At 70.7% G+C, this 52,738-nt stretch carries 54 protein-coding genes; 17 read left to right on the top strand and 37 right to left on the bottom strand.

Annotated elements, in window-relative coordinates; all coding sequences use genetic code 11:
• Nucleotides 1-26: 26 nt before the first annotated feature.
• From ODJ79_RS41245 to ndhC, 5 genes are all read right to left on the bottom strand, one after another.
• On the bottom strand, nt 27-665 hold the full coding sequence (locus tag ODJ79_RS41245; protein ID WP_263029157.1) for a hypothetical protein: 639 nt from the start codon (nt 663-665) through the stop codon (nt 27-29).
• Between the two features lie 13 nt (nt 666-678).
• Nucleotides 679-1,278 (bottom strand): DNA-3-methyladenine glycosylase I, encoded by a 600-nt coding sequence (locus tag ODJ79_RS41240; RefSeq protein WP_263029156.1) that lies wholly within the window; start codon nt 1,276-1,278, stop codon nt 679-681.
• A gap of 67 nt (nt 1,279-1,345) precedes the next feature.
• Entirely contained in the window at nt 1,346-1,828 is a 483-nt protein-coding gene (locus tag ODJ79_RS41235; protein WP_263029155.1) for an SRPBCC family protein, read from the bottom strand.
• A complete protein-coding gene (locus ODJ79_RS41230; RefSeq protein WP_263029154.1) occupies nt 1,825-2,316 on the bottom strand; it encodes a DivIVA domain-containing protein in 492 nt (163 codons plus the stop codon). The genes ODJ79_RS41235 and ODJ79_RS41230 overlap by 4 nt, the downstream gene beginning before the upstream one ends.
• Nucleotides 2,317-2,385: 69 nt before the next feature.
• A complete protein-coding gene (gene ndhC, locus ODJ79_RS41225) occupies nt 2,386-2,763 on the bottom strand; it encodes an NADH-quinone oxidoreductase subunit A (protein ID WP_263029153.1) in 378 nt (125 codons plus the stop codon).
• Nucleotides 2,764-2,970: 207 nt separating this feature from the next.
• Here ndhC and ODJ79_RS41220 point away from each other — a divergent pair, with 207 nt between their 5' ends.
• A complete protein-coding gene (locus ODJ79_RS41220; RefSeq protein WP_263029152.1) occupies nt 2,971-4,824 on the top strand; it encodes a 2-oxoacid:acceptor oxidoreductase subunit alpha in 1,854 nt (617 codons plus the stop codon).
• The gene (locus tag ODJ79_RS41215) at nt 4,817-5,854 is read left to right on the top strand and encodes a 2-oxoacid:ferredoxin oxidoreductase subunit beta (protein WP_263029151.1); all 1,038 of its coding nucleotides are present in this window, start codon (nt 4,817-4,819) and stop codon (nt 5,852-5,854) included. Before ODJ79_RS41220 ends, ODJ79_RS41215 begins: the two co-directional genes overlap by 8 nt.
• 33 nt (nt 5,855-5,887) lie before the next feature.
• Here ODJ79_RS41215 and ODJ79_RS41210 read toward each other — a convergent pair whose 3' ends face one another.
• The gene (locus tag ODJ79_RS41210; RefSeq protein WP_263029150.1) at nt 5,888-6,901 is read right to left on the bottom strand and encodes a potassium channel family protein; all 1,014 of its coding nucleotides are present in this window, start codon (nt 6,899-6,901) and stop codon (nt 5,888-5,890) included.
• 166 nt (nt 6,902-7,067) lie between these two features.
• Here ODJ79_RS41210 and ODJ79_RS41205 point away from each other — a divergent pair, with 166 nt between their 5' ends.
• Entirely contained in the window at nt 7,068-7,568 is a 501-nt protein-coding gene (locus tag ODJ79_RS41205) for a phospholipase (protein ID WP_263029149.1), read from the top strand.
• Here the strand turns inward: ODJ79_RS41205 and ODJ79_RS41200 are convergent.
• Together ODJ79_RS41200 and ODJ79_RS41195 are read right to left on the bottom strand one after the other, a co-directional pair.
• Nucleotides 7,561-10,578, bottom strand: a complete 3,018-nt coding sequence (locus tag ODJ79_RS41200; RefSeq protein WP_263029148.1) for an adenylate/guanylate cyclase domain-containing protein — start codon at nt 10,576-10,578, stop codon at nt 7,561-7,563. The genes ODJ79_RS41205 and ODJ79_RS41200 overlap by 8 nt on opposite strands.
• 944 nt (nt 10,579-11,522) lie before the next feature.
• Nucleotides 11,523-11,738 carry an FmdB family zinc ribbon protein gene (locus ODJ79_RS41195; RefSeq protein ID WP_263029147.1) on the bottom strand — a complete coding sequence of 72 codons (216 nt, stop codon included), beginning with the start codon at nt 11,736-11,738 and terminating at the stop codon, nt 11,523-11,525.
• Nucleotides 11,739-12,406: 668 nt separating this feature from the next.
• On the opposite strand from ODJ79_RS41195, the gene ODJ79_RS41190 reads away from it, so the two are divergent.
• Nucleotides 12,407-13,300 carry a lytic transglycosylase domain-containing protein gene (locus tag ODJ79_RS41190; protein ID WP_263029146.1) on the top strand — a complete coding sequence of 298 codons (894 nt, stop codon included), beginning with the start codon at nt 12,407-12,409 and terminating at the stop codon, nt 13,298-13,300.
• Nucleotides 13,301-13,388: 88 nt separating this feature from the next.
• The gene (locus ODJ79_RS41185; RefSeq protein ID WP_263029145.1) at nt 13,389-14,408 is read left to right on the top strand and encodes a GNAT family N-acetyltransferase; all 1,020 of its coding nucleotides are present in this window, start codon (nt 13,389-13,391) and stop codon (nt 14,406-14,408) included.
• A 1-nt stretch (nt 14,409) separates the two neighbouring features.
• Here the strand turns inward: ODJ79_RS41185 and hemB are convergent, their stop codons facing one another.
• The 8 genes from hemB to ODJ79_RS41145 form a co-directional block, all read right to left on the bottom strand.
• Nucleotides 14,410-15,393, bottom strand: a complete 984-nt coding sequence (gene hemB / locus ODJ79_RS41180) for a porphobilinogen synthase (protein WP_263029144.1) — start codon at nt 15,391-15,393, stop codon at nt 14,410-14,412.
• Between the two features lie 10 nt (nt 15,394-15,403).
• The gene (locus ODJ79_RS41175) at nt 15,404-16,990 is read right to left on the bottom strand and encodes a bifunctional uroporphyrinogen-III C-methyltransferase/uroporphyrinogen-III synthase (RefSeq protein ID WP_263029143.1); all 1,587 of its coding nucleotides are present in this window, start codon (nt 16,988-16,990) and stop codon (nt 15,404-15,406) included.
• A complete protein-coding gene (hemC, locus tag ODJ79_RS41170; protein ID WP_263029142.1) occupies nt 16,987-17,913 on the bottom strand; it encodes a hydroxymethylbilane synthase in 927 nt (308 codons plus the stop codon). Before hemC ends, ODJ79_RS41175 begins: the two co-directional genes overlap by 4 nt.
• Nucleotides 17,910-19,199, bottom strand: coding sequence for a glutamyl-tRNA reductase (locus ODJ79_RS41165; RefSeq protein WP_263029141.1), 1,290 nt, complete (start codon nt 19,197-19,199; stop codon nt 17,910-17,912). Before ODJ79_RS41165 ends, hemC begins: the two co-directional genes overlap by 4 nt.
• The gene (locus tag ODJ79_RS41160; protein WP_263029140.1) at nt 19,196-19,939 is read right to left on the bottom strand and encodes a redox-sensing transcriptional repressor Rex; all 744 of its coding nucleotides are present in this window, start codon (nt 19,937-19,939) and stop codon (nt 19,196-19,198) included. The genes ODJ79_RS41165 and ODJ79_RS41160 overlap by 4 nt, the downstream gene beginning before the upstream one ends.
• A 221-nt stretch (nt 19,940-20,160) precedes the next feature.
• Complete coding sequence (locus ODJ79_RS41155) at nt 20,161-20,802, bottom strand: HAD family hydrolase (protein WP_263029139.1); 642 nt, start codon at nt 20,800-20,802, stop codon at nt 20,161-20,163.
• Nucleotides 20,803-20,812: 10 nt separating this feature from the next.
• A complete protein-coding gene (locus ODJ79_RS41150) occupies nt 20,813-21,061 on the bottom strand; it encodes a glutaredoxin family protein (protein ID WP_263029138.1) in 249 nt (82 codons plus the stop codon).
• Nucleotides 21,058-22,545 (bottom strand): AMP-binding protein, encoded by a 1,488-nt coding sequence (locus tag ODJ79_RS41145; RefSeq protein ID WP_317620748.1) that lies wholly within the window; start codon nt 22,543-22,545, stop codon nt 21,058-21,060. The genes ODJ79_RS41150 and ODJ79_RS41145 overlap by 4 nt, the downstream gene beginning before the upstream one ends.
• 459 nt (nt 22,546-23,004) lie before the next feature.
• Here ODJ79_RS41145 and ODJ79_RS41140 point away from each other — a divergent pair, with 459 nt between their 5' ends.
• Both ODJ79_RS41140 and ODJ79_RS41135 read left to right on the top strand, forming a co-directional pair.
• Nucleotides 23,005-23,889 (top strand): ECF subfamily RNA polymerase sigma factor, BldN family, encoded by an 885-nt coding sequence (locus tag ODJ79_RS41140; protein ID WP_263029160.1) that lies wholly within the window; start codon nt 23,005-23,007, stop codon nt 23,887-23,889.
• Nucleotides 23,890-24,085: 196 nt separating this feature from the next.
• Nucleotides 24,086-25,216: a DUF5667 domain-containing protein gene (locus ODJ79_RS41135; protein WP_263029136.1), complete on the top strand. Its 1,131-nt coding sequence runs from the start codon at nt 24,086-24,088 to the stop codon at nt 25,214-25,216.
• An 86-nt stretch (nt 25,217-25,302) separates the two neighbouring features.
• Here the strand turns inward: ODJ79_RS41135 and ODJ79_RS41130 are convergent, their stop codons facing one another.
• From ODJ79_RS41130 to ODJ79_RS41110, 5 genes are all read right to left on the bottom strand, one after another.
• Nucleotides 25,303-26,316: a lysophospholipid acyltransferase family protein gene (locus ODJ79_RS41130; protein WP_263029135.1), complete on the bottom strand. Its 1,014-nt coding sequence runs from the start codon at nt 26,314-26,316 to the stop codon at nt 25,303-25,305.
• Nucleotides 26,313-27,431: an NAD-dependent epimerase/dehydratase family protein gene (locus ODJ79_RS41125; protein ID WP_263029134.1), complete on the bottom strand. Its 1,119-nt coding sequence runs from the start codon at nt 27,429-27,431 to the stop codon at nt 26,313-26,315. Before ODJ79_RS41125 ends, ODJ79_RS41130 begins: the two co-directional genes overlap by 4 nt.
• Before the next feature lie 68 nt (nt 27,432-27,499).
• Complete coding sequence (locus tag ODJ79_RS41120; RefSeq protein WP_007465623.1) at nt 27,500-27,601, bottom strand: 30S ribosomal protein bS22; 102 nt, start codon at nt 27,599-27,601, stop codon at nt 27,500-27,502.
• A 214-nt stretch (nt 27,602-27,815) separates the two neighbouring features.
• The gene (locus ODJ79_RS41115) at nt 27,816-28,028 is read right to left on the bottom strand and encodes a helix-turn-helix domain-containing protein (RefSeq protein ID WP_203784881.1); all 213 of its coding nucleotides are present in this window, start codon (nt 28,026-28,028) and stop codon (nt 27,816-27,818) included.
• Nucleotides 28,029-28,199: 171 nt separating this feature from the next.
• The gene (locus ODJ79_RS41110; RefSeq protein ID WP_263029133.1) at nt 28,200-29,120 is read right to left on the bottom strand and encodes a proline dehydrogenase family protein; all 921 of its coding nucleotides are present in this window, start codon (nt 29,118-29,120) and stop codon (nt 28,200-28,202) included.
• A gap of 78 nt (nt 29,121-29,198) precedes the next feature.
• Here ODJ79_RS41110 and ODJ79_RS41105 point away from each other — a divergent pair, with 78 nt between their 5' ends.
• Nucleotides 29,199-29,753 (top strand): CGNR zinc finger domain-containing protein, encoded by a 555-nt coding sequence (locus tag ODJ79_RS41105; protein ID WP_263029132.1) that lies wholly within the window; start codon nt 29,199-29,201, stop codon nt 29,751-29,753.
• A gap of 44 nt (nt 29,754-29,797) precedes the next feature.
• Here ODJ79_RS41105 and ODJ79_RS41100 read toward each other — a convergent pair whose 3' ends face one another.
• A complete protein-coding gene (locus tag ODJ79_RS41100) occupies nt 29,798-30,619 on the bottom strand; it encodes a sugar phosphate isomerase/epimerase family protein (RefSeq protein WP_263029131.1) in 822 nt (273 codons plus the stop codon).
• A gap of 111 nt (nt 30,620-30,730) precedes the next feature.
• Between ODJ79_RS41100 and ODJ79_RS41095 the strand changes: the two genes are divergently transcribed.
• Nucleotides 30,731-31,570 (top strand): hypothetical protein, encoded by an 840-nt coding sequence (locus ODJ79_RS41095; RefSeq protein WP_263029130.1) that lies wholly within the window; start codon nt 30,731-30,733, stop codon nt 31,568-31,570.
• The gene (locus ODJ79_RS41090) at nt 31,570-32,010 is read left to right on the top strand and encodes a hypothetical protein (protein WP_263029129.1); all 441 of its coding nucleotides are present in this window, start codon (nt 31,570-31,572) and stop codon (nt 32,008-32,010) included. The genes ODJ79_RS41095 and ODJ79_RS41090 overlap by 1 nt, the downstream gene beginning before the upstream one ends.
• A 2-nt stretch (nt 32,011-32,012) precedes the next feature.
• Here the strand turns inward: ODJ79_RS41090 and ODJ79_RS41085 are convergent, their stop codons facing one another.
• Both ODJ79_RS41085 and ODJ79_RS41080 read right to left on the bottom strand, forming a co-directional pair.
• Nucleotides 32,013-32,696 (bottom strand): response regulator transcription factor, encoded by a 684-nt coding sequence (locus ODJ79_RS41085; RefSeq protein ID WP_020512993.1) that lies wholly within the window; start codon nt 32,694-32,696, stop codon nt 32,013-32,015.
• A 31-nt stretch (nt 32,697-32,727) separates the two neighbouring features.
• Nucleotides 32,728-34,020, bottom strand: coding sequence for a sensor histidine kinase (locus ODJ79_RS41080; protein ID WP_263029128.1), 1,293 nt, complete (start codon nt 34,018-34,020; stop codon nt 32,728-32,730).
• Nucleotides 34,021-34,220: 200 nt separating this feature from the next.
• On the opposite strand from ODJ79_RS41080, the gene phoU reads away from it, so the two are divergent.
• Entirely contained in the window at nt 34,221-34,874 is a 654-nt protein-coding gene (gene phoU / locus ODJ79_RS41075) for a phosphate signaling complex protein PhoU (protein WP_263029127.1), read from the top strand.
• A 75-nt stretch (nt 34,875-34,949) separates the two neighbouring features.
• Here phoU and ODJ79_RS41070 read toward each other — a convergent pair whose 3' ends face one another.
• Entirely contained in the window at nt 34,950-35,705 is a 756-nt protein-coding gene (locus ODJ79_RS41070; RefSeq protein WP_411267423.1) for a phosphoglyceromutase, read from the bottom strand.
• A 125-nt stretch (nt 35,706-35,830) separates the two neighbouring features.
• Between ODJ79_RS41070 and ODJ79_RS41065 the strand changes: the two genes are divergently transcribed.
• Nucleotides 35,831-37,120 carry an MDR family MFS transporter gene (locus ODJ79_RS41065; RefSeq protein WP_263029125.1) on the top strand — a complete coding sequence of 430 codons (1,290 nt, stop codon included), beginning with the start codon at nt 35,831-35,833 and terminating at the stop codon, nt 37,118-37,120.
• Nucleotides 37,121-37,464: 344 nt separating this feature from the next.
• Here the strand turns inward: ODJ79_RS41065 and ODJ79_RS41060 are convergent, their stop codons facing one another.
• Genes ODJ79_RS41060 through mshA form a run of 3 tightly spaced genes read right to left on the bottom strand, consistent with a single transcriptional unit; the run spans nt 37,465 to nt 39,448 of the window.
• Nucleotides 37,465-37,647 (bottom strand): hypothetical protein, encoded by a 183-nt coding sequence (locus tag ODJ79_RS41060; RefSeq protein ID WP_263029124.1) that lies wholly within the window; start codon nt 37,645-37,647, stop codon nt 37,465-37,467.
• 11 nt (nt 37,648-37,658) lie between these two features.
• Entirely contained in the window at nt 37,659-38,141 is a 483-nt protein-coding gene (locus ODJ79_RS41055; RefSeq protein ID WP_263029123.1) for a YbjN domain-containing protein, read from the bottom strand.
• The gene (mshA, locus tag ODJ79_RS41050) at nt 38,135-39,448 is read right to left on the bottom strand and encodes a D-inositol-3-phosphate glycosyltransferase (protein ID WP_263029122.1); all 1,314 of its coding nucleotides are present in this window, start codon (nt 39,446-39,448) and stop codon (nt 38,135-38,137) included. Before mshA ends, ODJ79_RS41055 begins: the two co-directional genes overlap by 7 nt.
• 80 nt (nt 39,449-39,528) lie before the next feature.
• Here mshA and ODJ79_RS41045 point away from each other — a divergent pair, with 80 nt between their 5' ends.
• A complete protein-coding gene (locus ODJ79_RS41045) occupies nt 39,529-40,281 on the top strand; it encodes an SDR family oxidoreductase (RefSeq protein WP_263029121.1) in 753 nt (250 codons plus the stop codon).
• Nucleotides 40,282-40,287: 6 nt separating this feature from the next.
• On the top strand, nt 40,288-41,052 hold the full coding sequence (locus tag ODJ79_RS41040) for a class I SAM-dependent methyltransferase (RefSeq protein ID WP_263029159.1): 765 nt from the start codon (nt 40,288-40,290) through the stop codon (nt 41,050-41,052).
• Nucleotides 41,053-41,115: 63 nt separating this feature from the next.
• Here ODJ79_RS41040 and ODJ79_RS41035 read toward each other — a convergent pair whose 3' ends face one another.
• Nucleotides 41,116-42,666, bottom strand: coding sequence for a DNRLRE domain-containing protein (locus ODJ79_RS41035; protein ID WP_263029120.1), 1,551 nt, complete (start codon nt 42,664-42,666; stop codon nt 41,116-41,118).
• Nucleotides 42,667-42,844: 178 nt separating this feature from the next.
• Nucleotides 42,845-43,249: a response regulator gene (locus ODJ79_RS41030; RefSeq protein ID WP_263029119.1), complete on the bottom strand. Its 405-nt coding sequence runs from the start codon at nt 43,247-43,249 to the stop codon at nt 42,845-42,847.
• 282 nt (nt 43,250-43,531) lie between these two features.
• Between ODJ79_RS41030 and ODJ79_RS41025 the strand changes: the two genes are divergently transcribed.
• Complete coding sequence (locus ODJ79_RS41025; protein WP_263029118.1) at nt 43,532-43,744, top strand: hypothetical protein; 213 nt, start codon at nt 43,532-43,534, stop codon at nt 43,742-43,744.
• Between the two features lie 76 nt (nt 43,745-43,820).
• Nucleotides 43,821-45,611, top strand: a complete 1,791-nt coding sequence (locus ODJ79_RS41020) for a sensor histidine kinase (protein WP_263029117.1) — start codon at nt 43,821-43,823, stop codon at nt 45,609-45,611.
• On the opposite strand, the gene ODJ79_RS41015 is transcribed toward ODJ79_RS41020, so the two are convergent.
• From ODJ79_RS41015 to ODJ79_RS40985, 7 genes are all read right to left on the bottom strand, one after another.
• On the bottom strand, nt 45,612-46,466 hold the full coding sequence (locus tag ODJ79_RS41015; RefSeq protein WP_263029116.1) for an SRPBCC family protein: 855 nt from the start codon (nt 46,464-46,466) through the stop codon (nt 45,612-45,614). It abuts the gene before it with no gap.
• A 76-nt stretch (nt 46,467-46,542) separates the two neighbouring features.
• A complete protein-coding gene (locus ODJ79_RS41010; protein WP_263029115.1) occupies nt 46,543-47,268 on the bottom strand; it encodes a hydrolase in 726 nt (241 codons plus the stop codon).
• 197 nt (nt 47,269-47,465) lie between these two features.
• The gene (gene csrA, locus ODJ79_RS41005; protein ID WP_263029114.1) at nt 47,466-47,702 is read right to left on the bottom strand and encodes a carbon storage regulator CsrA; all 237 of its coding nucleotides are present in this window, start codon (nt 47,700-47,702) and stop codon (nt 47,466-47,468) included.
• A gap of 85 nt (nt 47,703-47,787) precedes the next feature.
• Entirely contained in the window at nt 47,788-48,186 is a 399-nt protein-coding gene (locus tag ODJ79_RS41000; protein WP_263029113.1) for a flagellar assembly protein FliW, read from the bottom strand.
• A 41-nt stretch (nt 48,187-48,227) separates the two neighbouring features.
• Nucleotides 48,228-49,160, bottom strand: a complete 933-nt coding sequence (gene flgL, locus ODJ79_RS40995; protein WP_263029112.1) for a flagellar hook-associated protein FlgL — start codon at nt 49,158-49,160, stop codon at nt 48,228-48,230.
• Between the two features lie 16 nt (nt 49,161-49,176).
• Nucleotides 49,177-50,604 (bottom strand): flagellar hook-associated protein FlgK, encoded by a 1,428-nt coding sequence (flgK, locus tag ODJ79_RS40990; protein ID WP_263029111.1) that lies wholly within the window; start codon nt 50,602-50,604, stop codon nt 49,177-49,179.
• Nucleotides 50,604-51,089, bottom strand: a complete 486-nt coding sequence (locus ODJ79_RS40985; RefSeq protein WP_263029110.1) for a flagellar protein FlgN — start codon at nt 51,087-51,089, stop codon at nt 50,604-50,606. The genes flgK and ODJ79_RS40985 overlap by 1 nt, the downstream gene beginning before the upstream one ends.
• 253 nt (nt 51,090-51,342) lie before the next feature.
• On the opposite strand from ODJ79_RS40985, the gene ODJ79_RS47060 reads away from it, so the two are divergent.
• Nucleotides 51,343-52,656: a flagellin gene (locus ODJ79_RS47060; RefSeq protein ID WP_317620747.1), complete on the top strand. Its 1,314-nt coding sequence runs from the start codon at nt 51,343-51,345 to the stop codon at nt 52,654-52,656.
• Nucleotides 52,657-52,738: the final 82 nt, after the last annotated feature.

Here is a 52,738-nt window from a genome sequence, read left to right as displayed (position 1 = left end):
GCGTCAGGCGCGCCGCGAGGCGCCGGTCAGTCTTCGTCGTCCTCCTCCGGGTCCTGGTTGGCCTCCTCGCCCAGCACGAACGCCTGCATCGCCAGCTCGTCGCCGGACGGCCAGACATAGGCGGGCAGCTCCCGAGGCCCCAGCTCGGTCACGTGCGTCCAAAACTGGCGCACCGCGTCGGCCGGCGTCGCTGCCTCGATCGGAAGGGCCAGGCTGACCAGCCAGGTCGGGGTGCCCGGCCCCGGCTCGGCGCCCAGGGCAGCGGCCAGCCGGCGAAACACCGTCGGCTCGACCGCGACCGGCCCGCCGCCCGCGACCGGAGCGCCGCCCGCGACCACCCCGCCGCCCGCGACCGGGACGCCGCCCGCGACCACCCCGCCGCCCGCGACCACCCCGCCGGCCTCCACCGGGGCGCCGGTCGCAACGGTCAGGCTCGTTGCCGGCGCCGGGTCGTCGAAGGCGCGCCGCAGATAGGTCAGCACCAGGTCGTCACCGTCGGCTTTGGCGGCCCGGGCCAGCGCCACCACGCGGTCGTCGGCGACCAGCAGCACCTCCTCGTCGGGCGCGACCGTGCCCGCCGCACCCGCCACCGTCACCGTCTCGTTGTGGAACAGCCGCTCGGTCGCCCACTGATCCGCCGGAATGATCACCGCCCAGACAGCCATGCGGTCCATCTCATCACGCAGCCGCGCCGACCGAGATCGGTGGGACCCAACAGCCCGCCAAGTGATCGTCGACCATGCCCGTGGCCTGCATCAACGCGTACGCCGTGGTGGGGCCCACGAACTTGAAGCCGAGCTTTTTCAGCCGCTTGGCCATCGCGATCGACTCGGGCGTCGTGGCCGGGACCTCGGCGCGAGTCTGCGGGCGGGGTGGCCTCGGCGCCGGCGCGAACGACCACAGCAGGGCGGAGAGGCCGTCTGGGAGGTCGGCAGCGACCCGCGCGTTGTGCAGGGTGGCATCGACCTTCATCCGGTTGCGCACGATGCCCACGTCGGCCATCAGGCGGGTGGCGTCGGCCTCCGAGTAGGCCGCGACCTTGTCGATCGAGAAGTCGTCGAACGCGGCCCGGAAGGCCGGGCGTTTCCGCAGGATCGTGATCCAGGAGAGGCCGGACTGGAACGCCTCGAGGCTCATCCGCTCGAAGAGCGCGTCGTCGCCGCGGACGGGCCGGCCCCACTCGCTGTCGTGATAGCCCACGTAGTCGGGGGTGCTGCCGCCCCAGAAGCAGCGGGCGCGACCGTCGGGCCCGATCACCAGCCCGGAATCGTCTGTCATGGCGACCACCGTAGGACCACCCTCTGACAAAAACGCCGCCGACAGAAACGCCGCCGACACGAACCGGCTACGGGAGGCGACCCTGCTCGACCAGCCGGCCGAACTTCTTCAGCGCGCCGGTGAAGCCGAGCTTCGAGCCGGGCCAGAGCACCGGCCAGGCGACCTTGCCCACGGCGCCGGCCGGCAGGTGGAACCACTCGTGCAGGACGACCTGGGTGCGGTCGCCGGACATGGCCGTGCAGCGGACCGAGCCTGGACCGCGCAGCACCTTGCCGCAGTGCACGACACGTACCTCATAAGGGGGGTTGACCTTGACGACCCGCAGCTCGTCGCGGAGCGACGCCGGGCCGATCGCGGTGACCGCCTCGACCAGGCTGCCCTCGCCGCCGTCGCCCTCGACCACCCGGACCGTGGTGAACGGGATCCAGCGGGACTGCCCCTCCCAGTTGAGGAACGCGGCGAAGACCCGGGCCGCGGGCGCGTTGACGATGACCGTGGCGGTGACTTCCCCCGTTCCGGGGCTGGCCGCGTCGTCGAAGCCGTCGCTCACCGGGGCTCGGCCGGCTCGGACTTCTTGGCGTCCACGCCCGGGCCCTCCTTCGGCGGCGCCTCGTCGTCCGGCACCGCGGAAAGCTCGATGACCGGCCCGTCGGCGGCCGGCGGGGGCGTCGCGGAGGGCGCGAGCGCTGCCTCACGGGCCCGGCGGAGCGCGTCCGCGTCGGCCGTCCGGCCCTCGCGCAGCGCGATGACCTCGGCCTCGAGCACGCTGATCAGCTCGCCCTTGTAGCCGATGTCGTACGCGGCGCGCTGCAGCGCCTGGTCGACCTGGCCCATCCGGTACCCCCGCCAGGCGGTGTCGAACTTGGTGGCGGAGATGTCGTCCTCGTCCAGCGGACGGTCGGTCGGCAGCGGTACGGCCTGACCGTCGGGTTCGACGGGCGTCAATCCGGAGTCGCCCCCGCTCAGCATCACGGTCACGCCGAAGACGATCGCGGCGACCACCAAGGCGACCACGATGAAGAGGAGAAGCTGGTCCATGCGCACGATGTTGGCATGCCCGTCGTTGGCTGGCGAGCCCGCCACCCCGTCCGGACGGTCACGGTACGGTCAGGTCCAGGTCAGGATCTTCTTCCGCCAGGCGTAAAGGATGCCCAGCGCGAGCACCGCCACGAAGATCGCCATCTCGATCACCGTGGTCGTGCCGAATCCCGGCAGGTCATACACGACGGCCCAGGGGAAGAGAAAAACGGCTTCCACGGCGAAAAGCACATAGAGGTACGCATATACGTAGTAACGGATCTGCACCTGCGCCCAGTCGCCGCCGACCGGGTCGATGCCGCTCTCGTACGCGATGAACTTGCCCGGCGGGGAGGCCGGATGACCCGGCCGAAGTAGCCGGTTGGCCGAGAAGGCGCCCACGAAGACGAGCACACCAGCGCCGATCACCAGGCCAAGCGTGGCGTACGAGCCGAGATATCCGTCCACGGAGCAACAGCTTAATGAACCCGGTGAGATGAATGACCCGCCGCATGGTGGACTCCACTGGATCGAGCAAGCATGGCGTAGTTACTGTGGGCACCGGCCTCGGGCGGGTCGTAAGGACCGCCGACGTAGGCTGGAGATGACAGATGCGGGCCGGCCCATAGACGTGCAGATCCCCGCCTGGCCGGCCCCCCTTGGAGGTTGACGAACGTGGCCGCTGGAGCGAAGCGAGTCGAGCAGTTGGATCGGGTGGTCATCCGGTTCGCGGGCGACTCGGGCGACGGCATGCAGTTGACCGGTGACCGGTTCACCGCGGAGACGGCGCAGCTTGGCAACGACATCTCCACCTTGCCGAACTTCCCGGCGGAGATCCGCGCTCCAGCAGGCACCCTGCCGGGGGTGTCGAGCTTTCAGGTGCATTTCGCCGACTACGACATCCTGACGCCCGGTGACGCGCCGAACGTCCTGGTCGCGATGAACCCGGCGGCGCTGAAGGCGAACCTGTCGGATCTGCCGCAGGGCGCCGACCTGATCGTCAACACCGACGAGTTCACCAAGCGAAACCTGGCGAAGGTCGGATATGCGACCGACCCGCTGGAGGACGGCTCACTCAACGGCTACGCCGTACACCCGGTCGCGTTGACCTCGATGACCGTGGGCGCGCTCAGCGACCACGGCGTGTCGAAGAAGGACGCCGAGCGGGCCAAGAACATGTTCGCGCTGGGCCTGGTCTGCTGGATGTACTCCCGGCCGTACGAGTCGACCCTGCGGTTCCTGGAGCGCAAGTTCGCCAAGCGGCCCGACCTGGTCGCCGCCAACAAGGCCGCCTTCCAGGCCGGCTGGAACTTCGGCGAGACGACCGAGGACTTCGCGGTCCGGTACGAGATCAAACCGGCCAAGATGCGCCCGGGCACGTACCGCAACATCACCGGCAACCAGGCGCTCGCGCTCGGCCTGGTGGCCGCCGGCGTCCGGGCCAAGCTGCCGGTGTTCCTCGGGGCGTACCCGATCACCCCGGCCTCGGACATCCTGCACGAGCTGTCCAAGCACAAGCGGTTCGGCATCACGACCATGCAGGCCGAGGACGAGATCGCGGCGATCGGCGCGGCGCTGGGCGCGGCGTACGGCGGCGCGCTCGGCGTGACCACGACCAGTGGTCCCGGCGTGGCGCTCAAGGGCGAGACGATCTCGCTGGCGATCGCGCTCGAGCTGCCGCTGGTCATCGTCGACGTGCAGCGGGCCGGGCCGTCCACCGGCATGCCGACCAAGACCGAGCAGGCCGACCTCAACATGGCGCTGTACGGCCGGCACGGCGAGGCGCCGCTCGCGGTGATCGCCCCCAAGTCGCCCTCCGACTGCTTCCACGCGGCCATCGAGGCGGCCCGGATCGCGCTGACCTACCGCACCCCGGTCATCCTGCTCTCCGACAACTACGTCGCCAACGGCTCCGAACCCTGGCTGCTGCCCGAGGTCGGCGAGCTGCCCGACCTCACGGTTTCGTACGCGAGCGCCCCCAACGGCCCGGACGGCAAGTTCCTGCCCTACCTGCGCGACCCGCAGACGCTGGCCCGCCCGTGGGCGATCCCCGGCACGCCCGGCCTCGAGCACCGCATCGGCGGCCTGGAGAAGGCCGACAAGACCGGCGACATCTCGTACGACCCGGCGAACCACGAGTTCATGGTGCGCACCCGGGCCGCCCGGATAGAGGCGATCGAGGTGCCCGAGGTCGAGATCGAGGACCCCGACGAGGGTGCTCGGGTGCTGGTCCTGGGCTGGGGTTCGACCTACGGCCCGATCGGCGCCGCCTGCCGGGCGTTGCGGCAGCGGGGCCTGCCGATCGCCCAGGCGCACCTGCGGCACCTGTCGCCGCTGCCCGCCAATCTGGGTGAGGTGCTCAAGGCGTACGACAAGGTGATCGTCCCCGAGATGAACCTGGGCCAGCTCGCCCACGTGATCCGGGCGAAGTACCTGGTCGACGCCGTTCCGTTCAACCAGATCAGCGGCCTGCCGTTCACCGCCGCGACGCTGGAAAGCATGCTCGAGGACGTTGTGAAAAATGGCTAACCCCACTGTTGAGCTCAAGCTCACCGCCAAGGACTTCAAGTCCGACCAGGAGGTTCGCTGGTGCCCGGGCTGCGGTGACTACTCCATCCTCGCCGCCATGCAGCGGTTCATGCCCGAGCTCGGCATTCCGCGGGAGAAGACCGTCTTCATCTCCGGCATCGGCTGCTCCTCCCGCTTCCCGTACTACATGAACACGTACGGGATGCACTCGATCCACGGCCGTGCGCCGGCGATCGCGACCGGCCTGTCCGCGTCCCGCCCCGACCTGTCCGTCTGGGTGGTCACCGGCGACGGCGACGCGCTCTCCATCGGCGGCAACCACCTGATCCACGCGCTGCGGCGCAACGTCAACCTGAAGATCCTGCTGTTCAACAACCGGATCTACGGCCTGACCAAGGGTCAGTACTCGCCGACCTCCGAGCTCGGCAAGATCACGAAGTCGACCCCGGCCGGTTCGGCGGACTCGCCGTTCAACCCACTGTCGCTGGCGCTCGGCGCCGAGGCGACCTTCGTGGCCCGCACGATCGACTCGGACGCCAAGCACCTGCAGTCGGTGCTGCGCGCCGCCGCCCAGCACGAGGGCAGCGCGTTCGTCGAGATCTACCAGAACTGCAACATCTTCAACGACGGCGCCTTCGAGCTGATCAAGGACCCGTCCACCCGGGACGACCACCTGATCCGCCTCGAGCAGGGCCAGCCGATCACCTTCGGCTCGCAGCAGCAGTTCTCGGTCGTCCACCCGGCCGGCGGCTTCGGCCTGTCCGTCCGCGACTCGGCCGCCCTCGACGGCGAGTCCCCGGTCGTGCACGACGCCACGGTCGACGACCCGGCGTACGCGTTCGCCCTCTCCCGCCTCTCCGGCTCCGACCTGGCCACCACCCCGATCGGTGTCTTCCGCGACGTGCAGCGGCCCACCTACGACCAGATCCTGCAGAAGCAGCTGACGGACGCGAAGGCCCAGGCGACCGGCACCCCCGACGAGATGCTCGACGGCCTGCTGAACGCCGCCGACACCTGGACGATCATGTGACCTCGCGAGCTCTGACCGGCCTCGCGAGGTCGGTCAGACCGAGACGCCGACGCTGCTCTCTTCGTCTCTGATGTAGACCAGCATGTCGCCGGTTTCGATGGTCACCGGCTGCTCGCCGCCGAGCGGCAGCACCTTCCCCCGGCGGATCAGCGCCACCACCAGCGTGGCGAGATCGCGCGGGCTCTGACCGACCTCGCTGCGCTCCGCGCTGCGCATGGCGAGCGCCATGCCCTGCCCCGGGGTCAGCAGCTCCTCCACCACGTCGATCAGCGGCGGTGCGGTCGTCGTCAGGCCGAGCAACCGGCCGGCCGTGGCGGACGAGACGATCACGTGGTGGGCGCCGCTCTGCTTGAGCAGCGCGGCGTTCTCCTGCTCGCGTACCGCCGCGATGATCCGCACCTGGCCGGCCGTCAACTGCCGCACGGTCAGCGTGATCAGCACGGACGCCTCGTCGCTGTCGGTGGCGATGATGACGGCCTTGCAGTTCTTGACTTCGGCCTCGTTGAGCACGGACGAACGGGTGGCGTTGCCGTCGATCGCGGTCAGACCGTTGGCGGTCGCCTGGCGTACGGCTGCCTCGCGGTTTTCCACCACGACGATGCGCGCCTTGTCGTGCCCGTTCTCCAGCAGCGCGGCGACGGCGGCCCGGCCCTTGGTGCCGTACCCACAGACGATCACGTGGTCCTTCAACTTTCGCCTCCACCGGCCGACGCGCAGGCTGTTGCGGTATTGATCGGTCAACACCTCGAGGGTGGTGCCGACCAGGATGATCAGGAAGAGCACCCGCGCGGGGGTGATCACCAGGACGTTCACCAGCCGGGCTCCCTGGGTGACCGGGGTGATGTCGCCGTAACCGGTTGTGGAGAGCGTCACGACCGCGTAGTAGAAGCAGTCGAGCAGCGTCAGGCCATCACCGTTGACGTCCCGGTACCCGGCCCGGTCGACGTAGATGATCGAGACCGTGACCAGCACCAACACGACCGCGAGCAGCAGGCGAACGGCGAGCGATCGCAGAGGGCTCTTGCGCACCAGCGGCAGATGGATCATTTCTCGTCCCGCACACGGACACCTTAGTTGGCCGTGTACAGGCACGCCCTCCAGGACATCACATTAACCATCGTTAAGGAAATACCCAGCGGTAACTTCGGGCGCGGTCCGGCAAAGTCAATAGAAAGATCTATATGCGTACCTCGAGGGCACCGACACTGCCCGCATGACCCGACGCATCCTCCTCGTTCTGGTCCTCACCCTGGCCACGCTGGTCCCCGCCGGCGCCGCCTACGCCGCCGCCGACAAGGCAACCGTCCTCTCCAACTGGACCCAGCCGACGGCGACCAGCACCGCAGCCTGGAACGCGGCCCGCCTCGACCGCGCTCCGTGGGCGTCCTACAACTTCGACTGGTCCACCGACTACTGCTCGGCCAGCCCGGACAAGCCGCTCGGCTTCGACTTCACGCTGTCCTGCTGGCACCACGATTTCGGGTACCGCAACTACAAGGCGATCGACGCGTTCCCGGCCAACAAGGACCGGGTCGACTCCATGTTCTACGCCGATCTCAAGCGCAAGTGCGCCACCTACAACGCGGTCGTCCGGCCGGCCTGCTACAGCCTGGCCTGGACGTACTACGAAGCGGTGCACAACTTCGGCTCGCTGGCCGCGGTCAAGCAGTCCGACATCAACCGCGCCAAGGCCATGATGACCACCACTAGGTGAGCGTCTGGGCGAACCGGACCGCGCCGTCCTCGAGGTCGGGATGCTCCACGGCCAGGGCCATCGCCACGATCCGATCAAAACCCAAACCCACCCCGTCGGCGTACGCGGCGTCGAACGCCGCGTCGCCGAGGGCGGTGCGCAGCGCCAGCTGTTGCTCCGCCCAGAAGCGCCCGAAGATGTCGGTGCGCCGAGCGCCGCGGGCCGCCTCCGCCCCGCCGAACAGCACGGCCGCGCTCGTCGGGTCGCCGCCCAGCGAGCAGCGGACCGCGATCGCCGCGACCGCGTCGGCCGCCGCGCCGCGGAACCCGTGCCGCAGCCGCGACCGCAACGCCACCACCAGGTGGTCGTGGGCGGCGACCAGGTCACGGCGGCGCAGTGCCACCATCCCCAGCAGCCAGTCGACGGTACGCCGGCCGCGGTCCTCGGGGCGGCCGGCCTCCAGCTGACGGGCACCGCCGAGCACCTCGGCCGCCTCGTCGGCGGCGTCCCGACGCCACAGCAGCTCGGCCAGCGTCACCACGGCCGGCAGGCCGGCCTCGGGCACGCCGTACTGCTCGGCCCGGGCGATCATCTCGCGGCAGAACTTCTCCGCCGCGTCGTACTGCTCCTCCTCGAGCAGCGTCAGCCGGTGCCCGGCCATGGCCCGCACCACCAGGCCCTGGTCGTCGGCCCGCCGGGCCATCCGCTCGGCCCGCTCGGCGAACCGGACCCGTTCCTCGGGGTCGTCGGCGAGCCGGGCATGCATCAGATAGGCGGACGCCAGGTCGGCCGGCGCCACGGGCGTGTCGTCGAGCCGGCGGTAGAGCCGGAAGAGCAGGTCACGGCCCTCGCGGGCGCCGCCGTGCTCCCGCCACCAGGGGTCGAGCACACCGGCCAGCCGCAGCCCGGCCTCGACACTGCCGTCCGCGGCGGCCCAGCGCAGCGCGGCCTGCCACTCCGACACGTACGGGCTGCGCTCGGTCAACGAGACGGTACGCGGCTGCCCGTCGGTGTCCACGGTGGCCGCCGCCAGCGTGTGCAGCGACCAGGCCAGGTGCCGGTCCCGGGCGGCACGCTCGTCCCCGGCCACGATGAGCTGGCGGGACGCGTACGCCCGGACCTGTTCGGACATCCGGTAGCGCGGGCCGGGCACCACCTCGATCAGCGACTTCTCGGTCAGCTCGGAGAGCGACCCGATCGCGTCCGGCCCGCACCACTCGACGGTCGGCAGGTCGACCGTGCCGGCGAAGACCGACAGCCGGCGCAGCAGGGCCGCGGATCGCACGCTCAGCGTCCGATAGGACCAGTCGAGGCAGGCGGTCAGGCTCGTGTGCCGCTCTCCCGGCTCGATCTCGCCCCGCTCTCCCGGTTCGATCTCGCCCCGCTCTCCCGGTTCGATCTCGCCCGGATCGGCCGTGATCAGGTCGCTGTTGATCGGGTCGCTGTTGATCGGGTCCAGCGCGGCGATCGGGTCGTCGAGCCGGGCCACCAGCTGCTCGGCCGAGAAGAGCCGCATCCGGGCCGCGGCGAGTTCGATGGCGAGCGGCGAGCCCTCCAGCCGCGCGGCCACCCCGGCCAGTTCGACGCTCTCCTCGACCGGCGCCTGCCGCCCGCCACGCGCCGCCTCGGAACGCTCGCTGAGCAGGGTGAACGCGTCGGCCGGCGAGAGCGGCGGGATCCGCCAGACCACCTCGCCGTACACGCCGAGCGGCTGGCGGCCGGTGACCAGCACGTCGACGCCGGGGCAGGCGGCCAGCAGCCGTTGCACGAGACCGGCGCAGGCGGTGGGCGCCGCGTCACAGGTTTGCAGGAGCAGCAGCATCCGCCGGCCCGCGCACTCCTCGAGCAGGGTGTCCAGCACCGGCCGGCCGGGCTCGGCACGCAGGCCAAGGGCCGCGGCCAGGGCGGGGGCCAGGCCGGTTGCCGCGCTGACCGCATCGACCGTCCAAATTCCTTGCGGGTACGCCGGGAGCGCCTGCTCGCCGAGCGCCAGCGACAGCCGGGTCTTGCCCGCCCCACCCGGTCCCGTGATCGTGACGATCCGGTGCCGGGTCAGCAGCTCGGACAGCTCGGACAGCTCGGCCCGGCGGCCCACGAAAGAGGTGAGCGGAGCGGGCAGGTTGTGCCGGGCCGCGCCCGGCGTGCGCGGGCGCGGGAAGTCCCGGTCGAGGCCGGCCGCCATCACCTGGAAGAGTCGCTCGTCGTCGTCGAAGCCGCGCAGCCGGTGCGGGCCGAGGTCGAGCAGGTCGACGCCGGACAGGCACTCGGCAACCGGGCCCGCCCCGGCACCGGCCGAGCCCGGTACCGCGCCGGCCGACCCCGGCATTGCGCCAGCCGAGCCCGGCATTGCGACGGCTGAGCCCGACACCGCGGCCGCCGAGCCCGACATTGCGGCGGCAGAGCCCGAGACCGCGGTGGCCGAGCCCGACATTGCGGCGGCCGCGAGGCCGGTCGAGTCGGGCGCTGCGGCGGCGGGACCGACCGAGCCCGACACCTCGGTGGCCGAGCCGGGCGCCGCCGTCGCGGCTGCGCCCGCCGTCACCAGCTGGGGCGCGGCCGGGATCGACGCTTCGAACGGGACGACGACGCCCGCGGTGAGCACGGCCAGCGCGGTGGAGCCCGAGCAGAGGATCTGCCCGCCGTGCGCGGCCGCGGCGACCCGGGCCGCGCGGTGCACCTCGATGCTCGCGTACTCGTCGCCGATCGGCTTCGCGTACCCGGTGTGCATGCCCATCCGGACCCGGGGCATGGCGTCAGGGAACGGCCACTCGTGTGCGGACAGTCGCCGTTGCGCCTCTACGCAAGCGGCGAGGGCGGCACCGGCATCACGGAAGGCAACGAAGAAAGAATCACCCTCTGTAAACATCTCGACACCGTCAAAATCCCTCAACACGCCGCGTAGCAACGTACGGTGAGCACGAAGGACGGAGCAGTAGTCGTCCCCGAGCATGCGGGCCAGACGAGTCGAACCCTCGATGTCGGTGAATATAAAGGTCACCAGGCCGCTCGGCAGCTCGGTCCGTCCCGACACGGTGAACCTCCGCCTCCTTCTAGGAAGTCGTGTCTCATGCTGTCGTATCACAGCGTTACCGTGCATCGTAGAAACGGACGGTAACGATCTGCCCGTCACGACCGACCCCGGACGGAGGACATTCGCCCGAGAGTCATCGACGTTCTCTATGCACTACGCGTGACGTAACGAAACGGATCGAGCCGGGACACGCAGCAGTCGGTCAGTTCCAGCCAACCGTTCGGACGTACCCGCAAGAGTCATCGCGCACGGCGTCTCTCCACGTCGCACGGTCACTGCACTGCGTAACCAAGACCCGCCCCGAAGATCGAACGCCCGGGACCATATGCCCCCCGAGCGACGCAGGGCCACCCATTCTGGACGTACGCACCTGCGCGAAACTTTTGCGCACGCAGATCGGCCCCCGCCAGAGTGACCCACCGGACGTCGCAACCGACTTGCCCGCCGGACGTGCCCGCCGGACGTGGCCACCGACCTGCCCGCGGGACGTGCCCGCCGGACGTGCGCGCCGCGGCCCACCGGAATCGGCCGCCCGCCGGCCCGCCGGTACGGCCCGAAGTGACCCGCCCCTGGCCCGCCGAAGCGACCTGCCGAAGTGGCCCGCCCCCTGGGCCGCTGAAGCGGCCCGCCGAAGTGACCCGCTCCCTGGGCCGCTGAAGCGGCCCGCCGAAGTGACCCGCCCCCTGGGCCGCTGAAGCGGCCCGCCGAAGTGACCCGCCCGCGCCTCGTCCGCCGGAGCCGTCTGCCGGAGCCGCCGGAACTGGCCGCCCGCTGGCCCGCCGATGCGGCCCGACGGAGTGACCCACCCGCCTCGACCGCCGGAACCGCCCGCCCGTCTGCCCCGCCGGTGTCGCACGCCGGAGCCACCCGCGCACCTGGCCCGCCGGAGTCGCCCGCCCGTCTAACCCGGTGGCGGGGTCGGCGCGCTGCGGTCGTCGCGGCGGTCAGCAGCCACAGGCGCCGCCGCAACAGCCGCCGCCGGACTGCGCGGGCGCCGCGGGCGCGCCGGTGCCGCCGCGGGCGACCGCGACGGTGGAGAGCAGCTTGACCGTGTCGTCGTGGCCTTGCGGACAGGCGGCGGGCGCGGACGCCTCACTCATCGGGCGGCTGACCTCGAACGTGTCGCCACAGGCACGGCACCGAAACTCGTAACGCGGCATGGGCAAAGAGTAGGCCCCGGGTCCGACAGAAATGCACGCGGCAGCCCTACCCAGCCGTAACGTCGCCGGCGGCGGTCGACGGGGCCTCTTGCCGCGAGCCATCGGCGGGTATGGTCGGGGCCGTGGCGAACGGGCGGAAGACACCGACGGAGCAACCTGAGCTGCGCGCGGCCGCGCCGCATCGGGGCGGCCCGCTCGGCAGTTCCGGCGCGGCCCCCGAGGCCGCGGCGGTGGCGGAGCCAAAGCAGCCCGAAGTGACAACGGCCACCGCCTCCGAGCCGACCGCTCCCGAACCGACCGCCACCAAGCCGGCCGCCGCGGACCCAACCGCCCCGAACCCGACCGACGGGGAGCCCGCCGCCAGCGCCAAGTCCGCGGCCGGCGCGACGCCCAACGCCAGCGCAGCGCCTACTACTGGCACAGAGCCCGCAGCCGACACGGCGCCCGCTACCGGCACAGAACCGACCGCTGACACAAAGCCGACCGCTGACACAGAGCCGACCGCTGACACAAAGCCGACCGGCACAGGGCCCACGGCCGACACAGCGCCCGCTACCGGCACAGAACCGACCGCTGACACAAAGCCGACCGGCACAGAGCCCGCTACCGGCACGGCCAAGCCGGACACCGCCGAAGCGACCCCGTCCGGGCTGCGCCGGGCTCACCCCGTGCAGGTCGTGGCGCGGGCCGGGCGCAGCACCTCCGCGTGGGCCAAGCGCCCGAGCGGCCGCCTAGTGCTGCCCAGCGTCATCGCCCTGCTCCTGCTCGGTGCGGCGGGAACGGCCGGCGCCTACCTCGTACCGAAAGCTTTGGACGCCGCTCCGGTACCCAGCGCAACCCCCGTGTTCGCCGGCGCAGCGACGGCGGCCTCGGGGCCGCCGGCCAGCGCGCCCGCCGGCCTGCCCACCGCCTCCGCCCCGGTCGGCGCCTCCGGTGCGCCCGCCGTGACCACCCCGGCCGCGCAAGGGCAGTTCGGCCAGCCCGGCCAGCGACCGGCCGCCGCCCTGGAGAGCTGGGCCCAGCAGGTCGGCACCAAGGTCAGCATCCCGGTGGTGGCGCTGGAGGCCTACGGCTACGCCGAGCTCGTGCTCGCGAAGACCACGCCCTCCTGTCACCTGAGCTGGACCACGATCGCCGCGCTCGCCAAGGTCGAGTCGGACCACGGCAGCATCAGGGGCGCGGTGCTCGGCGCGGACGGCGAGGTGCAGCCGCCGATCTACGGCCTGCCGCTGGACGGGAAGGGTGGCCGGCAGTTGCTGCGGGACACCGACCAGGGCGTGATCGACGGCGACACCACGTACGACCGGGCCGTCGGTCCGCTGCAGTTCATCCCGCAGACCTGGAACCAATACAAGATCGATGCCGACAACAACGGTGTCGCCGACCCGAACGACATCGACGATGCGTCACTGACCGCAGCCTCCTATTTGTGCCAGGGCGGGCGCGATCTGTCCAAGGCGGAGTCCTGGTGGGACGCGATTCTCTCGTACAACGCCGTGCAGCCGTACGCGCAGAAGGTTTTCGAGGCGGCCAACGACTATGGCCGGCGCAGCCGAGGATGAGGCGCAAACCTCAACGCACAGTGACGGTACCCGCACAATTACGTTTGCAGCACTTCCCTGAAGGTCCGCTTACCGGCAAGCTGTACGGGTGAGGGTGCGTGAATGGGACCCCCGGTCAGCGTCGGCTGGGGAGATCCGATCGCTCGTGGAGACGGTGAATGCTGTCCTGGCCACCGACCTCCCCGACGATCCACCATGGCAGGACGTCCAGGTCAGGGAGTATCTGGCCGAGACCGTCCCCGGTGAGCGCCGGATCTGCTGGGTGGCCGAGGACGACCGCCTGCCCGAGGGGCAGAGCGAGATCTTCGCGCACGTCAGCATCCTGCTGCTCGGCGACATCGGGGTGCTCGAGGTGATGGTCAAACCCTCGCTGCGCCGCCGCGGCCTCGGCCGTCAGCTGGTCGCCATGGCCACCCGCCGGGCCTATCTCGAGGGCTTCTCGTCGATCGGCGTGGAGGCGATCGGCGGCACCCCGGCGATCCCGTTCTACGAGGCCTTGGGCTTCGAACGGGAGTATGTGGAGACTCGCAGCGTCCTCAATCTGGCCTCGGTGGCCTGGCCGACGCTGCGCGAGATGGCCGCCGGCATCGCGCCCGGCTACCGCGTGGAGTATCACCCCGGTGGCCCGCCCGAGGAGCTGCTCGAGGCGTACGCGCAGGCCAAGCTCGAGGCGCAGGACGATGACGAGGATCTCGATCTGGCTCCCCGCTCGTCCGACCCGCAGCGCCTGCGCGACTCGCTGACCACGTTGCACAAGCGCGGCCTGAAGCCGTACATCGTGCTCGCCATTCACGAGGCGACCGGCGACGTGGCGGGGCTGACCGAGGTGGTCGTGCCCGCCCAGCACCCCGAGCGAGCCGACCAGTACGACACGATCGTGGTCCGGGCCCACCGCGGCTACGGCATCGACCGCGCGATCAAGGCGCGCATGCTGTTCGAGCTGCGTGACGCCGAGCCCAGCCTGCGCGAGGTGCAGACCTGGAACGCGCAGAACAACGAGTCGATGCTCAAGGTGAATGCCGAGCTCGGCTACCAGCCGGACCGGGACTGGTTCGAGTACGGCGTCGACGTGGCCCAGCTCGTTCAGCTGCTCGAGCCCACCGAGTGACTCAGTAGCGGAGACGCTGGGCGACCTCGGTGGCCCAGTAGGTGAGGACGATCTGGGCGCCGGCTCGCTTGATCGAGGTCAGCGACTCGATGATGACGCGGTCGCGGTCGATCCAGCCGTTCGCGGCGGCCGCCTCGACCATCGCGTACTCGCCGGAGACCTGGTAGGCGGCGACCGGGACGGTGACTCGGTCGCGGATCGCGGCGATCACGTCGAGGTAGGCGAGGGCCGGTTTGACCATGACGATGTCGGCGCCCTCGGCCACGTCCAGGTCGACCTCGCGCAGCGCCTCCCGCAGGTTCGGCGGGTCCTGCTGGTACTGGCGGCGGTCACCCTGCAGGGTGGACTCGACGGCCTCGCGGAACGGGCCGTAGAACGCGCCCGCGTACTTCGCCGAGTAGGCCAGGATCGAAACGTCCTGATAGCCCTTTTTGTCGAGGGCGCGGCGGATCACGCCGATCTGGCCGTCCATCATCCCGGACGGCCCGACCATGTGCACGCCGGCCTGGGCCTGGGCCACCGCCATCTCGGCGTAGAGATCGAGGGTGGCGTCGTTGTCGACCGAGCCGTCCCGGGCCAGCACTCCACAGTGGCCGTGCGAGGTGAACTCGTCGAGGCACAGGTCGCCCATCACCACCGTGTCGTTGCCCACCTCGGCAATCAGGTCGCGGATGCCGACGTTGAGGATGCCGTCGGGGTCGAGGCCGGCCGAGCCGGTCTCGTCCTTGTTCTCGTTCTCCGGGACGCCGAACAGCATCAGGCCGCCGACGCCCGCGCTGACCGCCTCGTGCGCGGCCTTGCGCAGCGACTCACGCGAGTGCTGGACGACGCCGGGCAGCGAGCTGATCGGCCGGGGCTCGGTCAGCCCCTCCTTCAGGAACAGCGGCAGGACCAACTCGGACGGGGAGAGCCGGGTTTCCTCGACGAGGCGGCGCAACGCCGGGGTACGCCGAAGTCGGCGCGGGCGGACATCCGGGAACGACATGAGGCGATCCTTAGCGGAAGCGTAGGGCCGTGGGTCCCTGAACCTTCGAGCCGCGGCGCTGCTTCGCCGGCATCGCGGCCAGCTTCTCGCGCAGTTCGATCGCGTACGACGCGAGCGCCTCGACCAGGTCCGGCACGGAGGCGTGCTGGGGCTGGACGTCGACGCGCAGGCCGAACTCGGTGGCGGTCTCGGCGGTCTTCGGGCCGATCACCGCGACGACCGTGCGGGCGTGCGGCTTGCCGGCGATGCCGACCAGGTTGCGTACGGTGCTGGACGAGGTGAACAGCACCGCGTCGAAGCCACCCGACTTGATCGCGTCGCGGATCTCGGCCGGCGGCGGCGCGGCCCGCACGGTGCGGTACGCGGTGACGTCGTCGACCTCCCAGCCGCGCTCGATCAGCCCGGCGGCGAGCGTCTCGGTGGCGATGTCGGCGCGGGGCAGCAGCACCCGGCCGACCGGGTCGAGGATCTCGTCGTGCGGCGAGAACTCGGCGAGCAGACCCTCGCTGGACTGGTCGTCGGCGGGGATCAGCTCGGGCTGGATGCCGAACGAGCGGACCGCCTCGGCGGTGGCCTCGCCGATGCAGGCGATCTTGACGCCGCCGAAGTGCCGGGCGTCGAGGCCGTGCTCGTCGAACTTCTCCCAGACCGCGCGCACGGCGTTGACCGAGGTGAAGACGACCCAGGCGTACCGGCCGTCGACCAGGCCCTTGACCGCGCGCTCCATCTGCGCGGGGGTGCGCGGGGGCTCGACCGCGATGGTCGGCACCTCGCACGGGATCGCGCCGTACGCCCGCAGCCGCGCGCTCATCGCGCCGGCCTGCTCCTTGGTACGCGGGACGAGAACCTTCCAGCCGTACAGCGGGCGGTTCTCCCACCAGCTCAGCGCGTCCCGCTCGGCCACGTCGGCGCCGACCGTCAGCACCACCCGGCCGGTGAAGCCGAGCGCGGCGGCGACGAAGCTGTCGACGGTCGAGGTGGTCGTGTACTGCGTCTCGCCGGTGCCGTCGCCGGTCACCGCGACCGGGATGCCCGGCTCGACGCCGGCCGCGAGCAGCCCGTCGCGAACCGCGGCCAGGTCACCGGCGTCGATCGCCACGGCGAACGAGCCCTTGCGCGACGAGGCGGCGAGCGCGTCGAAGTCGAGCGCGGTCACGTCGCCGACGTCGGCGGTGGTGCGCACCGACGGCAGCGGCACGCCGGCGTAGGTGGCGACGCCCTCGGCCTGCCCGATGCCGGGCACGACCTCGAAGTGCACGGCGGTACGCGCGACCGCCTGCACCTCCTTGACCACGGACTCGTGGCCGAACGGGTCGCCGGACACCAGGTGCACGGCGGACAGGCCGGACTTGGCCGCGGACAGCAGCACCTTGGCGACGTCGCCGGGCGCGCCCTCGGCCGGGCTGAACTGGGCGTCGGCCTTGGCCTCGGCCTTGATCGCGGTCAGCAGGGAGTCGGGGACTCCCCGGTCGTACACCACCTGGTCGGCGTCGGTGAGCGCGGCGTGGGCGCGACGGGTCAACAGCTCCGGATCGCCAGGTCCGGCGCCGACGAACGCGATGCGTCCTGCTGGCTTGCGGGCGGTGCGGGTGGTCATTCTGTGCTCCCCATCAGGGTATCGGCGCCGTTCTCGAGGAGGTCGGCGGCGAGTGCTTTGCCGATCTCCGCCGCGTCGGCGGGCGTTCCGGTGCGCGACAGGCGGATGGCTCGGGACCCATCCGGGCTGATCACCGCACCGCGCAGGTAGATCTCGTCACCGTGCTCGCCCTCGGCGAGCTCGGCGTGTGCCGCGACCGGGGCTGAGCACCCGGCCTCCAGCGTGGCCAGCATCGCCCGTTCCGCCACGACGGCGGCCCGGGACGGTGCATGGTCGAGCGCGGCCAGCAGCTCGACCAGGTCTGAGTCGTCGGCCCGGCACTCCACCGCCAGCGCTCCCTGGGCCGGGGCGGGCAGCATGAGCATGGGGTCGAGCGTTTCGGTGATCTCGGCGGTCCGGCCGAGACGCGCCACACCGGCCCGGGCGAGGACGACGGCGTCCAGATCTGCCTCGGGCCCGTGGACCCGGGCGATCCGGCTGTCGACGTTCCCGCGGATCGGCGTGACCTGCAACTCTAGGCCCAAAGCACGCAGTTGCGCGATGCGCCGCACCGCGCCGGTGCCGACGACGGAGCCCGGCGGCAGCTCGGCGAGCGTCCGGTTGCCCTTGGCGACGAGCACATCGCGGGGATCCTCGCGCGGCGGGACGGCCGCGATGTGCAGCCGGGCCGGCGAGCCGGTGGGCAGGTCCTTGTACGAGTGGACGGCGAAGTCGATCTCGCCGGCCAGCAGCGCGTCCCGCAGTGCGGACACGAAGACGCCCACGCCGAGCTGGGCGACCGGGGCGGAGGAACGGTCGCCCTGGGTGACGATGCGCACCAGCTCGACCGGCCGGCCGGTGGCGGCGGTCACGGCGTCGGCGGTCAGCTGGGACTGAGCGAGGGCCAGCGCGCTACCCCGGGTGCCTAAACGCAAGGCAGTCACGCTTTTCCTCCGATCTCGGGCACGGCGTCGGCCTGGGTGGCAAGGGGGACATCCAGATCGAACAGCTCACGCAACAGCGCGGCGTACTGATCGCCGCCCGGTTCGGCGGCCAGCTGGCGCACCCGTACGGTCGGCGAGTGCAGCAGCTGCTGAACGACCCGATGCAGCGTACGGGAAACATCCGCTCGCTGCTCATCCGTGAATTCCGACCGGCGCGCGTAGAGCTTGCGCAGCTCGCCGGCGACCACGTCGTCGGCCCGGGTGCGCAGCGCGGCCACGGTCGGCGCGATGTCGGCGCCGCGCAGCCAGCCGAGGAAGTGCTCGACCTCACCGGTGACGATCTGCTCGACGGCCGCGGTCTCGGCGGCGGCCGGCAGCGCCCGGCGGGACGAGGCAAGGCTGTCGATATCGATCACGGTCAGGCCGGACAGGCCGACCGCGTCCGGGGCCACGTCGCGCGGGACGGCCAGGTCGAGCACGACCAGCGGGCCGGCCGGCTCGAGCCGGGCCCGGGTGAGCAGCGGCGCGGTCGCCGCGGTCGCGGTGATCACCAGATCGGCGTCGCGCAGGGCGGCGTCCAGGTCCTCGAAGGGGACCGCGACCGCGCCGTACGCCTCGGCGAGCCGGTCGGCGGCCGCCGCGCTGCGGTTGCTGATCCGCAGCGAGCCGACGCCGGCCCTGGTCAGGGTGGCGACCGACAGGGAACCCATCGCGCCCGCGCCGATCACCAGCGCCGACCTGCCGGCGAGCTCACCCAGCTGGACCGAGGCGACCTCGAGCGCGGCGGTGACCACGCTCTGCCCAGCCTTGTCGATGCTGGTCTCGGCGTGTGCCCGCTTGCCGACCCGCAGCGCCTGCTGCATGAGCTCGTGCAGCAGGCGGCCGGCGGTGTCCGCCTCGCTGGCCGCGTGGTACGCGTCGCGGAGCTGGCCGAGGATCTGCGCCTCGCCGACCACCATCGACTCGAGCCCGGCCGACACCCGGAACGAGTGCCGCACCGCCGCCTCGTCGTAGTGCACATAAAGGTGACCGGCCAGCTCGGTGGCCGGGATGCCGGAGGCCTCGGAGAGCACGTTGCAGACGTCGCCGAGGCCGCCGTGGAAGCCGCTCACCGCCGCGTAGATCTCCACCCGGTTGCAGCTGGACAGCACCACCGCCTCGCCGATGTAGGGCTGGCTGACCAGTTTCTGCAGCAGCCCGGGTACGGCGTCGTCCGCAATGGTGAGCCGTTCCAACGTGCTGATGTCGGCGGTGCGGTAGGACGCACCGACGCTGAGCAGGTTCACGACCCGACCGCCTCCTGATTTCCCGCCCCCGCGGCGGACCGGCCGCCAGGCAGCGCGGTGAGCGACGCCTTGCGGTGCTCGTGGAATGAGAGGATCTGCAACTCGATCGCGAGATCGACCTTGCGTACGTCGACGTTCGCCGGCACGGACAGCACGCACGGCGCGAAGTTGAGGATGCTGGTGACGCCCGCGGCGACCAACTCGTCGGCGACGGCCTGGGCGGCGCCGGCCGGGGTGGCGATGACCCCGATGGCGATGCACTCCTCGACCGCGACCTGGCGCAGCTCGTCGATGTGCCGCACGACCAGGCCGTGGATCCGTTCCCCGATCTTCGCCTCGTCGGCGTCGAACAGCGCGACGATCTTGAACCCGCGGCTGGCGAACCCGTCGTACCCGGCGAGGGCGTGACCGAGATTACCGACGCCGACCAGGCAGACGGCCCGGCGCTGGTCGAGGCCGAGCACGTACTCGATCTGCTCGATCAGCAGGGCAACGTCGTAGCCGACGCCGCGGGTGCCGTACGACCCGAGGTGGGAGAGGTCCTTGCGGAGTTTCGCCGAGTTGACCCCGGCCGCCGCGGCAAGCCCCTCGCTGGAGATCGTGTCCGCCCCGCCCTCGCCGAGGCTGTGCAGCGCGCGCAGGTATTCGGGCAACCGGGCGATCGTCGCCTCCGGGAGGTCCGGGAAGGCCGGGACGTCGCCCGTACCTCCGGGCGTGCTTCCGTGACGCTGCTGACTCATCTGACTCCGTGCCGACGAGGTTCGAACCCTGCGGTGCGAGCCCCCTGACGCCCGGCTCGACCGGCTGTGATAGCGGGGCTCTTCGAAGTCACAGAGTAGGCGCTTGTGAAGGCGTGCACAAATCGCGATCTTGGTGATGCGAATGGACAAAGATCCACTAGCGTGCTAATGCACCTCGTCCCCGAAAAGTATGCCCCCGTCACGCGCGCCCCGGCCAGCCGCTACAGCGACTTCGCGATCTCCACGGCCGCCAGCAGCGTGTCGGCAACCGGACGGCCCGATGCCCGCAGCTTGCCGGGGTTGGTGAAGCCGCCGGTGTAGAGCACCACCTGGGCGCCCACCGAGTCGGCCGCGGCCGCGTCGTCGAGCGAGTCGCCGATCAGGACGGCACGCCGGCCGGGGACGCCGAGCTCGTCCAGATGGGTCGCCAGATGGGCGGCCTTGAGGTGGCCGCCCACCTCGGCCCGCAGCCCGTCGACCCGGGTGAAGATCCCGGCCAGCCCGTACGTCTCGACGGCCGGCACCAGCTCGCTGTGGAACCACATGGACAGCAGCGACTGCCCGCCCGGCCACGACTTGATCGCCGTCATCGCGTCCTCGGCCAGCGTGGTGCTGGTCAACCCCAGCCGGTACGTGTCGTGGAACAGCTTGTCGAGCCGGCCGAACTCGTGCTCGTCGATCGCCCGCCCGAGCATCTCGGCGTAGAACTCGGCCACCGGCCGGCGATACCGGGCGCGGTGCTCGTCGGCGTCGACGGGCCGCCCGCCGACCGACTCGAATGCCGCGTTGGTGGCCGAGACCACCAAGTGCAGGTCGTCGAGCAGGGTGCCGTTCCAGTCCCAGACCAGGTGCGTAGGCGTCACGACGATCAACCTATATGCGGGGCTCCCCCGGCTGTCGCGCCAAATCCCGAAGCAGCCGGGCCTCCTCGATCCGCCAGTAGCCGTGCTCGGCGCCGTCCAGGAGCACCACGGGCACCCGGTCGCCGTAGTCGCGCTCCAGCTCGATGTCCGACTCCACGTCGACCCGACTCCACTGACCAGGCAAAATGCGGTCGAGCACGGCCTCGGCGTCGGCGCACAGGTGACAGCCGTCCCGGCTGATCAAGGTCACCCGGTTCACGACGCGATCTCCCTCTTCCGGACCTTGCCGATGGCCGAGTGCGGAAGGTCACGCACCAGCTCGATGCTCGGCAGCTTGAACCGGGCGAGCTGCCCGGCGCAGTAGACCTGCAGCTCGGCCGGGGTGGGCGCGGGGTCGAGCGCGGCCACAACGTACGCGTGCGGCCGCTGTCCGGTGTCCGCGTCGGGCACACCCACCACCGCCGACTCGGCCACCGCCGGATGCGCGTCGAGCACCCGCTCGATCTCGGCCGGGTAGACGTTGAAGCCGTTCACCAGGATCAGCTCGCCGATCCGGTCGACCAGGTGCAGGTCGCCGTCGCCGTCCGCGTACGCCACATCGCCGGTGCCCCACCAGCCGTCGGCGTCCGGCCCGTCCCGGCCGTCCGGCCAGTACCCGGAGAAGAGGTTGGCGCCGCGCACCACGATCTCGCCGGGGTCGGTGCCGGCCGAGTCCGGAACGGCGAGGTCGAGCTCGGCCAGGTCCTCGTCCGGCGAGCCGGTGCCGTCCTCCCAGAGGACCTCGCCGTCGGCGCTGCGCAGGCGCAGCGAGACTCCCGGCAGCGGGCGGCCGATCGAGCCGGCCTTGTCCCGATCGCTGACCGCCGTGGTGGTGAGGACCGGGGCCGTCTCGGTCAACCCGTACCCGATGATCAGGGTTTTGCCGGTCGAGGCCGAGAAGCGGGCGGCCTCGGCGGGAGCGATCGGGGCGGCGCCGCACACCGCGGTGCGCACGCTGCTGAGCGCTCTCTTGACCGACGGCTGCCGGGACCACTCCATGTACATGCCCGGCACACCGACCGTCACGGTGACGGCATGCTCGGCAATCACGGAGAGCGAGGCGGCCGGGTCGAAGCGGTCGATCAGCACCCCGGTGGCCGCGTGGTGCGCGACGGTGCCCAGACCGGTGTTCAACCCGTACGCGTGAAAGAACGGCATCGCCAGCAGCACCACGTCGTCGGGGCCGACCACCGGTGGCTCGATCGCGTCCAGCTGACCGTGGTTGGCCGCGAGCGCGGCGCGGGTGAGCATCGCACCCTTCGGGCGCCCGCTGGTCCCGGAGGTGTAGAGCAGCACGGCGAGATCGGCTGCCGAGACTTCCGGCAGCTCACCGGTCGCTCCGGCAAGATCCGGCGGTACGCACGGCGGGGTGGCCGACCGCAGTTTCGTGCGGGCCTCGGCCTCGGCGACCACCACCGCGGCCTGGCAATCGGTGATCACGTAGTCCAGCTCGTCGGCCGTGTACCCGGGGTTCAGCGGCACCGCGACCCGGCCGGCACGCAGCACCCCGTAGTAGGTGACGACGAAGTCGATCGAGTTGCCGAGCACGATCGCGACCCGCTCGCGCGGCCGGGCCAGCATCACCAGCCGACCGGCCGCGGCCTCCACCCGGGCGTCGAGCTCGGCCCAGGTCAGCGTGCTCGCCGGGGTGATCAGCGCGGGGTGGTCGGGTCGCGACTTGGCGGCGGCAGCGATCTCGTCCACGAGGCACGAGTCTGGCACAAACCCGCCGCCAGGGGGATGCCGGACAGTCTGTCCGTCGGAGAAAGAGCCGTGTACTCCATCGTGTCAAGCGTTCCTTGTGTCTTGTCTGCGCCACTTCGTACTATTTTCGCGCAGCGCACACGGTGTGCGACTCCGTGTGTTCGGTGTCCGTGATACTTCGCGTCTGTGTAACGGACTCCACAGCCCTGGGTGAGGTCGGACCGACTTTTTGTGGGCCGGCCCACCCCTTTTGCTATGAGTGATCACCCCTCATCCCGAGGAGGCCGCTGTGCCACAAAAAGCACGGAATCGCTGTACATCCACGCCTGGCGGGGCGGATGTGCGGTCGGACCAGAACCGCCGGGTTGGGGAGGCGCAGTGAGTCATGTTTACGCCGGGGATCCGTACCGCCTGGCCGTCAACGCGGGGCTCGGCGCCCTGCGACAGTCCGTCGACTCGATGATCGTCAACACGATCCGGGACGAGGGCGCCAAACGCACCAGCAACCGCCGGCACGTCAACGAGTCGCCCGGGGTCCGGATGCCCCCGACCGGCAACGCCAAGCCGCTGCCCAGCGGCGGACTGACGGGCGGCGGCCGGGTGACGGCGCCCGACCGGCCGGCGATGCCCGCCCAACCCACCGCCGGGCAGCGCAGCAACCTGCCGGAGAGCCCGAGCCCGGCCACCGACGTCACCGTGGTCGTCCCGGCGCAGAGCACCTCCGGGCCGCCGACCGAGAACGAGCCGCCCAAGTATCCGGCCCGCCCCGACCCCGGCGACGCCGCGGCCGAGGTGTGGGCGCTGGTCGAGCGCGCCCAGGCCGGCGAGGCGGAGGCGTTCGGCCTGATCTACGACCGGTACATGGACACCGTCTTCCGGTTCGTCTACTTCCGGGTCGGCAACCGGCAGCTGGCCGAGGACCTGACCTCGGACACCTTCCTGCGCGCGCTCAAGCGGATCGGCAGCTTCACCTGGCAGGGCCGCGACCTGGGCGCCTGGCTGGTCACCATCGCCCGCAACCTGGTCGCCGACCACTTCAAGTCGGGCCGGTACCGCCTGGAGGTCACCACCGGCGACGTGCTGGACGCCGACCGCGAGGACCGCGGGCCGGAGGGCAGCCCGGAGTCCGCCGTGGTCGACCACATCACCAACGTCGCCCTGCTCACCGCGGTCAAGCAGCTCAACCCGGAGCAGCAGGAATGCATCGTGCTCCGCTTCCTGCAGGGCTTCTCGGTCGCCGAGACGGCCCTGACGATGGGCAAGAACGAGGGCGCGATCAAGGCCCTCCAGTACCGGGCCGTCCGGGCGCTCGCCCGGCTGCTGCCCGAAGGGTTCCAGTGGTGACCCGCGACGTGGACCTAGCACAGCAGAGCCTGTCGATCTTTCCAAGCCAATGCGGGTCGTCCGTCCCCGTAACCGGGGACGAGCCTCACGCGTTTGTCCCGGTGCGACCCCGGGCGGCCTCGGCGGCCACCGGCATCATCGCGACCGTCGGCAACGCCGCCGACGCGACAGTCACGAGCGAGGGGAGGTGCCCACGGTGAACTTCGACTTCCTGGACCGGCGGAGTGCCGAGCGCTTCGCGGAGCTTCTCGACGAGAACACCGGCGGCCGGCGATTCGGCCACGACCCCGCCGACGAACGCCTCGCCGAACTGGTCGCCATCGGGCACGGCCTCCGCGGCACCCGGCCCGAAGTCCCGGTCGACTCCGAGTTCCGCGTCGGGCTGCGGGCGATGCTGGTCGCCACCGCCGAGCGGGGCGGCCTCGAAGGTTCCGGCCCGGAGGAGTCGGCGCCCGCCGCGGCGCCCAAGTCCCGCGACGGGGTCCTGGGCCGGGGTGGCCGGCGGATCCGGGCGCGCGGGGCGATCGTGATGGGTGTCGCCGCCGGCGCGCTGGCGGTCTCCGGCATCTCCGCGGCGAGCGAGAACGCGTCGCCCGGCGACGCCCTGTACGGGGTCAAGCGCTCCACCGAACGCGCTCAGCTGGCCATGGCCGGCTCGGACCTCAGTCGCGGCCAGCTGTCGCTGGACTTCGCCCGGACCCGGCTCACCGAGGCGGCCTCGATGGCCGGCGACGCGGCCGGTTTCGGCCGGGTGCTCGACGACATGGACCTCGACACCCGCCAGGGCGTCAAGCTGCTGGACACCTCGGCGGTGGCCCGCCAGGACGTCAAGCCGCTGGCCACGATCGACAAGTTCGTCAATCGGCAGCGGCAGGCGCTGATCCCGGTGATGGACCGGCTGAGCCCGGCCAGCCAGGAGCGGGCGGCGTCGTCGCTGGCGCTGCTCGACGCCGCCGGCCGGCGCGCCGACGACCTGCGGGCCGGGCTGAACTGCTCGACGGTGATCTCGGCCGGCGCCGACGAGCTCGGTCCGAAGCTGCGCGACTGCACCACCAACGCATCGGGCGCGGCCACCGGCAGGTCCGGTGAGCGCAGCGGCAAGTCGAGCCCCCGCGACTCGCGGGAGGCCAAGGTCAAGCCGGCCCGGCCGAACCCGGCCGTCACTCCGGACGCGACCGCCGCCGCCCACCCGGACGCGCCGGCGTCGTCCGCGCCGGCCCTGCCGCACGGGGCGACGCCGACCGCCTCGGCGACACCGACCGTCACCAGCACCGACGACACAGATGACTCGGCCGGCGTGCCGTTCTGGGACTTCGACGACCAATAGCGATCCGGGAACAGGCCGGACATGGCGAGGGGCGGTTGCCGGGAATTACCGGACCGCCCCTCAGCTGTCACTATAGGCGACTTGCGTCAGATGCCGAACGGGTCGGGCCGCTTCTCCAGCAACTCCAGCAACGTCGCCTGGATCGTCTCGCGTACCTGATCGGCGAGGTTGAATACCACCATCGGATCGTCCGCGTGCTCGGTGAGGTGCGCGGTCGGGATCGGCGGGCAGAACTGGATCAGCCACTTGCTCGGCAGCGGCACCAGCCCGAGCGGCCCGAGCCAGGGGAACGTCGGGGTGACCGGGAAGTACGGCAGCCCGAGCAGGCGGGCCAGCGGCTTCACGTCGGCGATCACCGGATAGATCTCCTCGGCGCCGACGATCGCCACCGGGACGATCGGGGTGCCGGTGCGCAGCGCTGCCGAGACGAACCCGCCGCGGCCGAAGCGCTGCAGCTTGTACCGGTCGGCGAAGCGCTTGCCGATGCCCTTGAAGCCCTCGGGGAACACGCCGACCAGCTGACCGCCGCTCATCAGCCGCTCGGCGTCCGGGTTGCAGGCCACCGTGGCGCCCGACTTGCGGGCCAGCTCGCTCAGGAACGGCACCCGGAACACCAGGTCGGCGCCGAGCAGGCGGAGGTGCCGGGCCGCCGGCGTACGGTCATGGATCGCCACCGACAGCATCAGCGCGTCGAGCGCGACCGTCCCAGAGTGATTGCCCACCACCAGGCCACCGCTGTCGGCCGGCACATGCTCGATGCCGAACACCTCGGTGCGGAACCAGTCGTGGTAGAGCAGGCGCAGCAGCGGATGGAAGACCGCGTCGGTGAGCTCCGGATCAAAACCGAAATCATCGACCTCGTACGCACCGGCCAGTCGCCGGCGCAGAAAGGCCAGTCCGTTCGCGACCCGCTGGTCCCAGATGTCGACCGCGTCCCTGGCCTCGGCCGTCTCCGCCGGCGCGGGCTCCTCGGGATGACCGTTCATCTGCGGCACCTCCGGGATCGGCCGCCGGCCGTTCACCTTGACCGGAGCGGCCGGTTTGGGCAGCTTGAAATCGGCGTGGCCGGGCAGCATGTCACGGTACTCGTGCTGGCTCACGGCGCATCGTCCCCAGCGGATGCCTTTTCGCTGATAGCGGCCTGTTCCCGCAGTGCGGCCCGTTCGCTCACCGCGGCCCGGGTGCGGCGGATACCGTCGAGGATGGCCCGCTCGGCCGCCGCGAGCCGATCGGCGGTGAGCGACGAGCCGTTCGCGTGCGCCGCGATGAAGTCGTCGAACGCGGTCGCGGTGTCCCGCGGGGTGAAGCCGAATTCGCGCGCCAGCTTGGTGGTGTCGACCACCCGGCCGTGCACGAACAGGTCGATCTGGTCCAGGCCGATCTCGCCGATCCCGACGTTGCGGGCGAGCGCGAGCACGCTGGACAGGGTGCCCTCGGGCAGCGGCACGGCGATCCGGCCGGCCCGGCGCACGGCCTGGGACAGCGCGAGCACCCCGGCGCCGGCCACGTTGAAGGTGCCCGGATGGTCCTCGATCACCGACCGGTGCAGGATCTCGAGAGCGTCGTCGACGTGCACGAACTGCAGCCGGGCGTCGCGGCCGAAGACCGTCGGCACGAACGGCTGGGCGAACATCCGGGTCAGCGTGGTGTGCGCCGTGGAGCCGATGAACGGCGCGAACCGGAGCACGGTCGCGGGCACCTCGGGGCGACGCCGGCGGAAGCCGCGAACGTACCCCTCGATGTCGAGGATGTCGCGGGCGAACGACCCACGCGGCACCGCCCGGGGCTCGGTGTCCTCGGTGAAGACGGCCGGGTCACGGAACGAGGCGCCGTACGCGGCCGTCGACGAGCGCACGACGAGCTTGCGCAGGCCGGGTGCGGCCTGCGCGGCGGCGAGCAGTTGCATCGTGCCGATGACGTTCTGCTCTTTCATCGCCTGACGGCCGCCGTGCTGCGCGTCGGGCGCGCTGCTGACCGCCATGTGCACGACCGCCTCGGCGCCGAGGTCGATGAAGGCACCGGCGGCCGCACGCGGATCGGCCCGGATCAGCTCGACCTCGGCCAGGTCGGCCCGGAGGGCCGCCGGGGGTTCGTGCGGATCCAGGCCGACGACGCGTTCGATGCGCGGGTCGGCTGCGAGACGGCCGGCCACCCGGGCGCCAAGCGGCCGGCTGACGCCGGTCACCACGACGACGCGGGGCGGTGAGGTCACCACAGAGGCACCTTCCGACGCGGCGGAATGCGGCAAGCGCGGGGGCCAGGGGATCTCACCCTGGCCGGCCGTCACTTGCCCAGACGGCGACGCTGGACGCGGGTCTTGCGCAGCAGCTTACGGTGCTTCTTCTTCGCCATACGCTTGCGGCGCTTCTTGACCACGGAGCCCATACGAATTTGCCTCTCGAACCATGTGGCTCGGACCGGCGATGCCGCAGGGCACTCACCGCATCCGATCTGGACGGCGTCCCGGTCTGGTCGCCGCGCGAAGCAGCGGCGGGTGGCGGACCGGGAACCAACCGCACCAGCGTACCGGCCCAGCCGCGACGGAGCCAAAGCGGCCCTGTCCGTAGAACCGGGCGCCGGTAATGGCCCAGCCCGTCGGTCAGGCGGTCTGGGAGAAAGCGCCCCGCAGATATTCGTGCACCGCGTGCTCGGGCACGCGGAACGACCGACCGACTCGGACGGCGGTCAGGTCGCCGCCGTGCACCAGCCGGTAGACGGTCATCTTGGAAACCCGCATCAGGGCGGCCACCTCGGCCACGGTCAGGAACCGTACCTCCGAGAGGCGCTCCTCGGTCTGGGCTGGACCCGTCATCCCTCGCACCGATCCTTTCGCGGGCACGCTCCGCCGCGGCCGGACAGGCTTCGCGACGCGGCGGCTTACGTGCGTGTCATCAGAACGGTATCGATACGAATGTGACCAACGCGATGCGTTCCGTGAAATGGCCACAAAAAGTCAAGGCCGACACGCCGGATACGCGGAGTTTTAGCCCTTTTTGGGGATTCCGCGGGCGAACCGCACCGCCAGCGACGGTCGTTCGGCAAGGCGACGCAGCAGGTAGCCGTACCACTGCGTGCCGTACGGCAGGTAGACCCGCACGATGTTGCCGCCGGCCGCGAGCCGGGCCTGCTCCTCGGTGCGCATGGCGTACAGCATCTGGAACTCGTACTCCTCCGCGGAGCGGTCGAACCAGCGCGCCCGGTCCTCGGCGATCGCGATCAGCCGCGGGTCGTGGGTCGCCACCATCGGATAACCCTGGCCCGACATCAGGACGTTCAGGCAGCGGACGAACGACTTGTCGATGTCCAGCGGGTTGGTGAACGCCACCGACTCCGGCTCGGCGTACGCCCCCTTGCAGAGCCGCACCCGTGACCCGGCGGTCGCCAGCTCCCGGCAGTCCCCCTCGGTACGCCGCAGGTACGCCTGCAGCACCGCCCCGGTCGACGGATACTCCTTGCGCAGCTCGGCCAGGATCTCCAGGGTCGAGTCGGTGGTGGTGTGGTCCTCGGCGTCCAGGGTCACCGACGTGCCCGCCTCGGCCGCCGCCGCGCACACCGCGAGCGCGTGCTCGAGCGCCGTCTTCTCGTCCAGCCGCTGGCCCAGCGCGGACAGCTTGACGCTCACCTCGGCGGCCGGGGTCAGCCCGGCCGAGCGCAGCCGGCCCAGCAGTGCGACGTACTCCTCCCGGGTGGCCTGGGCGTCCTCGGCGGTCGCCGTCTCGGCGGCCAGATGGTCGACCGTGATCGACAGACCGTCGTCCGCCAGCTCGCGGGCCGTGACCAGCACCGCGTCGATGTCATCGCCGGCGACCAGGCCACCGGCCACGTTCTTGCTGAGGGACGCGGAGGAGATCAGCCGCCCCAGGCGGGACGAATCCGCGGCGGCCAGGAAGACGGAACGGAGCATGCGCCGAGGGTATCGCCCGAACCCGCGCCGGTCGCGGCAACCGTGTCCGTCGCGGCGAGGTGCGGCTACCGTTGTCGGGTGAACTTCGATGAGTACGCCCGGACCGCCGTCGACCTCGTCAACGCGGACCTGAGCGACCTCGCGGACATGCGGGCCCTGTTCGCCGACGACCAGGGCTGGATGCGTGAGCACGTCACCGAGAAGGACCTCGGGATGCTGCGCCGCGCCCAGCGCCGGCTGCGCGACGTCTTCGAGTTCGGCACCACCGGCCGGGACGGCGACGCGGTCAACGAGCTCAACACCCTCCTGGAAAACTTCCCGGTGCAGCCGCGCATCTCCGGGCACGACGCCAGCGACTGGCACATGCACGTGACCAGCCGCGGCGCCTCGGTCAGCGCGGAATACCTGGCGGGCGCCGTGTGGGGCCTGTCGGTGTGGCTGTGCGAGTACGGCAGCGCCCGGTTCGGCATCTGCGCCGACGAGCGCTGCGGAAACGTCTACCTCGACACGTCGTCCAACAACTGCCGCCGGTTCTGCTCGGAGCGGTGCGCGACCCGATCGCATGTGGCCGCGCACCGGGCCCGCAAGCGAGCCGCCAACCTCACACCCGCCTCCAACCTCACGCCCGCGTAACCGCCGCGTTCAGCCTCACGCCCGGGTAATCGCCGGCGACGGCCTCACGCCCGGGTAACCGCTGGCGTCGCCGATTGAGCCGGCGCCAAATGGCGCCGCGCGAATTCCAGCGACTCGCGCAGGTCTGCCTCCCGCGCGGCCCGCGACGCCGCGCGCCGGGTGGAGACCTCCAGCGCCACCGAGCCGGTGAACCCGCGGGCCACCAGCGAGCGCAGCACCTCGGCGCACGGCTGATTACCCCGGCCGGGCACCAGATGCTCGTCCCGCCCCTCGCCGGTGCCGTCGCCCAGGTGCACGTGCTTGAGGCCGGACCCCATCCTGTCGAGCATGTCCAGCGAATCGATGTGCGACGCCGCGCAATGCGAAAGATCCAACGTGTACGCGTCGAAGCCGGCCTCGGTCGGATCCCAGCCCGGCGTATATGGCACGAACCAGCGGCCCGCCATCTTCACCGGGAACATGTTCTCGATCGCGAAGTTCAGGCCCGGATGCCGGGACTGCACCTTGGCCAGGCCGCCGGCGAAGTTCTTGGCGTAGTCGCGCTGCCAGGAGAACGGCGGGTGCACCACCACGGTCGGCGCGCCCAGGGTCTCGGCCAGCTCGGCCGCCTTGGCCAGCCGCTCCCACGGGTCGGAGCTCCACACCCGCTGGGTCACCAGCAGGCACGGCGCGTGCACCGAGAGAACCGGAACGTCGTAGTGATCGGCGAGGCCCTTGAGGGCGCCGGCGTCCTGGCTGACACGGTCCGTCCAGACCATGACCTCGAGGCCGTCGTAACCCACCGTGGCGGCCATCTCGAAGGCGGCGGCGGTCGGCTCGGGGAACACGGAGGAGCTGGACAGCAGGACGGGGACGCGGGACTTCACGTGGTAAAGGGTAGACCCGTTTGTCGCGCACGCCCGCGCCTCGGACGGGTAGATGGGGTCATACCGGGCGGCAACGCGGCAATAGTCACCTGCACGCGTACGCTGTCGCGAGTGACCCGCCGTGACCAGAATCGCCCCAGCGAGGTCGGCCTCGACTTTCCTCGGGAATGGATCGAGTTCCTCGACCCGGCCGACGAGCAGCACCTCATCCGCGCCGACCTCACCTGGCTGCTGTCCCGCTGGACGTGCGTCTTCGGCGCGGCCTGCCACGGCATCGTGGCCGGCCGCGCGCACGAGGGCTGCTGCACGCACGGCGCCTTCTTCACCGACGCGGACGACGAGAGCCGGGTGAAGGCCGCGGCCGCGAAGCTCACCCCGCAGACCTGGCAGCACTACCGCAAGGGCTTCAAGAACTACACGGAGATGGATACCGTCGACGGCTCGAACCCGGCCCGCCGCACCGCGATCCGCACCGAGGACGGCCCGTGCGTCTTCCTCAACGACGGCGACTTCCCGGGCGGCGGCGGTTGCGCCCTGCACGCGCAGGCCCTGCGCGACGGCGTGCACCCGCTGACCTACAAGCCGGACGTCTGCTGGCAGCTCCCGGTCCGCCGCGAACAGGACTGGATCAAACGCCCGGACGGCACCAAGATCCTCCAGTCCACCCTGACCGAGTTCGACCGGCGCGGCTGGGGCCCCGGCGGCCACGACCTCGACTGGTGGTGCACCTCGTCCCCCGAGGCCCACGTCGGCAGCGAGCCGATGTACCTCACGTACGGCCCGGAGCTCGCCGCCCTGGTCGGCAAGCCCGCCTACGACAAGCTCGCCGAGCTGTGCGCCGCCCGCGCCAAGACCGGCCTGGTCGCCATCCACCCGGCAACGGCCGCCGCCGGCCCGCCACACGACCGAGGCGGCCGCGAGCCGGCCACCCCCCGACCCCCGAAGGCCTGATGCGCGAGATCCCGCCGAACCTTCGTGGGCTGCTCTCGGAGGCGGACCTCGCTGAGATCGCCGCCCACCCGATCACGCTCGGGGAGGGCACCGAGCGGGACGCCGTCGACCTGGTCGTCGGATGGGCGAAGCATGTCGAGAAGATCGATACAGACCGTGCCCTGCCCTGGGAGGACCACAGCGTCTTCAACGAGCACGACCTCGCCGCGGCACTCCACATCCGGGATTTCCTCGAGCGTGCCTTGGGCGAGTTGAACGCCTCCGTGCGCGAGCGGCTCGCGGTCTGGGTCGCCGTGGTGGACGAGCATTTTCGCTCGTTCACCGTCGACGACCCGGACCGGCGGATGGGCGCGGTCGCCGATGTCGACCTGACGTGCCGGCCATGGTGGTGGCGACGGGTGCCGATCGACGGACCGATCGCCGAGGACCTGACCCGATAGGTCTAGGGCTCGAACTTGTAGCCGAGGCCTCGGACGGTGACGATGTAGCGCGGCGCGGACGGCTCCGGCTCCACCTTGGAGCGCAACCGCTTCACGTGCACGTCGAGGGTCTTCGTGTCGCCGACGTAGTCGGCGCCCCAGACGCGGTCGATCAGCTGTCCTCGGGTCAGCACCCGGCCGGCGTTGCGCAGCAGCAGTTCGAGCAGCTCGAACTCCTTCAGCGGCAGCTGCACGCCGGCGCCGTCGACCGTGACCACGTGGCGCTCCACGTCCATCCGGACCGGGCCGGCGGCCAGCGTCGGGGTGGACACCTCGGCCGCCTCGGTGCCCTGGCGGCGCAGCACCGCTCGGATCCGGGCGACCAGCTCGCGCGGCGAGTACGGCTTGGTCACGTAGTCGTCGGCGCCGATCTCCAGGCCGACCACCTTATCGATCTCGCTGTCCCGGGCGGTGACCATGATGATCGGGACGGCCGAGCGCTGCCGCAGCTGGCGGCAGACCTCGGTGCCGGACATTTCCGGAAGCATGAGATCGAGCAGCACGATGTCGGCACCGGTCCGGTCGAACTGCGTGAGTGCCGAGGTTCCGGTCGGGGCGACCGAGACCTCGAAGCCCTCCTTACGCAGCATGTACGACAGGGCGTCGGAGAACGACTCCTCATCCTCGACCACGAGCACGCGGGCCAATGTGGTTCCTTCCATCTTCCGGCTCCGGGGACTAGCGCCCGGCCGCACCGGACTCGATCTCAATTGCCGCTGGTAACGGCAAAGGGGCTTCAGGGGGACGCGCTGGTAGGCGCAGGGTGAACGTCGAGCCATCACCAAGCGTGCTGGTGACGTCGACCCGACCGCCGTGGTTGGTGGCGATGTGCTTGACGATGGCCAGGCCCAGGCCGGTGCCGCCGGTCGACCGGGACCGGGCCTGGTCAGCCCGGTAGAACCGCTCGAAGATCCGGTCGACGTCGTGCGGGGCGATGCCGATGCCCTGGTCGGCGACGTCGATCTCGACCCAGTGCTCGTCCTGACGCAGGGTGAGCGACACCCTGGTGTCCTCGCCCGAGTAGGCGATCGCGTTCTCCACCAGGTTGGTCACCGCGGTGGCCACCTGGCTGTCGCTGCCGTACACCGTCGCGCCCTTGGGACCGGCGTAGGACACCTCGATGCTCTTGGCCGACGCCGTCGTCCGGGTGCGGTCGATGACCTCGGCGATCACCCAGTCGACCGAGACCGGCTCGAGCGTGGGCAGCGGCTCGGCGCCCTGCAGCCGGGTCAGCTCGAGCAGCTCGTTGACCAGCCGGCCCATCCGGGCCGACTCGTGGTGGATCCGCTCGGCGAAGCGCCGGGCGGCGACCAGGTCCTCGGACTTCTCGTCCTCGGGCTCGACGTCGGCGGCCGACTCGGTCGCGTCCAGCAGCGCCTCGGCAAGCAGTTGCAGCGCGCCGATCGGCGTCTTCAGCTCGTGGCTCACGTTCGCCACGAAGTCGCGTCGCACCCGGGCCAGCCGGTGTGCCTCGGTGACGTCGGCCGCCTCGATCGCGACGTGCGTCGAGTTCAGGGCCACCGCGCGCAGGTGCAGGCCGAGCGGGGCGTGCGCTCCCCCGGCGCGGCCTCGGGGCAGATCCAGCTCCACCTCGCGCCGCACGCCGGTGCGTCGCACCTGGCCGGCCAGCGTACGCAGGATGGGGTGCGCCGCGATGGTGCCGGGCGCGCCGCCGGAGCGCAGCAGCCCCATCGCCCGCGCGGCCGGGTTGACCAGCACCGGATGGTCCTCGGCGTCGAGCACGACCACGCCCACGCGCAACGAGTCGAGGCTCTTGCGGCCGAGACCCCGGATGCCGTTCGGGTCAGCGTGTGGCCCGTCGTCGGTGTCGATGGTGCGTCCCCCCTCGTTCGGCCGGGAGACGGACTCGGCCGGCTCCGGCGACCTGCGGGAGCGAGCGAACAGCACACCCGCGACCGCGCCGACGACGAGCGCGACGAGGGCAAGGGGGATGGTGTTCGCCGAGTCCACGCAGCGATCGTAGGGTCATTGTTTACCTGGGCCATACGGCGAACCGGACAGAACGGGCGCGTGTCGAATAATGTTCACCACTGCGCCCGGCGTCGTTCACCGGTGTTCATGTCACGGCCGTGATGTAGACCTACGGTAGGCATCAACCAAGGTCGCACCCTGCCCAAACGAGGGGCGGCCCCGACCCCCCGGGACAGCACATGCGCGAGGAGTTCCAGTCGGATCTCAACGAGATCAGCCGACTGCTGGTGACCATGGCCGAGGCGGTGCGGGCGGCCATGCGCAAGGCGACGTCGGCACTGCTCCACGCCGACCTCAAGGCCGCCGAGTCGGTCATCGAGCGGGACGTCGAGGTCGACAAGATCTACTCTCAGGTCGAGGCCAAGGTGGCGGACACCATCGCGCGGCAGGCGCCGGTCGCCGGCGACCTGCGCATGGTGATCACCGCGCTGCACATCTCCGCCGACCTCGAGCGGATGGGCGACCTGGCCGAGCACGTGGCCAAGACCGCGCAGCGGCGTCACCCGTCGCCGGCCGTGCCGGCCGAGCTGCGCCCGGTCTTCCAGGGCATGGCCGCGGTGGCCGACCGGATGGCCGAGCAGATCGCCAGCCTGCTCGCGACGCCCGACGCGGGGAAGGCCTCGAAGCTGGAGCACACCGACGACGAGATGGACAACCTCGAGCGGAAGCTGTTCGCGGTGATGCTCGACGACGACTGGCCGTACGGCGCGGAGACCGCGATCGACGGCGCCCTGCTGGGCCGCTTCTACGAGCGGTACGCCGACCATGCCGTGAACGTCGGCGAGCACCTGATCTACCTGATCACGGGAGAGCAGACCGACGGCCTGAGCTGAGCCGACGCTCGCCGGGCCAACGAAGAAGGCCGGGACGCCACGGGGGCGGCCCGGCCTTCTTCTCGGCGTACGGAATCAGCGGCCCTGGTTGGCGACCGCGGCCGCGGCGTCCTTGGCGGCCTCGGGGTCGAGGTAGGTGCCGCCCGGGTTGGTCGGGTGGAAGTCCTCGTCGAGGTCGTAGCGCAGCGGGAAACCGGTCGGGATGTTCAGCTTCGCGATCGCCTCGTCGGAGACGCCGTCGAGGTGCTTCACGATCGCGCGCAGTGAGTTGCCGTGCGCGGCGACCAGCACCGTCTGGCCGATCGCGAGATCCGGGACGATCGCGTCGTACCAGTACGGCAGGGCCCGCTCGAGCACGTCCTTGAGGCACTCCGACTTCGGCATCACCTCGGTCGGCAGCGTTGCGTAGCGCGGGTCGGTGAACTGGGCGAACTCGGAGTCGGCCGCGATCGGCGGCGGGGGCACGTCGTACGACCGGCGCCAGAGCATGAACTGCTCCTCGCCGTACGCCTCGAGGGTCTGCTTCTTGTCCTTGCCCTGCAGCGCGCCGTAGTGGCGCTCGTTGAGCCGCCACGACCGCTTCACCGGAATCCAGTGCCGGTCGGCGATGTGCAGCGCGATCTCGCTGGTCCGGATCGCCCGGCGCAGAACGCTGGTGTGCACCACGTCCGGCAGGACGCCGTGCTCCTTCAGCAGCTCGCCGCCGCGACGAGCCTCCTTCTCACCTTGGGCATCCAGGTCCACGTCGACCCAGCCGGTGAAGAGGTTCTTGGCGTTCCACTCGCTGTTGCCGTGTCGCAGCAGCACCAAAGTCCCAGTCATGGGCTCCATCCTGCCCCAGCCCTGATCGACGCGAGCGTGGACCCGGCAGTGGCGACCACCACGTGGAAAATCGCTTGCCGGAGAGCCCAGGTGGTAAGTGAGATCATGCCGATCGGGACTTACAAGGAGATGATGTGCGGGGCTGGTTTCGGCAGGCCACGGGCGGATTGCCCCGGCAGTTCTGGTTCCTCTGGATCGGCACGCTGATCAATCGGCTCGGGTCGTTCGTGGTGATCTTCCTGGCCATCTACCTGACCGGTGAGCGGCACTTCAGCCAGAGCCAGGCCGGCCTCGTGATCGGCCTCTACGGCGTCGGCGGGGCGATCGGCACGACCGTCGGTGGCGTGCTGGCCGACCGCTGGGGGCGCCGGCCGACGATGCTGACCGGGCAGTTCGGCGCGGCCGCGTTGATGCTCACCCTGGGCTTCGCGTACGCGTATTGGCAGATCCTCGCCGTGACGTTCGCCCTCGGCGTGGTCACCGAAGCGGTCCGGCCCGCCTTCTCGGCCATGATGGTCGACGTCGTGCCCGATCACGATCGGGTGCGCGCCTATGCGCTCAACTACTGGGCGATCAACCTGGGCTTCGCGCTGTCCGCGGTCGGCGCCGGCCTCGCGGCGAAGGCCGACTACCTGCTGCTGTTCGTGATCGACGCGGGCAGCACCCTGATCACCGCGCTGATCGGCCTGGTCTTCCTGGCCGAGACGCGGCCCGCCGGCCCGCGCGCCGGCACCACCCGGCGACAGCCGGGCGGCGGCCTCACGACGGCGTTGCGCGACCGCACCTTCGTGCTCTACCTGGTGATCAGCCTGGGCACGGTGATCGTGATGATGCAGCACCTGTCCACGCTGCCGATCGCGATGGCCGCCGACGGGCTCTCCGCCGCGACGTACGGCTGGGTGATCGCGGTGAACGGGGTGCTGATCGTGCTCGGCCAGCTGTTCGTGCCGCGGCTGATCGAGAACCTCGACCGGTCGCGGGTGCTGGCCCTGTCCGCGCTGATCATCGGGGTCGGGTTCGGGCTGGTCGCCTTCGCGAACGCGGCGTGGTTCTTCGCGCTCACCGTGGTGATCTGGACGCTCGGCGAGATGCTGCAGTCCCCGTCCAACGCGGCGACCGTGGCGGCGCTCTCCCCGGCCGCGCTGCGCGGGCGTTATCAGGGCCTCAGCTCGCTGAACTGGTCGGCCGGCACGGCGCTCGCGCCGATCGTCGGCGGCTTCACCCAGGAGCATCTGGGCCACGTGGCGCTCTGGCTCGGCTGCTTCGGGGTCGGTGCGCTGGTCGCGGCCGGTCATCTGGTCACCGGGCCGCGCCGGGAGCGGCGGATCGCGCAGTTGCTGGCCACGCCGGCCGCGACAAGCCGGCCGGAGACATCGATCGCGCTGCCGCCGGCGGTGGCCGAGCCGGCCGCCGACGTCGGGTAACGCGGCAACGACACTGCCCGAATGGGCACCGCAGGAGAGTCATTGAGGGCCGCGGCTTCAGCGCGCGTCTAGCCCGAGGACCCTTCGCCCGGCCGGACATCGATGCAACGCCGACGCGTACGGCCGAATGGTTTGAGGTCTTGAAAACGATGCACCGGCGGCGGCGGACGACGCCCATCCCCATAGGCGTCGCCCGCACTAACCGCCGGTCTCGGGTCGCGCCGTCCCCCAACGGCATATGCCACCCGTCCCCAAACGCCGACCGCGGTGATCATTGCTGGTCACCAGTTCCCCGAACTAACGGTTCAGCGTCCATTGATTACGCTAGTTGGCGAGGTCAAGCCTCACAAGCCAGTTGGCTGTCTGCCATCTGTCTGGACCGTCACAGTCAACGACAAATGGCCGATCGGCGGATCGTCCGGTCCGACATCCGGGTCACCACCGGCCTCGGCGAGAGATCGCGTTAACCGCTTGTTCATCGCGATGATTTTCTGATCGAGATCGTCGCATGAATATGTGTCGGACACTATCGAACTTTTCACGGCGCGGGCGGCGCGAGGTGCTTGAACGCCTGCAGGTTGGCCAGCGACTCGCCGCGCTTGACCCGCCACTCCCACTCGCGCCGGATCGACGAGCCGAAGCCGATCTCGAGCATCGTGTCGAACGACTCGTCGGCGTACGTGAGGACCGCGCCCAGCAAACGATCCAGCTCGTTCTCGTCCAGGGAGCGAAGCGACACGCGGCCGGTGAGGTAGACGTCGCCGACCGCGTCGATCGAGAACGAGACGCCGTACATCCGGGCGTTGCGGCGCAGCAGCCAGGCCCACAGCTCCTCCCGCCGCTCGTCGGGCTGCCGCATCACGAACGCCTCGATCCGCAAGGCGTGCTCGCCGACGATCAGGTGACAGGCGGTCTTGAGCTTGTGCGTCCCCGGCAGGGTCACGACATACCCGGAGTCGCCGGCCTTTTCCCACTCCAGCTCACGGTCGGACAGCACCTGCTCGATCAGGGCGGTCACCATACGTACGCCTCCAACCGCGCGGCGATCATCGCACGGTGCTGCACCACGGCCTCACGGTAGACGGCGAGCAGGCCCTCGGCAGTACGGTCCCAGGAGAATTTCGCCGCATGTGCGACCGCCCCGGCCGAGAGCGAGGCGCGCAGCCGCGGGTCGGCGAGCAGCGAGTCGAGCGCCTGCGCCCAGTCCCGCGGATCGTGCCCGTCGACCAGCAGGCCGCTCACGCCGTCGCGCACCGCGGTGACCAGCCCGCCGACCGCGGCGGCCACCACCGGTGTCCCGCAGGCCTGGGCCTCGAGCGCCACCAGCCCGAACGACTCGTTGTACGAGGGCACCGCGACCGCCTCGGCGCGCCGGTAGAGCTCGGCGAGGTCGTCACCGGTCTGCGGCGGCAGGAACAGCACCCGGTCGGCGACCCCGAGCGAGGCCGCCAGCTCGATCAGCGCGCTCGGCCGGTCGAGGCCGCTGCCGCTGGGGCCGCCGCAGATGACCAGCTTGGTGTCCCGGTCGCGAAGGAAGGGCAGGGCCGAGATCAGTACGTCGGGCGCCTTGAGCGGCTGAATGCGCCCGACAAAGGCGATGAATCGCCCCTCGATCGGCAGCCCCGGCCGGGCCCGATCGGCCGGGCGGAACCGGTCGAGATCAACGCCGGGCTGCACGACGGCGGTCCGGGCCGGCGACGCGTCGTAGTACGCCGCCAGATCCCGCGCCTCGAAGCGGGTGTTCGCCACCAGCCGGTCGGACTCGGCGATCACCTGCTCCTCGCCGATCAGCCGGGCCTTGGGCTCGGGGCGGTCGCCGGCCGCGATCAGCCGGTTCTTGACCTTGGCGAGGGTGTGCGCGGTGTGCACGTGCGGCACGCCCCAGCGCTCCCGGGCCAGCCAGCCCACCTGGCCGGAGAGCCAGTAGTGGGAGTGGATCAGGTCGTATCGGCCCGGCGGGTGCGCCGCCTCCGCCCGCAGCACGCCGTTCGCGAAGGCGCACAGTTGCGAGGGCAACTCCTCCTTGGCGAGCCCCTCGAACGGTCCGGCGGTGACGTGCCGGACGGTCACGCCGGGCGTCATCTCGACGACCGGGGGCAGCTCGCTGCGGGTGGCCCGGGTGAAGATCTCCACCTCGACGCCGAGGCGGGCAAGCCGCTTCGACACCTCGACGATGTAGACGTTCATGCCACCGGCGTCGCCGGTGCCGGGCTGTTCCAGGGGGGATGTATGCACCGAAAGGGTGGCGATGCGCCGGGGGGTCGGCCAGTCAACCACGATGATTCCTCCCGAAGCGGTCAAACGTAACGCGCATTTTGTTACGTCCATGTCAATCTTCCCCACGCATGTCGGCCGAACCACAACGCAGGCGCGTGGGGGTGACCCAAGTCATCGGGAAAGATGGGGGCATGGTGAACATCGCGGTCGTGACCGGAGCATCGAGCGGAATCGGCGCGGCGTCCGCCCGCCGCCTGGCCCGGGAGGGTTTCCACGTGGTCGCGGCGGCCCGCCGGGCCGACCGGCTGGAGACACTGGTCAAGGAGATCGGCAACGCCACGGCGGTCGAGTGCGACGTCACCGACGACGACTCGGTGGCACGTCTGGCAGCCGCCGTCGAAGACCTCGACGGCCCGCTCACCCTGCTGGTCAACAACGCCGGCGGCGCACGCGGCGTGGACCCGGTGGCGGCCGGCTCGGTCGACGACTGGCAGTGGATGTACGACGTCAACGTGCTCGGCACGCTCCGGGTCACCAAGGCGCTGCTGCCGCAGCTCGAGGCGAGCGGCGCGGGCGCGATCGTGACGATCGGCTCGACCGCGGCGTTCGTGGTCTACGAGGGCGGCGGTGGGTACACCGCGGCCAAGCACGCGCAGAACGCCCTGATGGGCACGCTACGACTGGAACTGGCCGGCAAGCCGGTCCGGGTGATGGAGATCGATCCGGGCATGGTGCGCACCGACGAGTTCGCGCTCAACCGGATGGGCGGTGACCAGGCCAAGGCGGACGCGGTCTACCAGGGCGTCCGCGAGCCGCTGACCGCGGACGACATCGCCGACTGCGTCGCGTTCCTGGCGACCCGCGCCCATCACGTCAACATCGACCGGCTGGTGATCCGGCCGATCGCCCAGGCGGCGCAGCACAAGGTGGTTCGGGAGAAGTAGCCGGTGATCAAACCCGTAGGCGCGATCACCCGGGGGACGACCAATCCGAACCGGCTGCGCCGGGTGGACAACTTCGTCGCATACCGCTGCGGCGGCCTCCTGCGTGCGGCCGCCGATCCGCTGGTGATCGATCTGGGTTACGGCGCGACGCCGGTCACGGCGGTGGAGTTGCGAGGCCGTCTGGCGACGGCCGTCCGCGCGGACGTCGCGGTGGTGGGTCTGGAGATCGATCCGGTACGGGTGGCAGCAGCGCGACCGTACGCCGACCCGCCCCGGCTCGAGTTCCGCCGGGGCGGTTTCGAGCTGGCCGGCCTGCGCCCGGTCGTGGTGCGCGCGTTCAACGTGCTGCGCCAGTACGCCGAGGACGAGGTCGTCGCGGCCTGGCGGCAGATGACCGCGACGGGCGCCGTGCTGGTCGAGGGCACCTGCGACGAACTGGGCCGGATCGCCACCTGGACGGTGGTGGAGCACGGCGAGCCGCGGACGCTGACCCTCTCGGCCCGGCTGTCCGATCTGGACCATCCGGCGACGTTCGCCGAGCGGCTGCCCAAGGCACTGATCCACCACAACGTCGCGGGCGAGCCGATCCACGAGCTGCTGCACGCGGTGGGCCGGGCGTGGGAGAGCGAGGCGACCCCGTTCGGTCCCCGGCAGCGCTGGCTGGCGACCTGCCGCCGGCTGCGCGACGAGGGCCACCCGCTGGTCGACGGGCCGGCCCGCTGGGGCCGCGGCGAGCTGACGGTTTCGTGGCCGGGCCGGGCTCAGGAATAAGGTCGGGCCGGTCCTCCGCAGCGGACCGGCCCGACTCCACAGGGGAGTAATGCTCTCTATCGGTCAGTTCTTGAGGTTGACGTTGAAGATCGGCGAGGCGGCGACCTTGCGGAACGCGGTCAGGCTGTCCGGGGTCGAGTCGACCGCGATGTTCCGGTCGCCGGTGTCGTCCTTCGCGGTGTCGAAGTAGACGATCGCCTTGACCTTCGGGTGCTTCGCGAGCTCCGGCAGCACGGTGTCGTACGCGGCGGCCTTGCTGGTCGGACGCGCCTCCCGGTGGTACATGCCCCACTCGGCCACCATGATCGGCTTACTCGGGTGGTTCGTGACCGACCAGTCGTAGAAGCCGAGGCCGCCACCGGTGGGCTTGCGGTCGATCAGGTCGGCGAAGCCGCCGTAGTGGTACTGACCGGACTCCACGCTCACGTACGAGTCGAGGCCGACCCAGTCGACGACGTCGTCACCCGGGTAGAGGTCCTTCCACCAGGACTGCGCCATCCACTTCTCGTTGCCCATGTAGGCGAGCACGTTGACCGCGTTGGTCACCCCGTCGGCGCGCAGCCGCTGAATGACGTGCCGGTACATGGCCGCGTAGTCCTTGGCGGTCATCCCCGAGCTCGCCGCGGTCTGCACGTCGTTCTCCGGCTCGTGGTGCAGAGCCAGGAAGAACTTCTGGGTGCCGTAGTTGGCCTTGACGTAGTTGGCCCACGCGTCGATCCGCGCGTCCTTCTCGCCGGCCGCGACCTTGGCCCAGGTGCTGCCGTACGCGACCTTCCAGTTGAGCAGGAGCACCCGTGGGTGCGCCGGGTCCTGGGTCATCGCGATCTCGGCCTTGGTCGGGAACTTCTCGTCGCCCTTGTGGTAGGTGTGGTAGATGGTCGACGTCCGGCCGGTCGTCGCCTCCCAGTTCTTGAGCGCGGTGTCCCGCGGGGTGTCGGTGAAGCCGCCGGCCGCCGCGCCCCACAGCACGCCGCAGTTCGGCACCAGCAGCGCGCCGGTGGTGCAGGTCTGCGGCTGCGCGGGCTCGGTGACGGCATAGTTCATGACCAGGCGCGGGCCGGCCGTCTTGCCGTCACCGGACTCGGCCGACAGGATCCGGGTCGCGGCGGTGGTCGACGACGAGCGCAGCGCGAAGGAGTACGTGCCGGCCTGGGTCACCACCTTCGACAGGTCGAGCGTCACCGTGGCGTCGCTGGAGTTCGGCACCGCGGAAGAGATCGCCGAGCCGATCGCCGGCTGGTTCGCGGCGGTGATCGTGCTCTCGCTCCAGGCCCCGGTCACCGGGTAGGCGGTGATCCGGTCCAGCGAAGGCTTGCCGTCGAACGGCAGGATCAGCCGCGCGTTGGAGACGGCCGCGCCGGCCGGGAAGCTTCCGGTCGTGAACCGTACGAAAGAGGTCTTGGTCTCGCCGTCGGCGACGCCCACCACCAGCTTCTGCGCGGCGCCGAAGTTGGTGGTCGTCCGCGTGCTGGAGACGTACGCGTCATCGCCCGCGAAGACGGTACGGATGGCCGGCGTGGTCGCCGCGTGCGCCGTACCCGGGACCAGGAAGCCGGCACTGACCGCCGCCCCGACCGCCGCGGCCGCCCCGATCGCTGCCCTCTTGGCACCCACCTGTGACCCCCCGAAAAGTCGAATCGCTCGTTTCGACTTCCCGTTCGACCGGGTCGGGTGCTCGATGGGTGGACGTCCGGTTGCGGCTGAGGTGCGGCCGATGGGACCCGCCGGGCAACAACAAAAGAAAGCGCCGCCGTCCTGACGACGGCGGCGCTTCTCGGGGTGCGGCGGGCGGTTACGGTGCGGCGCGCTCGGCGAGCACCGAGCGCAGCGCCTCGATCAGCGATTCGGTGCTGAACGGCTTCTTGACCAGCAGCGCGTCCGGCTCGATCAGGCCGTCCGCGACGGCCATCTCCTTGGGCAGGCCGGAGATGTAGATGACCCGCATGCCGGGCCGCAGCTCGGTGGCCTGGCGGGACAGCTCGCCCCCGGACACCTCGGGCAGGCCGAGGTCGGTGACCATGACGTCGATCTCGCCGGGGTGCTCCCGGCATACCGCCACGGCCTGCTGCGAGTCGCCGGCGACCAGGGTCGAGAAGCCGCGGCGCTCCAGCATCCGGCGCATGATGTCGCGCAGGTCCTCCTCGTCGTCGACGACGAGGACGGTCGGCCGGTTCTCCGCATCGGGCGCCTGCGACATGGGTCCTCCCGGGTACGCGTCCAGTTCTCGATTCACGCTATCGGCACCGGGTTGCGCTGACCGGCCTTTGCCACATCCCACGGGCAGGCACTGGACGGCCGGGCGCATCCTGAACTGGGTGGGTCGCGGGACGGCGCTCTCCCCCGGCAGGAGCGGCATCGCAACGGCTTCCGCCCTGGGCGGACGGCCCGGAACACCGGCCGGAAAGGGCTAAGGCTGTGCAACGGAGGGCCGATGTATCCGCAGTACCGCTACACACCGCCACCGAGCAAGGAGAGCGATATGACCAGCCTGCTGTCGCCCGAGATCACCACTGCGGACTCGCTGACCGAGCGCTGCGACCGCTGCAGCGCGGCCGCGAAGCTGGTGGTCAGCCTGACCAGCGGCGGCGAGCTGGCCTTCTGCGGCCACCACGCCAACCGGCACCGGGAGGACATCGTCCGGGTGGCCGAGCGGGTCACGCTCGAGGAGGGCTTCGACTGGGCGAGCAAGTAACCACTTGACCGAATAACCCGCGTTATGCTCATTTCCTCTTGTCCAAGGGGTTTATGTGCATCTTGCGGCGCATGACGTGGAAAGACTCTCCCGGTTCACCGCCGGGTGTGCGGGCGTCGCTGTCGCGGCGGTCGGTTCCCTTTCCGCTACCCCCCGCGTGCCGCCCGGCCCCAACCCGGCGGCCGCACTCGTTCCGGCCGGAATTGCGCTGCTGCTGCAGGCGCTGCCGGCCAGTCGGATCTCCCGCACCGTCGCCCTGCTGCTGGCCCTCGTCGCGGCCGGCGTAGGCGCGCTCGCGCTCGACACCCATCCCGCCGCCGCGGCCGCCACCGTGCTGGCCGGCCTCGGCCTGGCCGCCCTGGATCTGCGGGTCGCTCGGTCCCGCTTCCGGGTCGCCGACCCGCTGGTCGCCGGCGCCGCGATCATCGCGCTGGTCGCGCTGGTGCCGCGAATGTTCGATCCCACCTTTCCGGCCGGCCGCGGCCCCGAGGGCCTGATGGCCCCGGCGATGGCCGGCGCGCTGCTCGCCCTCGCGCTCGGCGCGGTGCTGGCCCGGCCGGAGAGCGGCCCACTGCGCACCGCCGAGACCACCGCCGGGCCGGGCACCACGGTGCGCCGGGCGCTGCCCGTGCTGATCGCCGTCCCCGCGCTGGCGGCGCTGGTCAGCGCCCTCGCCGCACGCACCGGGATCGGCCCGCCGGCCGCCGCGATCAGCACCGGGGCGATCCTCGCCGCGCTGGCCCTGCTCGGCCTGGTCGGCTATCTGGTGCGCACGCTCGACGGGGTCGACCGGCGGCACCGGCAGCTGGTCGGCGAGCTGCGCAACCGGCAGGAGTTCACGGTCGCCCTGCTGCAGTCGATGAACGAGGCCGTGATGGTGCTCGACGCCAACCACCGGGTGATCGACGTCAACCGGCGCTGGCGAGAGCTGACCGGTTACCGGCCGGACGAGCCCGTCCGCCTCGACTCGCTGCCGCTGCCGCCGGAGGAGGGCGGCGACTGGCTGCTGCCCCGGGCGGACGGCACGACCGTACCGGTGCTGGCCACGATGGCGACCATCCCGGACGCGGCGGGGGCGCCCCGGGCGTACGTGGCGACCTACGTCGACATCGGCGACCGGAAGCGGGCCGAGGTGTCGCTCGGCGAGCAGAACGCCGACCTGCGTGAGGCCAACGTCCGGCTCGAGGCGGCGCTGACCGAACTGCGCGAGACCAACACCCGGCTCGAGGCCGCGCTGGCCTTCAAGAACGACCTGACCTCGATGCTCACCCACGACGTCGCCCAGCCGCTCAGCTCGATCGCGAGCCTGGCCGAGCTGCTCCGGGCGGACTTCGCGGACCTGCCGGAGGACATCCGGCTTGAGCTGGTCACGAAGATCGACAACAACACGCAGCGGCTGATCAAGATGATGAACGATCTGCACCTGCTGTTCCGGCTGGACACCGGTTCGGTCACCGCACGGCAGGCGCCGGTGCCGCTGTTCGAGGTGGCCTCGGCGCTCCAGCCGGACATCGGGCCGGGCATCGAGCTGGACATCGGCGAGGAGCTGACCGTGCTGGCCGACCGCGGGCACCTGACCGTCGTGCTGCAGAACCTGCTGCGGAACGCGGTCACGTACGGCGCCCCGCCGGTGCGGCTGTCCGCCCGCCGCCGGGACGACCTGGTCGAGATCGTGGTGCAGGACCACGGCCCGGGCATCCCCGAGGACCTGGTGCCGAGCCTGTTCGGCCGGTTCGTCCGCGGCGCCGGGCTGGGCCTGTTCATCGTGCGGCACCTGGTCGAGGCGAACGGCGGCTCGGTCCGCTACGAGCGGGCCGAGCCGCGCGGCGCCCGCCTGATCGTCGAGCTGGAGGCGGCGCCGATCTGATCACATGTCGTGGGCCGACCCACGGTCCTCCTCGTTGATCATGCCGTCGCCCCAGGCGTCCTTCTGGATCGTGCGCCTGCCCATCGGGGCGGTGCCGGCCGCGCCGCCGCTGATCGGGCCGGCCTTGGCGATCCGGCGCCCGCCGGCCGCCGACGGGTCGTCGAGATCGTGCTGGCTCTGGATGCCGGCGATGCCGATACCCATCGCGCCGGCGTCCGGGTCGTGCGGGGACGGGCTGATCCGGCTCGCGGTGCCCCGCTCGGCCGCGCTGCTGCCCCAACCGGCGCTCTGCTGCGGGTTGCGGTTGCGAATCCGGGCGGCCACCGCGGCCGGGTTCGCCGCCGCCGGGTTCGACACGGCGGCGAGCCGCATGGTGTTCGCGCCGGCCGTCGGCCGCTTCGGCGACGGCCGGCTGCCGACCGGCTTCGGCCGCCCGCCCAGCACGCCGCTCTCCAGCAGGCCCTTGAACGTGGTCAGGTCTTCCTTGAGCCGTTTGGTCAGCGAGGCCTGGCCGTGCCGGTCGCTCGGCATGAGAAACGCGATGTCCGCCTCGAGCTGCGCCACGATCTGCGTCTTGGTCTCGCCCAGCGGGCGCAGCGTGATCGTCTCGGCGAGCAGCGGCCCCTCCATCGTCGACCAGGAGACCCGCTCGTCGAGGGAGCGCTCGGTGATCTGAGCGTCGAACTCGCGGCGCTTGCCGTCGACGTCCATGATCCAGTGGGTCTGGTCGGCGCCGACCGGGGTGACCTCGCGGACGCCGCTCATGAACCGCGGATAGTTCTCGAACGCGGCGAGCTGCTCGTACACCGTGTGCAGCGGTGCACCCACCTCGATGGCCTGCTGAACCATACTCATCACATATCTCCCATGCCTCGAATGTCCGGCATGGTCGAGCGTACGGAGAGTGCCGCTGATCGTGTTCGGTTTCCGGTCAGACGCGGCGGACGTACTGCCAACGGCCCACTTCGCCGGCGTACCGGGCGTCACTCGCAGGCACCAGCGTCACCTCAGCCGCGCGCAGCAATGTGACGAGCCGGGCCGACGGGCAGCGCCAGGCCTCGCTGACCTCGACCACGGTGCCGGTCTCGCGGCACGCCACGGCCAGCGCGCCGACCAGGTCGTCGGTGAGCACGGCGTCCTCCAGGCCGACCTGGGCGAGCAGGCCGAGCGGGCGAGCGAGCTGGGTGGGTGCATACCGGGAGGCGCGCTCGAGGCCCTGCACGGTGGCGACGACCAGCCCCTCGGCGACCTGCGCGGCGGTGAGCTCGCCGGCGGCGAGCATGGCACGGACGTCCCGGGGATCGTGGAGGGCGCCGGCCAGCGGCAGCCGGGAAACCGCGACCGAGACCGCCTCGAGCTGGCCCAGGTCGGCCGGCCAGGCCAGCCAGCCGTCCGGCTGGACGACCTCGACCTCGGCGGCGACCCGAAGGGTCAGCTCGGTGCGCTGCCGGGCACGGCGGACGGCATCGGCGTACGCGGAAAGCCAGGTGGTGTCCGGCCCGACCTGGTCGGCGAAGGTGAGCGCGGTGAGTCCGGCCTGATCGGCGGCCGAGACGACGACACCGACGCTGTCCCGCCCCGCGGCGAAGCCGGTGTGCACGTGCGCGTCGATCGTCAGATCCAGCGCATCGATCACCGATTCCCGCTCTGCGACCACTGATGACTCCCCGTACTCATGGCGACGGGCTCTTCCCGTCCGACACAGAGTGCGGGTGTTGTGGTGACAGGCTCGTTCTGCCGGCGGTGCAGTCCGGTTTCTTGTCGCGGCGGTCGGCGGCTCTCTTCACGCAACGGTTGGCGGCTCTCTTCACGCAACGGCCGCGGGGGAACGAGGAACGCCGGAGGAGCAGACGTTCACTCCTCCGGCGTCTGCAGCATCTCCGTCACGGCCCGGACGGCGTCCGCGTTGGGCGAGGCCGCCTCGCGGTTGGCCGCCTGCAACTCCCGGAACACTTCCTCGCGATGCACCTGCACGTCGCGCGGCGCCTGGATGCCCAGGCGGATTACGTCCCCACGCGCCTCGAGCACCGTGATGATCACGTCGTTGCCGATCATCACGCTCTCCCCCGCCCGGCGGGTCAGCACAAGCATCGTCCGGTGCCCTCCTCCATCCGTGGACGGACAGCATCGCAAGGGGCACGGTCACGATCCCGGCGACCGCGCCGGCGACGGGACGTCAGTACGTCCGGTGCATGATCGCGCGGACCGGGTATCCGGAGCCGCTGAGCACCACCTGCATGGCCCGCATGGAGTCCCGGTCGACCACGATCGGCGCCAGCAGGTTGGCGGTGGTCTCCTCGAGGCCGGCGGTGATGACCGTCAGCAGCAGCAGCCGGTCGGTGTCCGTCGTGTTCAGGGCGGCGAACACCTCGTCGTCGATCTCCGGCGCGTAGTCCGGGAAGAACGGCTCCGGCGGGGCCACGAGGAAGCGAAGCTCGGGGTCCTGGATGGACGTGAAGGCGTAGAGCAATCCATCGTCGTTGAGCCGCACCAGGACGAACTCCCGGTGTGCCGGGAAGCCGGGCATGGGCGCCGCCAGGGTGATGGTCGGCAGACCGAGCGACGGGTCGTTCATCGTGGCCTCAATCGGTCGAGACGCAGTACGAGTAGTCATGGTCACCTCAGGAAATCGATGAGCGAGGGCTGGATCACCTTGGACGCAGCGGCCAAGGCGGCCTGATACGAGGTCTGCTGGATCTGCAAATCCATAATCGCTTTCGGCAGATCGACATCCTCGACGTCGGACAGTTGTGACGAAACGGACAACATGTGGTCGGCCGCGGACTGCTTCATCTGCTCAACCCGATTATATCGGGCGCCTACGTCCGAAAGGGCAGCTTTCAGAGTTTCATGGGCATCATCCAGATTTGCCAGATCTGCGTTGATCGCGTTGTCATCGCCGGCTCGAATGTCGGCGGACAGGGTATTCAACAGGTTGAACAACCTGGCCGGGTCGCCACCCTTCTTCCCGAACGCCTCCGCACCGGAGGTTTCGACCCGCACCTTGGCGTTCGGGCCTACTGTCCGCGTCACCGGGTCCGGGTTGGCCGGCGGTTGTGGCTGGCCGACGTAAGTCACCTGCTTCGTGACCGGGTCCATCTGGAAGGCCGTCGAGCCCGTCGTGGTGCCGCCGAAGACCGGCCGGCCCAAGAACGTGGAGTTGGCCTGACCGAACAGCGTGTCCCGGATGTTGTCGATCTCGTTGGCCAGTGCGCCACGAGAGGTGGCGTCGTTGGTGGCGTTCAGCGCCTGCACGGTCAGGTCGCGGATCCGAAGCATCGAAGTGGACGCGTCGCCCAGAGTGTCCTGAATGGTGCCGAGCCAGCCCAGGCCGTCGTCGGCGTTGCGCGCGTACTGCTGAGTGGCCCGCGCCTCGGTGCGCAGTTGCAGCGCCGTGACCGTGCCGGTGGGCGAGTCGGACGGCCGGTTCAGCAGCTTGCCGCTGGAGATCTGCGACTGCAGCTTCTGTCCACGCTGGAGGGAGCGCTGCAGATCGGACAGCACCTTGCTGGTCATGCTGGTCTCGGTGACCCTGCTGGGAATCGTCATCGTTCGCTACCTCCTGTCACCGGCCGACCATGCCCGTCCGGTTGATCAACTGATCGAGCATCGAGTCGATCGTGGTGAGCACGCGCGAGGCGGCCTCGTAACCGCGCTGGAAGGTCAGCAGGTTGGTCATTTCCTCGTCGAGGTTGACCCCGGACTCCGCGTTACGAGAGGTGTCCACCTGGTCGCGTACCGAGTCCTGGATCTCGCTGCGCTGGGCCACGGACTGCGCCGCGACCCCCAGCCGGCCGATCATGGCCTGGTACATCGCGTCCGGACCGGTGGCGATCCCCGAGTTGCCGAAGTCGACCAGCCCGTCGGCGACGTTGTGATCGACCATCGGCGGGGTCCCGCTCGGATTGCCGCTGGAGAACGCGACGTCAGCCGGATCGGTGATCGCCACCTGGATCGTGCCGGCCGTGATCGCGCCGCCCGAGGTGCTGGTGAAGAAGTTGGTACCCGGGGTGCCGTTGATCGTGTAAGCCGCAGGCGGGCCGGTCTGGGCCGTGTTCACCGCCGAGGCGAGCGCGTTGGCCACCGCGTCCAGGTCGGAGAGGATCCCCGGGATGATGGTATTCATCGCGTCGAGCGTCGCGCCCATCGTGCCGCCGGCGGCGACGGGCAGGTTGGTGTCCGTCCACTGCAGCGCCACCTTGGTGCCGGTCGCCATGAGGTTGTCGAGGGTGGTGGAACCGACGCTCATCGACCGCGCGTTGAAGCCCTCGACCAGCGCGGTGTTGCCGACGTAGACATTCACCGCGCCGTTCGGCGTCGCCTGCGCGGTCGCCCCGGTCAGCTCGGACAGCTGCATGATCTTGCGATCGCGCTCGTCCTGAAGCTCGTTGGAGGACACGCCGGACTGCTGCGCGATGACGATCTGATGGTTGGTCTCGGCGATCGACTTGGCCAGGGAGTTGACCTGGTCGACGTACGCGCCCATCTGGGTGTTGTTCGAGGCGAACTGGTTGACCAGCGTGGTGTGCGCGTCGTTCAGGGTGCTGGCCACGGTGTTGCTGCGCTCGATCAGCGCGGTCCGGGTGGACGGGTCCTGCCAGTTGTTCGCCACGTCATTCCAGCTGTCCCACATGTCGTGCAGGCGCGCCGCGAATGCGGTGTCACTGGGCTCGGCCAGGAAGCCCTCGATCCCGTCGTACGTGGCCTTCTGACTGGTCAGGTACGCCGAGTTGGCGTGCTCGGCGCGGCTGCGCGCCTCGAGGTAGACGTCTCGCCCGCGTTCCACCCCGGTCACGGAGACCCCGGAACCGACCTGATCGCTGGTCGTGTAGATACCGGGGACCGCGCCGGTCTGCGCCGCCAGGCGCACCCGCTGCCGGGTATATCCCTCGGTGTTGACGTTCGCGATGTTCTGCCCGGAGATGTCCAGGCCACGGCGCTGCGCGTAAAGCGAGGTCAGCGCCGTGTTGAGACCGCCGAATGTGCTCCCCATCAGATCGCCTCATCCACCAGGCTGGAGCGGCGCACGCCGCCGGAAACGGTCTGGCCCTGCGGTCCGTAGGTTTCCACAGTTTCGGCGAACGCGAGCATGGTTTCGCGGGCTGCACGCTGGCCGGCGGTGAGCAGGTCCCGGTTCACGTCGGCGAGCGAGCTGATCTCGGAGGTCAGCATCAGGAAGGCCTTGCGGTGCTGGTGCAGCAGATCGGACCAGGGCGGCGGCGCGGCGTCGGCCAGCTCGCCGAGCGACGCCTCCGGGCTGAGCCCGAGCTCGACGGCGACGTCCTGCGAATACGCGGCCCGGATGACCTCGGTCTGCCGGATCTGATCGAGCACCACCTCGACCTCGCGGGTGGCATGGCTGAGCCAGCGGGAGCGGTTGGACGCGAGGAGCAACTGCTCCTCCTCAAGCTTGAACAGCAGCATCTCCAGCAGCTCACGTGATCGCCACAGGACGCTGGCCAGGTCGGTCAGGCTCACCCTGGTCCTCCGTCTCGCTCCGCCTCGGGCGCACCCCTTCGACACGCCCGCTCATTCGGACAGATCGGCACGTCGACCCCGCCGCTGAGGAATTTCCGCTGATTGGGCCTTCCCGGGCTTTCTTCCGGTTCGCCGGAAAAGGACGAAGAAATCTCGGAGACTGCAACTTGACCGTCGGCGACCAGCTGACCAGCCCGGCGTACCAACACGGCTCACGGACGGCCGGCCGGACCCTTCTCAAGGAGGAAAACCCATGGGTCTCCGAATCAACCAGAACATCGCCGCGCAGAACGCCTACCGGAACCTGTCGATCACCGACAGCCAGATGGGCAAGTCGCTGGAGAAGCTCTCCAGCGGCTTCCGCATCAACCGGGCCGCCGACGACGCCGCCGGCCTCTCCATCTCCGAGGGTCTCCGTGCGCAGGTCGGCGGTCTCAAGGTCGCCGTGCGCAACACCCAGGACGGCATCAGCGTCGCGCAGACCGCCGAGGGTTCGCTCAACGAGGTCACCTCGATCCTGCAGCGCATGCGTGACCTGGCGGTGCAGTCCGCCAACACCGGCGGCACCGACCGGACCGCGGCGGCGGCTGCTCAGAAGGAGATCGTCCAGCTCAATTCGGAGCTCGACCGGATCGGCAACCAAACCTCCTTCGCCAAGTCGAAGCTGCTCGACGGCACCTTCGGCAACACCAAGGCGGCTGTGTCCGCCTCGATCGCGGGGACGGCCGGCACCCCGCCGACCCCGGCGACCCTGCCGGCCACCACCACCGGCGGCAGCTGGACCTTTAGTCTCACCACGGTTGCCGGCTCCTCTACCCTGCCGAACGGCACCGCCATCCCGGGAGCTGGCATCCCCGTAACGGTGCCCGCAGTGCCCGCCGGCTCGTCGCCGCAGGATCTCGCGCAGGCGGTCAACTTGGCCATCTCGACGGCCCTCAAGCAGCAGGGCTACCAGGGCAACGAGGTCACCATGGCGGCCAGGGTCGACCCCAACGGCGCGACCACGTACAAGTTGGCCGGCTCCGGCGACTTCGCCATGACGGACGACTCCGGCGTCCTGACCAGCACGGCGGCGACCGGCGGGCTGGCTATTGCCGCTGCCACCAAATCCACCGGCGCCCCTGTCCCTCCCGCCACCGCCGGCTCGATCGTCTCGGGCGACCTGCAGCCGACCGGCGGCAACACCGGCGCGTTCCAGGTCGGCGCGAACGCCAACCAGAAGATCAACATCCAGATCGGCGCCGTGGACTCCCAAACCCTCGGCACCGCGACGCTGGACCTCACCACCCAACCGGACATCGCGATCGCGACTCTCGACAAGGCGCTCGCCTCGGTCTCCGATTCGCGTGCCCAGCTCGGTGCCTACCAGAACCGGTTCGACCACACGGTCAACAACCTCAACGTCGCCGTGGAGAACCTGTCCGCGTCGGAGTCGCGTATCCGTGACACCGACATGGCCCAGGAGATGGTGGCCTTCACCCGAGCGCAGATCCTGACCCAGGCCGGCACGTCGATGCTGGCGCAGGCCAACCAGTCCGCCCAGAACGTGCTCAAGCTGCTCCAGTAACCGCCAAACCCCATGCGCAACGCTCATCGCCGAAATAGGCAGGGGTAACAGCCCCTGCCTTTTCGTTTCTCTGGTTCGTCAG

The organism is Actinoplanes sp. KI2, assembly GCF_025630775.1.
In the GTDB taxonomy this organism is placed as follows: Bacteria; Actinomycetota; Actinomycetes; order Mycobacteriales; family Micromonosporaceae; genus Actinoplanes.
This window is presented reverse-complemented; position numbering and strand designations above follow the sequence as displayed.

What these genes read in the sequence shown, in the direction of transcription:
- ODJ79_RS41245 (WP_263029157.1), bottom strand. Translation starts at nt 665, where the DNA reads ATGGCTGTCTGGGCGGTGATCATTCCGGCGGATCAGTGGGCGACCGAG.
- ODJ79_RS41240 (WP_263029156.1), bottom strand. Translation starts at nt 1,278, where the DNA reads ATGACAGACGATTCCGGGCTGGTGATCGGGCCCGACGGTCGCGCCCGC.
- ODJ79_RS41230 (WP_263029154.1), bottom strand. Translation starts at nt 2,316, where the DNA reads ATGGACCAGCTTCTCCTCTTCATCGTGGTCGCCTTGGTGGTCGCCGCG.
- ODJ79_RS41215 (WP_263029151.1), top strand. Translation starts at nt 4,817, where the DNA reads ATGGCTAACCCCACTGTTGAGCTCAAGCTCACCGCCAAGGACTTCAAG.
- ODJ79_RS41210 (WP_263029150.1), bottom strand. Translation starts at nt 6,901, where the DNA reads ATGATCCATCTGCCGCTGGTGCGCAAGAGCCCTCTGCGATCGCTCGCC.
- ODJ79_RS41205 (WP_263029149.1), top strand. Translation starts at nt 7,068, where the DNA reads ATGACCCGACGCATCCTCCTCGTTCTGGTCCTCACCCTGGCCACGCTG.
- ODJ79_RS41195 (WP_263029147.1), bottom strand. Translation starts at nt 11,738, where the DNA reads ATGCCGCGTTACGAGTTTCGGTGCCGTGCCTGTGGCGACACGTTCGAG.
- hemB (WP_263029144.1), bottom strand. Translation starts at nt 15,393, where the DNA reads ATGTCGTTCCCGGATGTCCGCCCGCGCCGACTTCGGCGTACCCCGGCG.
- ODJ79_RS41175 (WP_263029143.1), bottom strand. Translation starts at nt 16,990, where the DNA reads ATGACCACCCGCACCGCCCGCAAGCCAGCAGGACGCATCGCGTTCGTC.
- ODJ79_RS41160 (WP_263029140.1), bottom strand. Translation starts at nt 19,939, where the DNA reads ATGAGTCAGCAGCGTCACGGAAGCACGCCCGGAGGTACGGGCGACGTC.
- ODJ79_RS41140 (WP_263029160.1), top strand. Translation starts at nt 23,005, where the DNA reads ATGATCGTCAACACGATCCGGGACGAGGGCGCCAAACGCACCAGCAAC.
- ODJ79_RS41120 (WP_007465623.1), bottom strand. Translation starts at nt 27,601, where the DNA reads ATGGGCTCCGTGGTCAAGAAGCGCCGCAAGCGTATGGCGAAGAAGAAG.
- ODJ79_RS41115 (WP_203784881.1), bottom strand. Translation starts at nt 28,028, where the DNA reads ATGACGGGTCCAGCCCAGACCGAGGAGCGCCTCTCGGAGGTACGGTTC.
- ODJ79_RS41110 (WP_263029133.1), bottom strand. Translation starts at nt 29,120, where the DNA reads ATGCTCCGTTCCGTCTTCCTGGCCGCCGCGGATTCGTCCCGCCTGGGG.
- ODJ79_RS41090 (WP_263029129.1), top strand. Translation starts at nt 31,570, where the DNA reads ATGCGCGAGATCCCGCCGAACCTTCGTGGGCTGCTCTCGGAGGCGGAC.
- phoU (WP_263029127.1), top strand. Translation starts at nt 34,221, where the DNA reads ATGCGCGAGGAGTTCCAGTCGGATCTCAACGAGATCAGCCGACTGCTG.
- ODJ79_RS41070 (WP_411267423.1), bottom strand. Translation starts at nt 35,705, where the DNA reads ATGGAGCCCATGACTGGGACTTTGGTGCTGCTGCGACACGGCAACAGC.
- ODJ79_RS41055 (WP_263029123.1), bottom strand. Translation starts at nt 38,141, where the DNA reads ATGGTGACCGCCCTGATCGAGCAGGTGCTGTCCGACCGTGAGCTGGAG.
- mshA (WP_263029122.1), bottom strand. Translation starts at nt 39,448, where the DNA reads ATGGACGTAACAAAATGCGCGTTACGTTTGACCGCTTCGGGAGGAATC.
- ODJ79_RS41045 (WP_263029121.1), top strand. Translation starts at nt 39,529, where the DNA reads ATGGTGAACATCGCGGTCGTGACCGGAGCATCGAGCGGAATCGGCGCG.
- ODJ79_RS41030 (WP_263029119.1), bottom strand. Translation starts at nt 43,249, where the DNA reads ATGTCGCAGGCGCCCGATGCGGAGAACCGGCCGACCGTCCTCGTCGTC.
- ODJ79_RS41025 (WP_263029118.1), top strand. Translation starts at nt 43,532, where the DNA reads ATGACCAGCCTGCTGTCGCCCGAGATCACCACTGCGGACTCGCTGACC.
- ODJ79_RS41015 (WP_263029116.1), bottom strand. Translation starts at nt 46,466, where the DNA reads ATGAGTATGGTTCAGCAGGCCATCGAGGTGGGTGCACCGCTGCACACG.
- csrA (WP_263029114.1), bottom strand. Translation starts at nt 47,702, where the DNA reads ATGCTTGTGCTGACCCGCCGGGCGGGGGAGAGCGTGATGATCGGCAAC.
- ODJ79_RS41000 (WP_263029113.1), bottom strand. Translation starts at nt 48,186, where the DNA reads ATGAACGACCCGTCGCTCGGTCTGCCGACCATCACCCTGGCGGCGCCC.
- flgL (WP_263029112.1), bottom strand. Translation starts at nt 49,160, where the DNA reads ATGACGATTCCCAGCAGGGTCACCGAGACCAGCATGACCAGCAAGGTG.
- flgK (WP_263029111.1), bottom strand. Translation starts at nt 50,604, where the DNA reads ATGGGGAGCACATTCGGCGGTCTCAACACGGCGCTGACCTCGCTTTAC.
- ODJ79_RS47060 (WP_317620747.1), top strand. Translation starts at nt 51,343, where the DNA reads ATGGGTCTCCGAATCAACCAGAACATCGCCGCGCAGAACGCCTACCGG.